Genomic DNA, 56,903 nt, shown 5'->3' on the forward strand with positions numbered 1-56,903 from the left:
TGAAAACGCCCTGGCGTTGACGCGCCAACCGCTGCGGGCGGACACCCCCCGACACGTCCCCTTCCCGCCGTACGCGACTGCCGCCCGGTGGCCCATCCCGCCCCGTCCATCCCGCGCGGGCGGCTGCGGTGGCGGCACGCCGCAAGCCGCGGGCAGTCGTGCCGCTGGGGCGGCACGGGTGGGCGCGGGCGGCAACCCGTCAGCGCCGGGCCGCGCGAACCACCCGAGGGGCACCCCGACGCCGGACAACCGGGCAACGCCGGACAACCGGGCGGCGGTGCAGCGGGGCGGCGGCACGTCGCACACCGCGGGCATGCGTGCCGCCCGGGGCGGCACGGGTGGGCGCGGGCGGCAACCCCGCAGCGCCGGGCCGCGCGAACCACCCGAGGGGCACCCCGACGCCGGACAACCGGGCAACGCCGGACAGCCCAGCGCCGGGCGGTAACCCGTCGGCGCCGGGCCGTGCAACGCCCCCGCGGTCACCCCGGCGCCGGACAGCCGGGCGCACCCGGGGTCACCCCGGCGCCCCGCAGCCCGCGCTCCGCGCCCCGCGCCCCGCGCCCCGCGCCCCGCGCCCCGCGTCAGCGTGACGTCTCGCGCGACAGGTGGGCCTCCACCGTCGCCACCTTCGACGTCAGACCGTCCGTCACCCCCGGGCGGACGTCCGCCTTGAGGACCAGGGACACCCTCGGCGCCCGCCGTTCCACCGCCTCGACGGCCCGCTTCACGACGTCCATGACCTCGTCCCACTCACCCTCCACGGACGTGAACATCGCGTCCGTGCGGTTCGGCAGGCCGGACTCGCGTACGACCCGGACGGCGTCGGCGACGTACTCCCCCACGTCCTCGCCCACACCCAGCGGCGTCACGGAGAAGGCGACGATCATGCGCCGACCGCGCCTTCCTTGCGGGCGCGGGAGGCGATCACCGCGTCCTCGGCCTCGCGGCGCAGCCGCCGGTCGGCGACGAAGCCCCCGGCCGGGAGCACCGACAGGACGAAGTACAGCGCGGCGTCCTTCACCGGCCACTTGGCGCGGTTCCAGGCGTCCGCCCAGAAGATCACGTACAGGATGAAGAGGACGCCGTGGATCGCGCCCATGACCGGCACCGCGTTGAAGTCGGTGGTCCGCTTCAGCACGGAGCAGACGAGCAGCAGCAGGAACGAGATGGCCTCGGGCGTCGAGACCAGGCGGAGGCGGCGGAGGGCGGTGGCGGTCTTGAGGTCCACGGGTCGGGTCACCTTCGGTGGGAGAGACGTCGGACGGTTTGTGAACGAACGCACAAGCGTCCCGTCCATTGTGGCAAACGGCCGCGGGCGGTTCCGGAGGGGGGCCGCCCCGGTGCCGGCCATGGGCGCCGGGCCCCGGGGCACCGGCCCCTAGGGGTTCGTCTCCGTCCGGGGGATCTGTCCGTGGGGCGACCCGGAGGCTACCGTCACGGACGTGGCGATGTTCCGACTTCAGAGCAGCAGAGTGCTCGCCGTCGACATGACCGGGGACGCCGTGAAGGCGAAGAACGGCTCGATGGTCGCGTACGACGGACAGATGGCCTTCAAGAAGCTGAGCGGCGGCGGCGAGGGCGTGCGGGGAATGGTGACCCGGCGCCTCACCGGCGAGCAGATGACGGTGATGGAGGTGAAGGGGCACGGGACCTGCTGGTTCGCGGACCGTGCCGCCGAGATCAACCTCGTCGGCCTCGAGGGCGACAAGCTGTACGTGGAGTCGAGCAACCTGCTGGCGGCGGACGCCGGACTGCGCACCGGGACGTCGTTCACCGGGCTGCGCGGCGCCTCGCAGGGCACCGGGCTGTTCACGACGACGGTCGAGGGACACGGCCAGGTGGCGATCACGTCCGTGGGACCGGCGGTCGTGCTGCGCGTCGGCCCGCAGTACCCGCTCACCGTGGACCCGGGGGCATACATCGCCCACCGGGGGGACCTCCGGCAGACCTTCCAGTCCGGCGTGACGTTCCGCACGTTCCTCGGGGAGGGCGGCGGCGAGGCCTTCCAGATCCGGTTCGAGGGAGACGGCCTGGTGTACGTGCAGCCGAGCGAGCGGGACACGATCGCGGGGGAGGTGTGACATGCCCTTCCGGGAGATCAACGCGAAGATGGTCGAGGCGACCGTGGTGCCCGGCGCCCGGCTGTTCAGCCAGCGCGGGGCGATGCTCGCCTACCGGGGCGAGGTGTCGTTCACGCCCAGCGTGGCGGGCGGGCAGGGCGGTCTGATGTCGATGATCGGGCGCCGCGTCGCCGATGAGGACACGCCCCTGATGACGGTCGAGGGCAACGGCACGGTGCTGTTCGGGCACGGCGGACACCACGTCCAGGTGATCGACCTCGCCGGCGACACCCTGTACGTCGAGGCGGACCGCCTCCTCGCCTTCGAGGGCACGCTGGAGCAGGGCACGGTGTTCCTCGGGTCGCAGGGCGGCGTCATGGGCATGGTGCGCGGCCAGGTGAGCGGGCAGGGGCTGTTCACGACGACGCTGCGCGGCCACGGCTCGGTGGCGGTGATGGCGCACGGCGGTGTCATCGAGATCCCGATCACGCCGCAGCGCCCGGTGCACGTCGACCCGCAGGCGTACGTCGCCCACCACGGCGACGTACGGAACAAGCTGTCGACCGCGCTGGGCTGGCGGGACATGGTGGGCCGCGGCTCCGGCGAGGCGTTCCAGCTGGAGCTGAGCGGCAGCGGTGCGGTGTACGTCCAGGCCTCGGAGGAGAAGCTGTGAGCAGGTACGGGGCCCCGGGCGGCCCGACCGTGTACGACCCGGCGACGCTGCCCCCGGACGACAACGTCGACGCCTACACCTTCTGCGTGGAGCTCAAGGGGAGCCAGTGGTTCCTGCAGAAGGGCAAGATGATCGCCTACTACGGGACCATCGGCTTCAACGGGATCGGGCACGGGCGCCTGGAGCGTCTGGTGCGTACGTCGTTCCATTCGCCTTTGCACGCGAGCGACTGGGTCGTGGCCGAGGGCTCGGGCAAGATGCTGCTCGCCGACCGGGCCTTCGACGTGAACGCGTACGACCTGGAGGACGGCAACCTGACCATTCGCTCGGGCAACTTGCTTGCTTTTCAGCCAAGTCTCTCGCTCAAGCAGTCGATCGTCCCGGGTTTTCTGACGCTCATCGGAACCGGCAAGTTCGTGGCGACGTCAAACGGTCCGGTGGTGTTCATGGAACCTCCGATCCGGGTGGATCCGCAGGCGCTCGTGGGGTGGGCCGACTGTCCGTCGCCCTGCCATCACTACGACCACGGGTACATGACGGGGCTGATGGGCGGTCTACGTGCGCTGACGGGCCTCGGCGGGGCCTCCGGGGAGGAGCACCAGTTCGAGTTCGCGGGGGCGGGGACGGTGTTGTTGCAGTCGAGCGAGACCCTGATGGCGGAACAGGCGACGGGAGCCGTTCCGCGGCAGGCGGGCGTGCCCGGTGGCGGTGTGACCGGCCCGCGGGGGCAGCAGTCCGGGGCACCGCGCCTTCCCGGACAGCTCGGAGACCTCCAGCGTCGCTTCGGGCTGTGAGCGGTAATCTGCGGAGTGTGACATCGAACGCCTGCCCACCGTCACCACACCCCCCTCACTAGTACGCCTTTCAACCTTTTAGGTAGACTTCATACATGGAGACCGAGACGGCCACCCGCTGGCTGACCGATGCCGAGCAGTGCGCCTGGCGCACCCACCTGGAGATCAACAGGTTGTTGACCTACCAGCTGGAGAAGGACTTGCAGCCGTTCGGCCTGACGATGAACGACTACGAGATCCTGGTCAATCTGTCCGAGTCGGAGGACCTGCGGATGCGGATGAGCGACCTCGCGTCCGCGACCCTCCAGTCCAAGAGCCGCCTCTCCCACCAGATCACACGCATGGAGAACGCGAATCTGGTCCGGCGCGAGAACTGCGAGTCCGACCGGCGCGGGCTGTACGCGGTGCTCACCGAGCACGGCATGGAGACCATGAAGAAGGTCGCGCCGCACCACGTGGCGTCCGTGCGCAGGCACTTCATCGACCTCCTGTCGACCGATGCCCTGACGGAGCTCGACAAGGCGCTCAAGCCCATCGCGGAGCACCTGCGCGGCCAGCGCGGCCGCGGCTGACGGTCCCTCCGCGGCCGGCACCCACCGGGCGGGCCCTATGCGCGGGGCAGGCGGAGTTCAAACAGGGCTCCGCCCGCCGGGGCCTCGCCGACGGTGAGGGTGCCGCCGTGCCGGGCCGCGACGTCGCGCGCGATGGCCAGGCCCAGGCCGGCGCCGCCGTCGTCGCGGCTGCGGGCCGCGTCCAGCCGGACGAACCGCTCGAAGATCCGCTCCCGGTCCGCCTCCGGCACGCCGTCCCCGTCGTCGGCCACCGCGACCACGACCTGCCTGCCCTCGCCCCGCACGGTCACCTCGACCGCCGAGCGGGCGTGCCGCTGCGCGTTGTCCAGCAGGTTGGCGAGCAACCGCCCCAACTGCCCCCGCGATCCGGCCACTTGACCGGACTCGGCCCGCACGGTCACCCCGTCCCGGCCCGCGGCCTCCTCCCGGGCCAGCGCGCCCAGGTCCACCCGGGCGTCGGCGGCCGGCCGCTCCCCCGCGTCCAGCCGCGCCAGCAGCAGCAGATCGGCGGCGAGCCGCTGCAGCCGTACGGTGTCCTCCACGGCGCCGTCGACGTCCAGCAGCTCGGGGTGCGCGGCGCCCACCTCCAGCTGGGTGCGCAGCGACGCGATGGGGCTGCGCAGTTCGTGCGAGGCGTCGGCGACGAAGCGGCGCTGGCGCTCCACGGACGTCTCCAGGGCGGCCAGCGTCTCGTTGGTGGTGCGGGCCAGGCGGGCGATCTCGTCGTGCGTGTCCGGCACCGGGACGCGGCGGGCCAGGTCCTCGGACGCGGTGATCGCGGCCATCTCCCGCCGGATGCCCTCGACCGGGCGCAGCGCCCGCCGGGTGACCAGCCAGGTCACGCCCGCCACGACGGCCAGCAGCAGCGGGAACCCGGTGAGCATGCCGGTCAGGGCGGTGTCCACGGCGCTCTGCTCGGCGGCCAGCGGGGCGCCGGCGTACACCGTGAGCTCTCCCCTGTCCCGCACCTCCACGGGGACGGCGGCGAAGCGGTAGTCGGCGGCGTCGCCGTCGATCGTCGCGGAGCCGTCGGTGAAGGCGGCGTCGCCGATCTCGCCGGGGTCCAGGGAGTCGTCGGAGTCGGAGTCCGCGTCGGCGTCGGCGTCCGTCTCGGAGCCGGCGTCGGCATCCGTGTCCGCGTCCGGCTCCGCGTCCGCGTCGTCGTCGGCCGGGCCCGCACCGGCTCCGGTGACGGTGTCACCGCTTCGCCGGCCCGCCGGACGGGGCTCGACCTCGGTCGTCGGCGTGCCGGTGATCCGTTCCAGGTCCTCGCTCGCGGCGACCAGTGCGCCGTCCTCGGTGACGACCTGGACGGGCCGGTCGTCGTCGTCCAGGGACAGCTGGTCGTAGGTCCGGCCGGCGGCGAGCTCGACCGCGACCTCCCGCGCGGTGCGTTCCGCCTGGGTGTCCGCCTGGTCGAGCAGGCTGGACCGCAGGGACAGCAGGACGGCCGCACCGGCGGCGACGAGGGCCACCGCGACCACGAGCGTCGCGGCCAGCGTCGCCCGGGACCGTACGGAACCGAACAGGCGTCGTCTCATCGTCCCGCCTCCAGCCGGTAACCGGCACCCCGCACGGTCCGGATGAGCCCGGCGCGGAGCTTGCGGCGCAGCGCGCTGACGTACACCTCGACGATGTTCGGGTCGCCCTCGTACGCGAAGTCCCAGACGTGCTCCAGGATGTCGGCCTTGGACACCACCTCGCCGGCCCGCACGACCAAGTGCTCCAGGACCGCGAACTCCTTCGCGGTGAGGGCGACTTCGTCCTCGCCGAGGAAGACGCGGCGGGCGGCGGTGTCCACCTTCAGGTCGCCGAGCACGTGCACCGGTGAGGCTCCGGCGCCCTGGCCGCGGCGGCGCAGCAGCGCCTTCACGCGGGCGACCAGGACGACGTACGAGAAGGGCTTGGTGAGGTAGTCGTCGGCGCCGGTGTCCAGGCCCTCCGCCTCGTCGTACTCGCCGTCCTTGGCGGTGAGCATCAGGATCGGCACGTCGTGGCCGGCGGCGCGCAGGGCGGCGCAGACCCGGTAGCCGTTCATGCCGGGCAGCATGATGTCGAGGATCACGAGGTCGTACGTGCCCTCCGTGGCCCGGTGCAGGCCCTCCCGGCCGTCGTGGACGACATCCACGGCGTAGCCCTCGGCCGTCAGTCCCCTGGCGAGGGAGACGGCGAGGCGCTTTTCGTCCTCCACGATCAACAGGCGCATGCGGTACAGGGTGCCAAGGTGAAGCTGAAGATCTCTTCAGGTGGCTTCAGGTTCCTCTCAGCGTCGGTGGGCGAGAGTCGTGGCAGTCGAGAACGAACGTCCTCGAAACGAACGACTCGGGAGGAACCGCATGAAGCGCAACATCGTGATCGCCGTCGTCACGGCCGCCGCGTTGGTCGGGGGAGGTACGGCCACGGCTCTGGCGGTGTCGGGGGACGACGACGGCCGTGCGGTGTCCGTGGACGACCGGCGGGACGACGACGCGCGGGACGGCGGCGGGCAGGACGACCAGGACGACAACGCGCAGGACGACACGCGGGACGACGCCGACGACCGGCGGGACGACGAGGCCGACGACCGGCGGGACGACGCCGGGGACGACGACGCGTCGCAGGTGAAGACCGGTGGCGTCAGTGCCGCCGACGCCATCGCCGCCGCGCTGCGGCACACGCCGGGCACGGCGGTCGCCGCCGACCTCGACCACGACGACGACCGTGGCGGCAAGGCGGCCTGGGAGGTCGACGTGCTGTCCGGGAACGGAGCCTGGCGCAGCGTGTGGGTCGACCCCGGGACCGGCAAGGTGACCGGGGACCGCGCCGAGGACGAGGACGACACGGGTGAGGTGCGCTCCGCGCTGAAGGGGGCGACCGTGACCGCCGTGGACGCCGCGAAGGCCGCGGGCGACAAGGGCATCGTGACGTCCGTCGACCTGGACGACGACCTGGACGGCGACCGGAACGCGGCCTGGGAGGTCGAGACCCGGGACGGCTCCGACTGGCGGGTGGACCTGCGGAGCGGCAAGGTCACGGCCGACCGGTCCGACGACGACTGAGCCCGCCGAGGGCCCCTGTCCCCCAGGTGCCCGCGGCCGCGCCGGCCGCGGGCATCGCCGTGTCCGCGGCTCTCAGCTCCGGGTGAGGTTCGTGATCAATTCGTCCGCCGCGCGGTACGGGTCGAGGTCGCCCGACACGATCCGCTCCGCGAGGGCGCCGAGGCGGCGGTCCCCGTGGAGGTCGCCGATGCGTTCGCGCAGGGCGGTCACCGCGATCGTCTCGACCTCGCGGGACGCGCGCGCCAGACGGCGTTCCGCCAGGACGCCCCGCTCCTCCATCCAGGCTCGGTGCTTCTCCAGGGCCTCGACCACCTCGTCGACGCCCTCGCCGCGCGCGGCGACCGTCTTGACGATCGGGGGGCGCCAGTCGCCGGGGCCCCGGGACTCGCCGAGGCCGAGCATGTGGTTCAGTTCGCGGGCCGTGGCATCGGCGCCGTCCCGGTCGGCCTTGTTGACGACGTAGACGTCGCCGATCTCCAGGATGCCCGCCTTGGCCGCCTGGATGCCGTCACCCATGCCGGGGGCGAGCAGCACCACCGACGTGTCGGCCTGGGAGGCGATCTCCACCTCGGACTGGCCCACGCCGACGGTCTCCACGAGGATCACGTCGCAGCCCGCGGCGTCGAGGACGCGGATGGCCTGCGGGGCGGCCCAGGCGAGGCCGCCGAGGTGGCCACGGGTGGCCATGGAGCGAATGTAGACGCCGGGGTCGGAGGCGTGCTCCGACATGCGGACGCGGTCGCCGAGCAGGGCGCCGCCGGAGAACGGCGACGACGGGTCGACGGCGAGGACGCCGACCCGCTTGCCCTGCTTGCGGTACGCCGTCACGAGCGCCGAGGTGGACGTCGACTTTCCGACACCCGGCGAGCCCGTGAGGCCGACGACGTAGGCGTTGCCCGTGAGCGGGGCCAGAGTCTCCATCACGTCGCGCAGCTGCGGGGACGCCCCCTCCACCAGGGAGATCAGCCGGGCCACGGCCCGCGGCCTGCCTTCCCTGGCCTGGGCCACCAGCGTGGAGACGTCCTGCATCACAGCTCCGTTCATGATCAGTTCAGGAGAAGAATTCGGCCAACTTGGGACCTCGCGAACCTGCTCGGGTTCCGGCTCCGGGACCCGGGCCGGGGCCCGGAGGACCCGTGACCCGGAGCCCGGTCCGGGGCACCGGTCTCAGGACGTGGGTACCCGCACGATCAGCGCGTCACCCTGACCGCCGCCGCCGCACAGCGCCGCCGCGCCGACACCGCCGCCGCGCCGCTTCAGCTCCAGCGCCAGGTGCAGCACCAGACGGGCGCCGGACATGCCGATGGGGTGGCCCAGCGCGATGGCGCCGCCGTTGACGTTCACCTTTTCCGATGAAACCCCGAGGTCCTTCATTGACTGCACCGCGACGGCGGCGAAGGCCTCGTTGATCTCGATCAGGTCGAGGTCGGCGACGTCCAGGCCCTCCTTCTTCAGGGCGTGGGCGATCGCGTTGGACGGCTGGGACTGCAGGGAGTTGTCCGGACCGGCCACGTTGCCGTGGGCACCGATCTCCGCGATCCACTCCAGGCCCAGTTCCTCGGCCTTGGCCCTGCTCATCACGACCACGGCCGCCGCACCGTCCGAGATCTGCGAGGAGGACCCGGCGGTGATCGTGCCGTCCCTGTCGAACGCCGGGCGGAGCTTGGCCAGCGACTCGGCGGTGGTGTCGGCGCGGATGCCCTCGTCCTTGCTGAACAGGACCGGGTCGCCCTTGCGCTGCGGGATCTCGACCGGGGTGATCTCGGCCTCGAAGACGCCGTTCTTCTGGGCGGCGGCGGCGCGCTGGTGGGACAGGGCGGCGATCTCGTCCTGCTCGGCGCGGCCGATGCCCAGGCGGGTGTTGTGCTTCTCGGTGGACTGGCCCATGGGGATGTTCTCCCACGGGTCGGTCAGACCGTCGTACGCCATGGCGTCGAGCATCTCGATCGCGCCGTACTTGAAGCCCTCGCGGGACTTCGGCAGCAGGTGGGGGGCGTTGGTCATGGACTCCTGGCCGCCGGCGACGACGATGTCGAACTCGCCGGCGCGGATCAGCTGGTCGGCCAGCGCGATGGCGTCGAGGCCGGAGAGGCACACCTTGTTGATGGTGAGCGCCGGGACGTTCATCGGGATGCCGGCCTTGACGGCGGCCTGACGTGCCGGGATCTGCCCTGCCCCGGCCTGGAGCACCTGCCCCATGATCACGTACTGGACCTGGTCGCCGCCGATCCCCGCACGGTCGAGGGCGGCCTTGATCGCGAAGCCGCCGAGGTCGGCTCCGGAGAAGGACTTGAGCGAACCCAGCAACCGCCCCATGGGCGTCCGCGCGCCCGCGACGATCACCGAACCGGTCGTACCGGAAGTTCCTGATGACATGAGCTTGCGATCCCCTTACCGGCTTGCACAGCCGAGGAGTGAACGAGGGTTTACTCGAATGTACTGAGCGGTATGCCGCCCGTCATCGGGCTGTCGGTGTGATCGCGCGCACGTTGCGTAACCACCCCCGGAGCGGTGCACTGAGTCCATGCTGACGCGAATCGACCACATCGGAATCGCCTGTTTCGACCTGGACAGGACTGTCGAGTTCTACCGTGCCACGTACGGCTTCGAGGTGTTCCACTCCGAGGTCAACGAGGAGCAGGGCGTGCGCGAGGCCATGCTCAAGATCAACGACACGTCGGACGGCGGGTCTTCGTATCTGCAACTTCTGGAGCCCACCCGCGAGGACTCCACGGTGGCGAAGTGGCTCGCGAAGAACGGCGAGGGCGTCCACCACATCGCTTTCGGCACGGCCGATGTCGACGCGGAGTCGGCCGGCATCAGGGACAAGGGCGTACGCGTTCTGTACGAAGAGCCCCGACGCGGCTCCATGGGGTCACGGATCACCTTCCTCCACCCCAAGGACTGCCATGGCGTCCTGACAGAACTGGTCACTTCCGCGCCTGTTGAGTCACCTGAGCACTGACCGTCGTACATATGGGCCGGTAGGGTTGGGTGCGGTCGCCGCCCAACCGGGGCGACCGCGTTCTGCCGCCCCGGCGGCAGAACCTGTCCGGGGTCCGGGTTTCGGGGGACGAGCGTCGGGGCAGCAGCCCGTGCTCCGCCGTTGATCTGACACCATTCCCCGGGGGCCCCGTTCGCGGACGGACGGAGCTCGTTCGGAAAGACTTGCGACCAGGGGACGGATGGGACCGCGCAGTGCGGGGCTACGAGAGCCAGGAGCGGGAGCCGGCGGCTGACGTCGACCACCTCACTCGGTTCGAAGCCGAGATGAAGCGGCTGAAGACCGAGCGGGAAAAGGCGATCCAGCACGCCGAGGACCTCGGCTACCAGGTCGAGGTGCTGCGGGCCAAGCTGCACGAGGCGCGGCGCACCATCATGTCCCGGCCGGCCTACGACAGCGCCGACATCGGGTACCAGGCCGAGCAGTTGCTGCGCAACGCGCAGGTGCAGGCCGACCAGATCCGCGCCGACGCCGAGCGCGAGCTGAGCCAGGCGCGGGCGCAGACCCAGCGGATCCTCCAGGAGCACGCCGAGCAGGCGGCCCGTCTCCAGGCCGAACTGCACCAGGAGGCGGTCACCCGCCGCCAGCAGCTGGACCAGGAGCTGGCCGAGCGCCGGCAGACCGTCGAGTCGCACGTCAACGAGAACGTGGCGTGGGCGGAGCAGCTGCGCGCCCGCACCGAGCAGCAGGCCCGCCGCCTGCTGGAGGAGTCCCGCGCCGAGGCCGAGCAGGCGATGGCCGCCGCCCGCGCCGAGGCCGAGCGGCTGACCGCCGAGGCCAGGCAGCGGCTGCAGGCCGAGGCCGAGTCCGCCCGCGCGGAGGCCGAGCAGCTGCTGCGCCGGGCCCGCGCGGACGCCGAGCGGCTGCTGAACGCGGCGTCGACGCAGGCCCAGGAGGCCACCGACCACGCCGAGCAGCTGCGGACGTCGACGGCCACGGAGTCGGAGACGGCGCGCCGTCAGGCGCAGGAGCTGAGCCGGGCCGCCGAGCAGCGCATGGCTCAGGCCGACACGGCGCTGCGCGAGGCGCGGGCCGAGGCGGAGAAGCTGGTCGCCGAGGCCAAGGAGGCCGCGGCGAAGGCGCTGGCCAGCGCCGAGTCGGCGAACGAGACGCGCACGCGCACCGCCAAGGAGCAGGTCGCCCGGCTGGTCAGCGAGGCCACGAAGGAGGCCGAGTCCACCAAGGCGGAGGCCGAGCAGCTCGTCGCTGACGCCCGCCGGGAGGCCGAGAAGCTCGTCGCGGAGGCCGCCGAGAAGGCCCGCACGATCACCGCCGAGGAGACGGCGACGCAGCTGTCCAAGGCGGCGAAGACCGCCGAGGACGTCCTCAACAAGGCGTCGGAGGACGCCAAGAAGACCACGAAGGCCGCCGCCGAGGAGGCCGAGCGGATCCGCTCGGAGGCCGAGGCCGAGGCGGACCGGCTGCGCGCCGAGGCGCACGACATCGCCGAGCAGCTCAAGGGCGCGGCGAAGGACGACACCAAGGAGTACCGCGCCAAGACGGTCGAGTTGCAGGAGGAGGCCCGCCGGCTGCGCGGCGAGGCCGAGCAGCTGCGCGCCGACGCCGTCGAGGAGGGCGAGAAGATCCGCGCCGAGGCCCGCAAGGAGGCCGTGGCGCAGATCGAGGAGGCGGCGAAGTCCGCCGAGGAGCTGCTGGCCAAGGCGAAGGCGGACGCGGACGAGCTGCGGACGACGGCGCAGGCGGACAGCGAGAAGGTCCGCACGGAGGCCATCGAGCGCGCGACGACGCTGCGCCGGCAGGCCGAGGAGACGCTGCAGCGCACGCGTCAGGAGGCCGAGCGGCACCGCGAGGAGGTCGTCGAGCAGGCCGAGGCGCTGCGGGCGGACGCCGAGCGGGCCGCGCGGGAGCTGCGCGAGGACACCGAGCGGGCCGTCAAGGCGCGGCGCGTGGAGGCCGCCGAGGAGCTGCTGCGGCTCCAGACGGAGGCCGAGGAGCGGCTCGCGGCGGCCGAGCAGGCGCTGAGCGACGCCCGCGAGGAGGCGGCCCGGATCCGCCGCGAGGCGGTCGAGGAGACCGAGCGGTTGCGCGGCGAGGCCGCCGAGCGCATCCGTTCGCTGCGGCAGCAGGCCGAGGCGGAGGCGGAGCGGCTGCGCACCGAGGCCGCGTCCGACGCGTCCGCGTCGCGTGCCGAGGGCGAGGCCGTCGCCGTACGTCTGAGGTCGGAGGCCTCGGCGGAGGCCGAGCGGCTGAAGTCGGAGGCGCAGGACAGCGCGGACCGGATGCGTGCCGAGGCGCAGGCGGCGGCCGAGCGGCTCGCGGCGGAGGCGTCCGAGACGCTGGCCGCGGCGCAGGAGGAGGCGGCCCGGCGCCGCCGCGAGGCCGAGGAGCTCCTCGGCTCCGCCCGGGAGGAGGCGGACCAGGAGCGGCTGCGGGCCCGCGAGCAGAGCGAGGAACTGCTGGCCTCCGCGCGCAACCGCGTGGAGGAGGCGCAGGCCGAGGCCGTGCGTCTGGTGGAGGAGGCCGACCGGCGCGCCACGGAGATGGTGTCGGCGGCCGAGCAGCACGCGCAGCAGGTGCGGGACTCCGTCGCGGGTCTGCACGAGCAGGCGCAGGAGGAGATCGCCGGGCTGCGCAGTGCCGCCGAGCACGCGGCGGAGCGCACCCGCCGGGAGGCCGAGGAGGAGGCGGACCGGGTCCGCGCCGACGCCTACGCGGAGCGGGAGCGGGCCACCGAGGACGCCAACCGGGTCCGGCGTGCCGCGCACGACGAGGCGGAGGCCGCCAAGTCGCTGGCCGAGCGCACCATGGCGGAGGCGATCGCGGAGGCCGAGCGGCTGCGCTCGGACGCGTCCGAGCACGCCCAGCGGGCGCGTACGGAGGCCGCGGACAAGATCGCGCAGGCCGACCAGGACGCGGCGCGCACCCGGGCCGACGCCCGGGAGGACGCGAACCGGATCCGGTCGGACGCGGCGACGCAGGCGGACACGCTCATCACGGAGGCGCGCAGCGAGGCGGAGCGCCTGACGACGGAGACGGCCGCCGAGGCGGAGCGGGTGCGGGCCGAGTCGGTCGCGCAGGCCGAGAAGCTGGTCGCGGACGCCTCCGAGGACGCGGAGCGGCTGCGGGCGGAGGCCGCGGAGACGGTCGGTTCGGCCCAGCAGCACGCCGAGCGGCTGCGCGGCGAGGCCGAGCGCGTCAAGGCCGACGCGGAGGCGGAGGCGGAGCGGCTGGTGTCGTCGGCGCGGCAGGAGGCCGAGCGGACGCTGGACGAGGCCCGCAGGGACTCCAACAAGCGGCGTTCGGAGGCTGCCGAGCAGGTCGACAAGCTCATCACGGAGACCACCGCGGAGGCCGACAAGCTGCTGAGCGAGGCGCAGCAGCAGGCGCTGAAGACGACCGCGGACGCGGAGGCGCAGGCCGACACGATGGTGGGCGCGGCCCGCAAGGAGGCCGAGCGGCTCGTCGCCGAGGCGACGGTCGAGGGCAACACCCGCGTGGAGAAGGCCCGTACGGACGCGGACGAGCTGCTGGTGGGCGCCCGCCGGGACGCGACGCAGATCCGGGAGCGGGCCGAGGAGCTGCGCGACCGCATCACGTCGGAGATCGAGGAGCTGCACGAGCGGGCCCGCCGCGAGTCCGCCGAGACGATGAAGTCGGCGGGCGACCGCTGCGACGCGCTCATCAAGGCCGCCGAGGAGCAGCTGGCCAAGGCGCAGGCGAAGGCCAAGGAGATCGTCTCGGAGGCGAACTCGGAGGCGGGCAAGGTCCGTATCGCCGCCGTGAAGAAGGCCGAAGGGCTGCTCAAGGAGGCCGAGCAGAAGAAGGCCACGCTGGTCAGGGAGGCCGAGGAGCTCAAGGCCGAGGCGGTCCGCGAGGCGCGCCGCACGGTCGAGGAGGGCAAGCGCGAGCTGGAGACCCTGGTGCGGCGCCGCGAGGACATCAACGCCGAGATCTCCCGGGTCCAGGACGTGCTGGAGGCGCTGGAGTCCTTCGAGGCGCCGGCCGCCGGCAAGGACAGCGGCGTGAAGGCGGGCGCGGGCGCGACACGATCGGGTGGCAAGTCGTCAGAGAGCTAGCGAAGGAGGGTGCTTGTGCTGTCTCCTGGGACCTTTGACTACCCTCTTGGCAAGCCGTCCGACGGTTAGCCACTCAAAAGAGGTGTCATTCTCCAGATCAATCGGGCTTCTGCTCGATGACACGCCGTTCGGACCCCTAGGATTCCCCTATCACCTCACCGGTCTCATTCGACAGGAACCCCATGAGCGACACTTCCCCCTACGGCTTCGAGCTTGTGCGGCGTGGGTACGACCGCGCTCAGGTGGACGAACGAATCTCCAAGCTCGTCTCCGACCGTGACAGCGCTCTCGCCCGCATCACCGCTCTGGAAAAGCGCATCGAGGAGCTCCACCTCGAGACGCAGAACGCCCAGGCGCAGATGAACGACGGAGAGCCGTCGTACGCGGGTCTCGGCGCGCGTGTCGAGAAGATCCTTCGCCTCGCCGAGGAGGAGGCGAAGGATCTGCGCGAGGAGGCCCGGCGCGCGGCCGAGCAGCACCGTGAGCTCGCCGAGTCGGCGGCCCAGCAGGTGCGCAACGACGCCGAGGCCTACGCCTCCGAGCGCAAGTCGAAGGCGGAGGACGAGGGCGTCCGGATCGTCGAGAAGGCCAAGGGCGAGGCTTCGCAGCTGCGCGCGGACGCGCAGAAGGACGCGCAGTCCAAGCGCGAGGAGGCTGACGCCCTCTTCGAGGAGACCCGCGCGAAGGCCGCCCAGGCCGCCGCGGACTTCGAGACGAACCTCGCCAAGCGCCGCGAGCAGTCCGAGCGCGACCTGGCGTCGCGTCAGGCCAAGGCCGAAAAGCGGCTCGCCGAGATCGAGCACCGGGCGGAGCAGCTGCGCCTGGAGGCGGAGAAGCTGCGCACCGACGCCGAGCGCCGCGCCCGTCAGACGGTGGAGACGGCGCAGCGTCAGGCCGAGGACATCGTGGCGGACGCCAACGCCAAGGCCGACCGGATCCGTTCGGAATCCGAGCGCGAGCTGGCGGCGCTCACCAACCGCCGCGACTCCATCAACGCCCAGCTGACGAACGTGCGCGAGATGCTCGCCACGCTCACCGGTGCCGCGGTCGCGGCGGCGGGCACGCCGGGCGAGGACGAGCCGGTCTCCCGCGGGGTTCCGGCGCAGCAGTCCCGGTAACGTCCGGACGCACGACGGCTGAATAGTGCGGGGTCCTCTGCCACTGGGGTGGCAGAGGACCCCGTCCCGTTCTAGCGTGGCTCGCATGATCGAGCTCGAGGGGCTGACGAAGCGGTACGGCGAGAAGGTGGCGGTCAACAACCTCACCTTCGCCGTGAGACCGGGTGTCGTCACGGGGTTCCTCGGCCCGAACGGCGCGGGCAAGTCGACGACGATGCGCATGATCCTGGGCCTGGACCGGCCGACCGCGGGCGACGTCCGTATCGACGGCAAGCACTACGACCGTCTGAAGGAGCCGCTCAAGTACATCGGGGCCCTGCTGGAGGCCAAGAGCGTGCACGGCGGGCGCAGCGCCTACAACCATCTGCTGTGGATGGCGCAGAGCAACGGCATCCCCACCCGGCGGGTGCGCGAGGTGCTGGACACGGTGGGCCTGTCGGCGGTCGCGAAGAAGAAGGCCAAGGGTTTCTCGCTGGGCATGAGCCAGCGGCTCGGCATCGCCGCCGCGCTGCTGGGCGATCCGCGGATCCTGATGTTCGACGAGCCGGTGAACGGGCTCGACCCGGAGGGCATCCACTGGATCCGCACGCTGATGAAGACGCTGGCCTCCGAGGGCCGTACGGTCTTCGTCTCCTCGCACCTGATGAGCGAGATGGCGCTGACCGCGGACCATCTCGTGGTGATCGGTCAGGGCAGGCTGCTCGCGGACACCTCCATGGCCGACTTCATCGAGCGGAACTCCCGCTCCTACGTCAGGGTCCGCACCCCGCAGCGTGAGCGGCTGCTGGACGTGCTGCACGAGGCGGGCGTCACGGTCGTGGAGTCGGGCAACGGGACGCTGGAGGTCGACGGTTCCAAGGCCGAGCAGATCGGGGAGCTGGCGGCGCGGCACCAGATCGTGCTGCACGAGCTGAGCCCGCAACAGGCATCGCTGGAGGAGGCGTTCATGCAGCTGACGGCGGAGTCGGTGGAGTACCACGCGCATGCCGCGCCGGCCGCGCGGACGCTGCCGGGTCAGCAGGAGCCGGCGCAAGGGCCGGCGCAGGGGCCGGGAGAGCGGCAGTGGGGCGACGGCTGGAGGAGGAGCTGACATGGCGGCGACCCAGGTCCTGCGCTCCGAGTGGACGAAGATCAGGTCGGTGGCGTCGACGGTGTGGACGCTGTCCGTCGCCGTCGTCGTGACCGTCGCCCTCGGCATGCTGATCGCGGCCCTGTCGAGGAGCGAGTTCGACGACATGAGCGCCCGGGACAAGCTGTCCTTCGACCCGACGTTCATCAGCTTCGCCGGCATGAGCCTCGGGCAGCTCGCGATGATCGTGTTCGGGGTGCTCGTGGTGTCGAACGAGTACAGCAGCGGCATGATCCGCAGCTCGCTGGCGGCCGTACCGCGGCGCGGCACGTTCCTGTTCGGCAAGCTCGCGGTGGCCACGGCCCTCGCGCTCGTCGTCGGCCTCGTCACGAGCTTCGTGGCGTTCTTCCTGGGGCAGGCGATGCTCGGCGAGCACCGGGCATCGATCGGCGACGACGGTGTGCTGCGCGCGGTGATCGGCGGCGGGCTCTACATGACGCTCATCGCGCTGTTCTCGATGGGGGTGGCCGCGATGCTGCGCTCGCCGATGCTGTCGCTGGGCATTCTGATGCCGTTCTTCTTCCTGATCTCCAGCATCCTCGGCAACGTCTCCGCGACGGAGAAGATCGGCCGGTTCCTGCCCGACCAGGCCGGCAGCAAGATCATGCAGGTGGTGCCGCCGCTGGACGACGACACCCCGTACGGGCCGTGGGGCGGGCTGGGGATCATGGCGCTGTGGGTGCTGGCGGCGCTGGTCGGCGGCTATCTGGTGCTGAAGAAGCGCGACGCCTAGCGCTCTGCGTCCGAACGGGCCCCGGGGGCGACTGGTGGCGACCGGTTTCCGCCGGGACTTTGCTCGGGTTTTGCTCTGTCTTGAAGGGAACCGTCAGCGCCCGGATATCCTCCTAACCCTTACGGGGGCGTATGCCCTGCTGTCCTGAACCTTTCGATGGGTGCGGAGCATGATCGAAGCAGTCGGCCTGACCAAGCGCTACGGCGACAAGACCGCTGTGTACAACCTGTCCTTCCAGGTGCGGCCCGGTGCCGTCACCGGCTTCCTCGGGCCGAACGGCTCGGGCAAGTCGACGACGATGCGCATGATCCTCGGCCTGGACAACCCCACCGCGGGACATGTGACGATCGGCGGCTTTCCGTACCGCAAGCTGCCCAACGCCCCCCGCCAGGTCGGCGCGCTGCTCGACGCCAAGGCCGTGCACGGCGGCCGTTCCGCCCGCAACCACCTGCTCTGTCTCGCGCAGCTGTCCGGCATCCCGGCCCGCCGGGTGGACGAGGTGCTGGGCGTGGTGGGCCTCCAGGACGTGGCGAAGAAGCGCTCCAAGGGCTTCTCGCTGGGCATGGGACAGCGGCTCGGCATCGCCGCCGCGCTGCTGGGCGACCCGCAGGTGCTGCTGTTCGACGAGCCGGTCAACGGCCTCGACCCCGAGGGCATCCTCTGGGTGCGGAACCTGATGAAGGCGCTGGCCGCCGAGGGCCGCACGGTCTTCGTGTCCTCCCACCTGATGAGCGAGATGGCGCTGACCGCCGACCACCTCATCGTCATCGGGCGCGGCCAGCTGCTCGCCGACATGAGCGTGACGCAGTTCATCTCCGCGAACTCGGCGGACTTCGCGCGCGTGCGGACGCCGGACACCGAGCCGCAGCTGCGCGAGAAGCTGTCGTCGGCGCTGGCCGAGGCCGGCGCGGGCGTGCTGTCCGAGCCGGACGGCGCGCTGCGCGTGACGGGACTGCCGCTGCCCCGCATCAGCGACATCGCGCACGAGTCGGACGTACGGCTGTGGGAGCTGTCGCCGCACCAGGCCTCGCTGGAGGAGGCGTACATGCGGATGACGCAGGGCGCCGTGGACTACCGGTCGACGACCGACCAGCGGGAAGGCCTCCAGCAGCCGCTGCCGCAGGGCCTGCAGCCCCCGATGCCGGTGCCGGGCCAGGGCCAGCCGGGCTGGTACGCGCCGCCGCCCCCGCAGTTCCAGGGCCAGGCCCCGGCTCAGGCCCCGGCGGGCCCGTACGGTGCTCACCCCGGCGCCGCGCCCGCGGCGGCCGGCCCGAACCCGTACGCCCAGGGCGCGCCCCAGACCCCGCCGGCACCCGCTCAGCCCCCGGCCGCCGCCCCTGCCCCCGCCGCCACCGACCCGACCAAGCCCGAGGACGCCCGATGAGCACGCCCCAGCACCCGATGCCGCAGGCCGCGCCCGACTGGCAGGCGGCGTCCGGCCCCGCGTATCCGACCTACACCTCGCCGATCCCGGTCGTGCGGACGCACCTCGGGCACGCGATCGCCTCCGAGTGGACGAAGATCCGGTCGGTGCGGTCGACGATGTGGACGCTCGGCGTGTTCGTGCTGCTGGTGGTCGGCATCGGCCTGCTGGCCGGCGCGGTCGTCGCGAGCTCGTCGTCGGAGGGCGACCTGTCCGGCGAGAACCCGCTGTCGCTGGGCTTCTTCGGCCTGCTGCTGGGCAGCATGTGCGTGATCACGCTGGGCGTGCTGACCACGGCCTCGGAGTACGGCACCGGCATGATCCGCACGACGATGGTCGCCTGCCCGTCGCGCGGGCGGGTCCTCGCGGCGAAGGCCGTGGTGTTCTTCGCGGTCGCCTTCGTCGTGTCGCTGGTGGCCGCCTCGCTCGTCGCCGTCGCGCAGGTGGCCATGCTGACCGGGGCCCGCGAGCCGTCCGGCGGAGAATGGCTGAAGGGCACGGTCGGCGTCTCGCTCTACATCGCGCTGCTCGGCCTGCTGTCGCTGGTCGTCGGCTCGATCATCCGGCACTCGGCGGGCGCCATCACCGTCATGATCGGCGCGGTGCTCGCCCCGTTGGTGATCGCGCTGTTCATGTTCTCGTCGTCGCTGGAGGACGTGCAGCAGGCCCTGTTCGAGTACTCCATCCCGAACCAGCTCAGCGTGTTCTACGCCAACTCCCTCAGCTCGTCCGGCCCGTCGGGCTGGGACCCGCTGTGGATCATCCTGGTGGTGACGGCCGCCGCGTTCGCCGGTGCCTACGCGCTGCTGGAGAAGCGGGACGTCTGACCCGACGTGATCCGGCGCGTTCAGAAGCGCGGCGCGCTGCGGGACCGCTGCACCCGCGTGGTGCGGCGGTCCTTCGCGTTCCAGCAGGACTTGTGCCAGTGCCGCCGCTCGTCGACGCCCGAGTGCGCGGGCCACGCCACGACGTGCGGCACCCCGTCCGGGATCAACTGGTCGCAGCCGGGGCAGCGGTACGACTTGCCGTGGGCACTCGCGCCGGACACGTGCCGCACGCTCCACTCCTCGCCCCGCCAGTCCTCCGCCGACTGCCAGCCGCCGTAGCGGCCGGGGCGGTCGTCCTCCGCGCTCCGGCCCGACACAGCACCATTGAGGCCCTTGGGCCGGTTGCGACGCGGGGACACAGGACACCTCTCGGGGCTATACAGGAAGTGGGCTGTGTCCAGCCTACGCGTCCCCGCGGGGGGTACGCGTACGACGCCAAACACCACAAGTCCCCTGCTGGAGCTGTGCAGGGCCCTCGCCGGAGCACCGCATTTCAGGCACGTCCGGGCGCATTCTGCAGACAATCCGCAAATCCCCTCGCCCGACCGTGTCCTCGGCACGTGTCAGACGGTTATGCCCTGCGAGGGGGAGCTCCGCGTCGGAGCCAGGAAGCAGGAAAAGCAATGCGCGTAGGAAGTTTCGTGTTGGCGGCCCAGTTCCCGGGTCAGGGCCAGGGGGAAGCGCTGCACCGCGCGGTCCGCTCGGCCGAGGTCGCCGAGGAGGCGGGTCTCGACGCCGTCTGGCTGGCCGAGCACCACTTCGTGCCCTACGGCACCTGCCCGTCGGCGGTCACGCTCGCCGCGTTGCTGCTCGGCCGCACCCGCCGCATCCGGGTCGGTACGGCGGTGAGCGTGCTGCCGACCGCCCACCCGGTGGCGCTCGGCGAGCAGGCCGCGCTGCTGCACGTGACGAGCGGCGGCCGGTTCTCCCTGGGCGTGGGCCGCGGCGGCCCGTGGGTCGACCTGGAGGTGTTCGGCTCGGGCCTCGCGGCGTACGAGAGCGGTTTCCCGGAGTCGCTCGACCTGCTCGTGCGCTGGCTGCGCGACCCGCGGGTGGCGGCCGCGGGCGAGCGGTTCCGGTTCCGCGAAGTCGCCGTCGTACCGCGGCCGTCGGAGTCCCTGTCGGACGCCGAGGGACCGGAGGTCGTGGTCGCCTGCACCTCGCCGGCGAGCGTGCGGCTGGCGGCCGAGCGGGGCCTGTCGATGCTGCTGGGCATGCACGTCGGGGACGAGGAGAAGGCCGAGATGGTCGCCCTGTGGGGGCGGCACGCGCGCGCCGTCGGCCGCCCCGAGGCGGAGATCCGGGACGCCGCCCACGTCTCGGCCGGCGTCTGCCAGATCGCCGACCGGCGCACGGACGCGGCGGAGACGCTGCTGAAGGCGATGCCGGGCTGGCTGAAGCAGGGGCTGGAGGCGCATGTCACGGTCGACGGGCGGGTCCGTCGGATGCGCGACCCGATGGCGTACACCGAACTGCTCTGCGGGCTGCACCCGGTGGGCACGCCGCGGCTGTGCGCCGACCGGCTGGCGGCGACGAGCGAGCGGACCGGCATTTCCCGCTTCGCCCTCCTCGTCGAGGGCTCGGGGGACCTGGCGGCCACCGAGGAGAACATCCGCCGGCTGGGCACGGACGTCCTCCCCCAACTGCACTGAACGGACGGAGAGCTTGCCGCTCCGGTACAACCGCACCTCCCGCGTACGGAGCGGCAAGACGGCTCTCCTACGTCAGCAGTCCCGGAACTCCGGCGACTGGTTCAGCAGCTGGCTGCGGACCGAGGTGAAGCGGGCGAGCTTCTCGTCGACCGTGGTGTCGAGCGGGAACACCGCCACCCGGTGGCAGTTCTGGAAGGCAAGTCGCACACCGAAGTGCCGCTGCAGTGCGCCGCGTATCGCGTCGCTCGCGAGCGCACGCAGCAGCTGACCGCGCGCCTGCTCGTCCGGCGGGGGCGTCTGGTTGTCGGCGAAGTCTCCGCCGTCCACCTTCAGCTGGGCCACCAGGGAGCTGATCATCTCCCACGCATAAGGCAGGGAGGTCCGGACGCAGTCGACGAATTCAGCTTCGTCGACCTCGCCTCGCTCGGCCTTCTCGAGTAGGGCCGGTGAGACGTCGAGCGACATGGGTTCTCCTCTCGCACCCCCGAACAGCAGGGGTTGCCGGACAGTAAGGGAGTGCGCGATGTCGAACACGCTGCGTACACACATCGCGACCTCCCGTTCAATACGGTAAGCAACCGATCGGGGCCGCACCAGGAGAATGGGCAGATGGAGACGTCCCGTTGGGCACACAATCAGCCACAAACGAACAGGTGGGTACCGGTAAATTAAGGGCGCCCCACTGGGCCCTCCCGTGCGGCGCCGGGGTGGGCGAATCGCGTGCACCGGCACCGGTCGAGTAGCGTTGCCGACCATGCGTCTCGTCATTGCCCGCTGCTCCGTGGACTACGCCGGGCGGCTCACCGCCCACCTTCCGTCGGCCCCTCGCCTGATCCTGGTGAAAGCGGACGGCAGCGTCTCCATCCATGCAGATGACAGGGCCTACAAGCCCCTCAACTGGATGTCGCCGCCGTGCACGCTGAAGGAGGGCGGCAGTGACGACGAGGGCGTCTGGACCGTCGTCAACAAGGCGGGCGAGAAGCTCATCATCACGATGGAGGAAATCCTCCACGACTCCACGCACGAACTGGGCGTGGACCCGGGCCTGATCAAGGACGGCGTGGAAGCACACCTTCAGGAGCTGCTCGCCGACCGCATCGAAACGCTCGGCGAGGGCTACACGCTCATCCGCCGCGAGTACCCGACGGCGATCGGCCCGGTCGACATCCTGTGCCGCGACGCCGACGGGCAGACCGTGGCGGTGGAGATCAAGCGCCGCGGCGAGATCGACGGCGTGGAGCAACTGACCCGCTATCTCGACCTGTTGAACCGCGATCCCCACCTGGCGCCGGTCCGCGGCATCTTCGCGGCCCAGGAGATCAAGCCCCAGGCGCGCGTCCTGGCGACGGACCGGGGCATCGGCTGCACGGTCCTGGACTACGACGCCCTGCGCGGCATCGAGGACGACAAGCTGAAGCTGTTCTGACCGGCGCCGTGGCCGCGGGCACACGTGGCCGCCCGGGGCGGCACGGGTGGGCAGCGCCCCCCGCCCAGCGCCCCCGCCCAGCGGCCCGGCCCCGGCTGCACCCCGGGCACCGGGCGGCGCCCACCCCGTGACGCTCAGATCAGCGGCGGCGGGCTGCTCGACTCACTGGCGCCGGCACTGCTGCTGCTGGACGCGCTCGCCGAGTCGGTCGTGGACGGACTGGTGGACGTCTCGGACTCGGTCGGCGTAGGACTCTCCGTGGGAGTCTCCGTCGGCTTCGTCGGGGTCGGCGACGGTGTCGAAGACCTCGTAGGCGTCGGGGACTTCGTCGGACGGCTCGTCGGCGACTTGGACGGCGTGTCCGTCTTGCTCGGGCTCCGCGTCCCGCTCGGCCTGTCCGACGGCTCGTCCGAGGACGACGCCGACGGCGTGGGGTCGTCGGACGTGCCCAGCGTCCCGTCGGGCCCCGGCTCCGTCGGCCGGCTGGTCGCCTTCCCGGTGTCCTCGGCGTCCCCGGCGTTCTCCGGCGTGTCCGCCAGGTTGCCGTCGCCGATGCCCTGGCTGGCGGACGGGTTGACGCCCACGTTGTCGGACGGGTTCTCCCCGTCGTTCCCGGACGTGGCGCCCAGCGTCACCACCGTCCCGAGCACGGCGACGAGCAGCGCGCCCGCCCCGCCCGCGACGACGTTGCGCCGGGCGTAGGCCCTGATGCCGCCGCGTGTCCTGCGGGACGCGGCGGCTCCCCTCGACGCGTTCCGGGCGACGGCGGTCGGCACGACGCCGGCGGGCGGCTTGAGCGGCGGGAAGGCCGTCGGCACACCACACGCGGGCGACTCCGACTCGTCGTGCGGCGCGTCCGGCGCCCCCTCCCCCGCGGTGAGCGCGAGGCCGGGGCTGCCGGAACGGTCGGCGACGAGGGCGAGGGCGCGCCGCCCGGCGACGGTGCCGCGCTTGTCGGAGAGGGCGCCGCGCAGCCCGATGGACGCCTCCAGTTCGGCGCGGGCCCGGTCGTACTGTCCGCCGCACAGCGCGTGGATGCCGAGTTCGTGGTGGAAGTAGGCCTGTTCGGCGACGTCACCGGCGAGCCGGGCGGCCTCGGCGCCGGACCGCAGCGCCCGTTCCCAGGCGGCCCAGTGCAGTCCCGCCGCGAACGCGGGCGCCGAGGTGCGGGCCAGCTGGACGGCGATGTGCCCCTCGTCCCCGTCGTCGTCCTCGCCGGACGCCGCGCCGGAGGCCGTGGTGAGCGGCGCGAGAACGGCGAGCGCGGCGAGGATCGCGTCGGCCTCCACGCACACGCGCTCGGGCGTGACGGAGGGGTGTCCGGCCCACCAGGCGTAGTGCTGGGCGACCGCGGCGGCCCGGTGCTCGACGTCGTCGGCGAACCCGGCGGCCTCCAGCTGGGCCTGCACACCGGCGGCGAGCCGGTAGCGGGAGCCGACCGGGGAGACCAGACCGCAGGCGGTCAGCTCGCCGAGCGCGGCGTCGGCGTGGGTGTCGCCCACGAGGGCGGGCAGATGGGCCGGGTGGGGCACCTCGCCGCCGAGGGCGACGGCGAACCGCAGCGCGGCGCGCGCGGAGCCGCTCAGCCGGGAGGCGAGCAGCGGCGCGGGAGCGGCGGCCTCGCCGAGCGACGGCAGGAGGATCTCGTCGCCCGTTCCCGGCCAGACGTGCATGTCGTCGGGCGGGGAGTCCTCGAAGACGCCGTACTCGTCCACGGCGGAGCTGCCGGCGCGCAGCCGGTCGCGCTGCCGCAGCAGGGCACCGGCCTGCACGAAGCGCAGCGGCAGGCCCTCGGACTCGAACCAGAGGTCGCCGGCCCAGTTGGACTCGTCCTCGGTGAGTTCGCGTCCGACGACGCGCTCCAGCAGGTCCAGCCCAGCGGCCCGTTCGAGACCGGTGAGGGCGACCTCCTCGACGCCGGACTCGGCGGACGGGGCGGGCACGTCCGGCGTGGCCGACATCAGGAAGGCGCACTCGGGGGTGGCCTCCAGCAGCGCGTCGAGCCCTTCGCCGCCGAACTCGATGTCGTCGAGGAGGACGACGACGCCGATGTCGCGGACGCAGGCGAGCAGTTCGTCTCGTTCCGGGCGGTGCAGACGCGCGTGGTGGACGGCGTGGAAGAGGTCGTGGAGCAGTTCGTCCGCGGTGCGGTGGAAGCCGCTGAGGCGTACGACGCCGTCGGGGGCGAGGTCCGCGCAGTCCTCGGCGACGACGTCGAGGAGGCGGGTGCGGCCGGAGCCCGCGGGCCCGGTGAGGCGTACGGAACGGCCGCGGGCGAGGAGGCGGACGAGGTGTTCGCGTTCGTCCTGGCGCTGGAGGAGCGGCAGCGCGGGCTGCGGCGGGCCCGGCGGCACGGGCGGCCGGGCGGCACGGTCGATGTCCGCGCGCTCGGCGGCGCCGTACTTCTGCGGCCGGCCGGGCCGTTCCCCGGGCGGACAGATCGCTATCTCGCTGCCGTCGACGGGGTTGACGGTGAGCAGGTGCTCGCCCGCGACGACTCGCACCGTGCGGGCGAGCGCGGGTGCGTGCTGGGCGAACTCGGGTGTGAGGGTTTCCCTGGGCGGGCGCTGGCGCGGCCCGTGGCCGGCACCGTCATGGCCGTGCGCCTCAGGTCCCCGGTTGTTCGGGTCCATAGGTCCAAGCCCCCCAAAAGCGTCGTGTGCTGGTAGCCCCTCCCGGCCTTGCCGCACACCGCGCTGTCGCTTCTGGTCCGGGCCCGCTCGTAGGGTTGCAAGGCAGCGGGCAGCCGAACCCTAATCCTTCGCTCAGCATCTGCGACAGCCCGGGGTCCCGCGTCGCCCGAGACATCACGGTCTCGTGAGGATTGGCCCCGACGTACGTTTCGCCGACACTCGTCCGGGTCTCCCCGGTCGCCGCCTTCACACCCCTTCGGGTGTCACACCCGGGGCAGGGACTCCACGGCGAGGCCGCCCTCGATGGCCAGGATCCGGTGCAGACGGGTGGCCACCAGCAGGCGCTGCATCTGCGGCGGTACGCCGCGCAGCACGAGCCGTCGGCCGCACCGGCCGGCGCGCCGGTGGACCCCCATGATCACGCCGAGTCCGGTGGCGTCCCAGGAGTCCAGCTCGGACAGATCCAGCACGAGATCGCCGACTCCGTCGTCGACGGCCGAGTGCAGGACCGTTCGGGCGTCCGCCGCGCTGCGGACGTCGAGGCGGCCCCCGACGACCAGCTCGGCGTGGTCGCCCCTGATGTGCATATGCGCTCCCCGTGCGTGCGTCTCGTGCTCCGCGGATGTGGGTCCCAGTGTGGTGCCGGTGATGCAACCTCTGACGGCAGGAACCGGCCAGAGGTTGCCGTCTGTAAGCGAACCGATACCGAATTCACCCTCGGGTGTGATTTTCCGGGGGTTTCTCCGGCATCCGCGCTTGACGAGACGTCAGTGCTTGTAAAAGCCCTGCCCGCTCTTGCGGCCGATGTCACCGGCGTCAACCATCCGGCGCATCAGCTCCGGCGGGGCGAACTTCTCGTCCTGGGACTCGGTGTAGATGTTGCTGGTGGCGTGCAGCAGGATGTCGACGCCGGTCAGGTCCGCCGTGGCGAGCGGGCCCATCGCGTGGCCGAAGCCCAGCTTGCAGGCGATGTCGATGTCCTCGGCGCTGGCGACGCCCGACTCGTACAGCTTGGCGGCCTCGACCACGAGGGCGCTGATGAGACGGGTGGTCACGAAACCGGCGACGTCACGGTTGACGACGATGCAGGTCTTGCCGACGGACTCGGCGAACTCCCGCGCGGTGGCGAGGGTTTCGTCGCTCGTCTTGTACCCGCGGACGAGCTCGCAGAGCCGCATCATCGGGACCGGCGAGAAGAAGTGCGTGCCGACGACGCGCTCGGGGCGCTCCGTCACGGCCGCGATCTTGGTGATCGGGATGGCGGAGGTGTTGGAGGCCAGTACGGCGTCCTCGCGGGCGATCTTGTCGAGCGCCCGGAAGATCTCGTGCTTGACGTCCAGCTTCTCGAAGACGGCCTCCACGACGATGTCGGCGTCGGCGACGGCGTCCAGGTCGGTCGTGGCGGTGATGCGCCCGAGGGCGGCGTCGGCGTCGTGCGCCTCCATCTTGCCCTTGGCGACGAACTTGTCGTACGACACCTTGATGCCGTCCGTACCGCGCGTCAGCGCCTCGTCGGTGACGTCGCGCAGAACGACGTCCCAGCCCGCCTGTGCGGAGACCTGGGCGATGCCGGAACCCATGAGTCCGGCCCCGATGACGGCGAGCTTCCCTGCCACTGCGACTCCCCTGATACGCGCTGTCCTACTGCCTCTCGGCCGGACATTAGCGCCAGTGAGCCTCCGTGTGACGGCTTAGTAACGCGCGTCACGTCTCACATGACGGACTTCACATCGGCGGCGGCGAGGGAGACCGAGTGAGGATGCCCACCTCACCCGGATCGGCTGCGCGGCCGGGGCCGGACGTGAGCGGGCGCCGCCCCCCGCTCGATCGACGCGATCCGGTCCTCCGCGACGAACACCCGTTCCGGCGGCGGCCGTTGGGCCCCGCCGCCTCCCGGTGGTGGGCGAGCAGCGCGCCCAGCTTCTTCATCGCCTACGCGTTGCGGCGGCCGCGGCGTGACGTAGTCGTACCACGGCACCATGATGACCACAGACAGTGATCTCGCGTAGGAGAATCCTCGAATGGCCGTGATCCACCGCACCACCATGAAGCCGACCAAGCTGGAACTGCTGACGGCCTGGCTGCCCTCGCGCCCCTGGTACCACGGGGGCGGCGACGAGCCCCGGCCGGACAAGGCCGGGGGGTTCCGGCTGGACGACCCGGAGGGGGAGGTCGGCATCGAGTTCATGGTCGTCACCGACGCCTCCGGGGCGGAGCCGGTCACCTACCTGGTGCCGCTCACCTACCGGGGCGCGCCGCTCGACGGGGCGGAGCACGCCCTCATCGGCACTTCCGAACACGGCGTGCTGGGCACGAGGTGGGTGTACGACGGCTGCCACGACCCGGTGCTGGCGGCGGAGTTGGCGGCGCTGATCGAGGGGCGGGCAGAGGCGCAGGCGCAGAGTCTCACGGACACGGCCGACCGGGAGGTCACGCGGGCGTACGCCGGTGAGGGCCCGGTCCCGGCGGAGTTCACCGCCGTCACCGACACCGAGGAGCACACGGAGCTGTCCGCGCCGGACGGCACGACACTGCGCGTGCTGCGCACCCTGCGGCCCGCCCCGGACGGCACTCCGCTCGCCGAGCTGGGGGCGGCGGGCCATGTCGCGGGGGTGTGGGAGCAGCCGGACGGCACGCGCGTGCGGGGGCTGTTCTTCGTACTGCACGAGACGCCGGGGGCGTAGGGCCCGGCCGTGACAGTGGGCACACGCGTGGTCCGAACGGCCGGAGCGTAACTACGCTGGCCCCATGGTCAATCTGACGCGCATCTACACCAGGACCGGCGACCAGGGCACCACCGCCCTCGGCGACATGAGCCGGGTCGCCAAGACCGACCTGCGGATCGCCGCGTACGCCGACGCCAACGAGGCGAACGCGGTGATCGGCACGGCGATCGCGCTGGGCGGCCTGGAGGAGGAGGTCGTCAAGGTCCTCGTCCGCGTCCAGAACGACCTGTTCGACGTGGGCGCGGACCTGTCGACGCCGGTGGCCGAGAACCCGGAGTACCCGCCGCTGCGGGTCGAGCAGTTCTACGTCGACCGGCTGGAGGCGGACTGCGACCGCTTCAACGAGCGGCTGGAGAAGCTGCGGTCCTTCATCCTGCCGGGCGGCACGGCGGGCGCGGCGCTGCTGCACCAGGCCTGCACGGTCGTCCGGCGGGCCGAGCGGTCCACCTGGGCCGCCCTGGAGGTGCACGGCGAGACCATGAACCCGCTCACCGCCACCTACCTCAACCGCCTCTCCGACCTGTTGTTCATCCTGGCCCGCACGGCCAACAAGGAGGTCGGGGACGTGCTGTGGGTGCCGGGTGGTGAGCGCTAGCGGGAGCCGGCCGGTTCCCGCTTCGGGAACAGGGTGTAGCTGCCGGCGATGAGCACGTTGACGCCGATCACCAGCAGCATCTTCGACTGCCACGCCCGCAGCGTGCTCGTCTCGCCGTCGTCGCCGACGTACCAGACGGCCGCCTGGAGCAGGGCCGCCGCAACGACCGCCGCCACAATCCAGCGTCCAGCCGTCCGCCACTCGTGGGCGGCGCGGGCCATGCCGTACTTCGGCGGCCTGACCGGAGGCGGGCCGCCCGCGAAGCGGTGCGCCACCCTGGCGTCCGCCCACTTGATCGTGGCGTGCCCGAGCCCGACCGTGAAGCCGATGTAGACGGCCGCCAGGCCGTGCTTCCAGTCGGGCTCCGCGCCGTTCTTGAGGTCGATCGCCGTCACCGTGAACAGCACGACCTCCAGCAGCGGCTCGCACAGCAGCAGCGCCAGGCCGACTCGCGGCATCCGCAGCGCGTAGCGGAAGGCCAGCCCGGCCGCCAGCAGCACCCAGAAGGCCACCTCACAGGCGATGATCAACCCGACGATCACGACTCGCTCCCTTCGGTCACCCCTCCAGGCTCCCGCCGGGGCGCAGGGAAATCGTCGTCACCGGTGACGAGACACGACGGCCCACGCGTGCATCCTTCGATGTAGTGGGGGACCGTCCGCGAGGATCAGGCGCCGGGCGCCCGGCGCGTGTTGGATGGTGCAATGGCCGTACGACTCCCCCGCCCGCACCGCTTCGACGTGTGGGCCGCGCTGGCCGGTCTGCTCGGCGGGCTGGCGCTGTGGGGCCTCGGACTGGCCATGCGTCCGGCCGGCGAGGCGACCGTGATGTGGCCGGGCCGCTGGCCGATCCTGCTGCCGCTCGCGGTCACGACCGGCTGCGCGCTGCTGCGCCGGGCCGCCCCGCGCACCGCCCTGCTGGCCGGCACCGCCGCCGTCGCCGCCGACCTCATGACGCAGGGCAACCTGGCCACGCTGGTGATGTACACCGACCTCATGTACGCCGCCGTCCTGTACGGCACCCCCGCCTCCGCCCGCCGCATCCCGCGCGTCACCGGGCTGCTCACCGTCGTCGCGACCGTCGTCCCGTACGCGGCGTGGCGGGAGCCGGAGGCGCTGCTGATCGGCGTGGCCGTCGGCGTGGTGGCGTTCGCGCCCGCCTCGACCGGGCTGATCGTCCGCAACCACCGGGAGGCCGCCGACGCCGCGCGGCTGCGGGCCGAGCAGACCGCGCTGCTGGCCGAGACGGACCGCGTGCAGGCGGTGACCGCGGAACGCGCCCGCATGGCCCGCGAGCTGCACGACATGGTCGCCAACCACCTCTCCGCGATCGCCATCCACTCCACGGCCGCGCTGTCCCTGGACGACCCCGGCACCTCGCGGCAGGCGCTCACGGTGATCCGCGAGAACAGCGTGGCGGGACTGGACGAGATGCGCCGGCTGATCGGCATCCTGCGCGACGGCGCCGCCGACCGCGAACCGGCGGCCACACCCACCCTGCACGGGCTCGGCGCGCTGGTGGCGGGCGCCCGCGCCAACGGCCTGGAGGTGACCCTCCGCGCCGAACACGGCACGGTGCCCGCGCCGGTCGAACTGGCCGCGTACCGGATCGTGCAGGAGTCGCTGACCAACGCGCTCAAGCACGCCGCGTCCGGGCCCGTGCACGTCCTGCTGCGGCAGGACGACGGCGTGCTCGACGTCCGCGTCACGAGCCCCTACGGCGACCGCGACGGCCCGCGCGCGCCCGGCTCCGGTGCCGGACTGGTCGGCATGCGGGAGCGGGCCGCGCTGCTCGGCGGCACGTTCACCGCGGGGCCCGACGGCACGCTGTGGACCGTACGCGCCACCCTGCCCCTCACCGAAGGAGACCCCGTATGATCCGCGTCCTCGTCGCCGAGGACCAGTCCGCCGTACGCGCCGGCCTCGTCCTGATTCTGCGCAGTGCCCCCGACATCGAGGTGACCGGCGAGGCGGCGGACGGCGAGCAGGCGGTGGCGCTGGCCCGCGCGCTGCGCCCGGACGTGGTGCTGATGGACGTGCAGATGCCGCGCCTGGACGGGGTGTCGGCGACCCGGCGGATCGTCGCGGAGTCGCTGGCCGACGTGCTGGTGCTGACCACGTTCGACCTGGACGAGTACGTCTTCGGGGCGCTGCGGGCGGGCGCGGCGGGTTTCCTGCTGAAGAACGCCGAGGCGCGTGACCTCATCGAGGCGGTGCGCACGGTCGCCCGGGGCGAGGGCGTCGTCGCCCCGGCCGTCACCCGGCGGCTGATCGCCGAGTTCGCGGCGAGGCCGGTGCGGGGGACGCGGGCCGATCCGGCCGTACTGGAGGATCTCACCCGGCGTGAGCGGGAGGTGCTGTCCTGCCTCGGCGAGGGACTGTCCAACGCGGCCGTCGCGGCCCGCCTCGACATGGCCGAGGCGACGGTGAAGACGCACGTCAGCCGCCTGCTGGGCAAGCTGGGGCTGCGCAGCCGGGTGCAAGCGGCCGTGCTGGCACAGGAGTTGGGGATCTAGCGGGACAACAACGACACTGGTCCAGACCTATTGACCTCTGGTCCAGACCTTTCTATTCTCGCGGCACTGCGGGCCTGATGGCTCAGTCATGCCCCCGACAACCCCATAAGGAGGCGCATCGTGCGCTTCAGACACAGAGTCGCCGCGGGACTCGCGACCCTGGCGCTCCCCTTCGCCGGACTGGTCGGACTCGCCAGTCCCGCCCAGGCGGCCACCTCCGCCACCGCCACCTACGCCAAGACCCAGGACTGGGGCTCCGGCTTCGAGGGCAAGTGGACGGTGAAGAACACCGGCACCACCAGCATCAGCTCCTGGACCGTCGAGTGGGACTTCCCCTCCGGCACCTCCGTCACCTCCGCCTGGGACGCCGACGTCACCTCGTCCGGCAACCACTGGACCGCCAAGAACAAGTCCTGGAACGGCTCCCTCGCCCCCGGCGCCTCCATATCCTTCGGCTTCAACGGCTCCGGCTCCGGCTCCCCCGCCAACTGCAAGCTCAACGGCGGCAGCTGCGACGGCGGCGGCACGGTCCCCGGTGACGCGGCACCCTCCGCCCCCGGCACCCCCACCGCCTCCGGCGTCACCGACACCTCGGTGAAGCTCAGCTGGGCCGCGGCCACCGACGACAAGGGCGTCAAGAACTACGACGTGCTGCGCGACGGCTCCAAGGTCGCCACCGTCACCACCACCTCGTACACGGACAGCGGTCTGACCGCCGGCACCGACTACTCCTACAGCGTCCAGGCCCGTGACACCGCCGACCAGACCGGCCCGGTCAGCGGCTCCGTCAAGGTCCGCACCACCGGCGGCGGCACCGGCCCCGGCCCGCAGCCCGGCGCGAAGATCAACCTCGGCTACTTCACCGAGTGGGGCATCTACGGCCGCAACTACCACGTCAAGAACCTGGTGACGTCCGGCTCGGCCGCCAAGATCACCCACATCAACTACTCGTTCGGCAACGTCAAGAACGGTCAGTGCACCGTCGACGACACCTTCGCCGCGTACGAGAAGTCCTACACCGCCGACCAGTCCGTCAGCGGCACCGCCGACACCTGGGACCAGCCGCTGCGCGGCAACTTCAACCAGCTCCGCCAGCTCAAGGCGAAGTACCCGCACATCAAGGTGCTGTACTCCTTCGGCGGCTGGACCTACTCCGGCGGCTTCGGCCAGGCCGCGCAGAACGCCGCGGCGTTCGCCAAGTCCTGCAAGGCCGTCGTGGAGGACCCGCGCTGGGCCGACGTCTTCGACGGCATCGACATCGACTGGGAGTACCCGAACGCCTGCGGCCTGACCTGCGACACGTCCGGCTTCGCGGCCTTCAGGACGCTCTCCCAGGCCCTGCGCGCCGAGTTCGGCAAGGACTACCTGGTCACCGCCGCCATCACCGCGGACGGCACCGACGGCGGCAAGATCGACGCGGCCGACTACGGCGGCGCCGCCCAGTACCTCGACTGGTACAACGTGATGACCTACGACTACTTCGGCGCCTGGGACAAGACCGGCCCCACCGCCCCGCACTCGCCGCTCACCTCGTACAGCGGCATCCCGAAGGAGGGCTTCACCTCCGCCGCCGCCATCGCCAAGCTCAAGGCCAAGGGCGTCCCGTCCGCCAAGCTGCTGCTCGGCATCGGCTTCTACGGCCGCGGCTGGACCGGCGTCACCCAGTCCGCGCCCGGCGGCACCGCCACCGGCCCGGCGGCCGGCACCGAGCCGGGCATCCAGGACTACAAGGTCCTCAAGACCTCCTGCCCCGCCACCGGCACCATCGCCGGCACGGCCTACGCCCACTGCGGCTCCGACTGGTGGTCCTACGACACCCCGGCCACCATCGGCACCAAGATGACCTGGGCCAAGAACCAGGGCCTCGGCGGCGCCTTCTTCTGGGAGTTCAGCGGCGACACCAGCAACGGCGAGCTGGTGAGCGCCATCAGCAACGGGCTCAAGTAAGCACTGGGGCCGGCAAGAGCGCCGGGCGACATTGACACTCCCCCGGGCTTCGTCCGGGGGAACCCCCACACAGCGGGTGAACGTGGCTACGCCACGTTCACCCGCTGTCCGGGTGGGGCCGCCTCCAGCCACGCGAGGAAACCGGTCAGCGCGTCTTCGCTCATCGCGAGCTCAAGACGCGTCCCCCGGTGCAGACAGACCAGCACCACATGGTCCGCCAGGAGGGCCAGCTCCTCGTCGCTCTCCGGGATGCGGCGGCCGGCCACCTCGATCGAGGAACGCTCCAGGACACGGCGCGGGCGCGGGGCGTAGGAGAAGACGCGGAACCACTCGACGCGGTCGCCGTTGTAGCGGGCCACGCCGTACGCCCAGCCCTTGCTGCTGGGGTCGCCCTCCTCGGGCACGCCCCAGCGCAGGCTGCAGTCGAAGGTGCCCCCGGAGCGCTGGATGAGCCTGCGGCGCAGGCCGAGGAGGACGAGGGGCATCACAAGGACGACGATGATTCCGCACACAGTCAGAGCGAGGACCATCGGCACCGACCTCCTCGTCTCCTAGGTAACGGAACGTAAAAAACATCCAGATCTGCCTCAGCCGCGACCGGCTCCGGATCGCTCCGGTGCCGGCCGCGGCTGAGTGACGTCATCGCATCGCGCTGGGGTCAGCGCGCCGCCGCCGCCCGCAGTCGGACGTCTGCGCGGCGCTGCGCGGAGGCGTCCGCCTCCGACTTGGCGCGCTCCAGCGCCCGCTCCGCGCGCTGGATATCGATCTCGTCCGACAGCTCGGCGATCTCGGCCAGCAGCGACAGCTTGTCGTCCGCGAACGAGATGAAACCGCCGTGCACCGCGGCGACGACCGTTCCACCGTCACTCGTACGGATGGTCACCGGGCCCGATTCCAGCACACCGAGCAGCGGCTGGTGACCGGGCATGACGCCGATGTCGCCGGACGTGGTGCGCGCGACGACCAGGGTGGCCTCGCCGGACCAGACCTGGCGGTCGGCGGCGACCAGCTCGACGTGCAGCTCAGCAGCCAAGGGTGGCTCCTCGGGTCACCACCCGGCGGGACTGCCGGGTGTTGGTTACAAGTCTAGTAGGCGTGCGTGAGGGGACGGGACGCACCCGCCCCCTCACCAAGAGCGCGAGGCTCAGGAGACGCCCAGCTCCTTCGCGTTCTTCTTCAGGTCCTCAAGACCACCGCACATGAAGAACGCCTGCTCGGGGAAGTGGTCGTACTCACCGTCGCAGATCGCGTTGAACGCGGCGATCGACTCGTCCAGCGGCACGTCCGAGCCGTCCACACCGGTGAACTGCTTGGCGACGTGGGTGTTCTGGGACAGGAAGCGCTCCACGCGGCGGGCACGCTGGACGACCAGCTTGTCCTCCTCGCTGAGCTCGTCGATACCGAGGATCGCGATGATGTCCTGGAGGTCCTTGTACTTCTGCAGGATCCCCTTGACGCGCATGGCGCAGTCGTAGTGGTCCTGCGCGATGTAGCGGGGGTCCAGGATGCGGGACGTGGAGTCCAGCGGGTCCACGGCCGGGTAGATGCCCTTCTCGGAGATCGGACGGGACAGAACCGTCGTCGCGTCGAGGTGGGCGAAGGTGGTGGCCGGGGCCGGGTCGGTCAGGTCGTCCGCGGGGACGTAGATCGCCTGCATCGAGGTGATCGAGTGACCGCGGGTCGAGGTGATGCGCTCCTGGAGGAGACCCATCTCGTCGGCCAGGTTCGGCTGGTAGCCCACCGCGGAGGGCATACGGCCGAGCAGGGTCGACACCTCGGAACCGGCCTGCGTGAAGCGGAAGATGTTGTCGATGAAGAACAGCACGTCCTGCTTCTGGACGTCACGGAAGTACTCGGCCATGGTCAGGCCGGCCAGCGCGACGCGCAGACGGGTGCCCGGGGGCTCGTCCATCTGACCGAAGACCAGGGCGGTCTTGTCGATGACGCCCGACTCCGACATCTCCTCGATGAGGTCGTTGCCCTCACGGGTGCGCTCACCGACACCGGCGAACACGGAGACACCGTCGTGGTTGTTGGCGACGCGGTAGATCATCTCCTGGATGAGCACCGTCTTGCCGACGCCGGCGCCACCGAACAGACCGATCTTTCCACCCTTGACGTACGGGGTGAGAAGGTCGATGACCTTGACGCCGGTCTCGAACATCTCGGTCTTCGACTCGAGCTCGTCGAAGTTCGGCGCCTTGCGGTGGATGGACCAGCGCTCGCCGTCGTACTTCTCGTCGACGTTCAGCACCTCACCGAGGGTGTTGAACACCTTGCCCTTGGTGAAGTCGCCGACCGGGACGGTGATGCCCGTGCCGGTGTCGGTGACCGTGGCCTGGCGGACCAGACCGTCGGTGGGCTGCATGGAGATGGTGCGGACCAGGCCGTCACCCAGGTGCTGGGCGACCTCCAGGGTCAGCGTCTTCTTCTCGCCCGCGTTCGCCGGGTCGGCGACCTCGACGTGCAGGGCGTTGTAGATCTCCGGCATCGCGTCGACGGGGAACTCCACGTCGACGACCGGGCCGATGACCCGCGCGACGCGGCCCGTCGCCGTGGCCGTCTCAACAGTGGTGGTCATTAGTTGTCACTCCCCGCGGTCGCGTCGGCCAGGGCGCTCGCGCCACCGACGATCTCGCTGATTTCCTGGGTGATTTCGGCCTGGCGGGCCGCGTTGGCAAGCCGGGAGAGCGTCTCGATGAGCTCTCCGGCGTTGTCGGTGGCCGACTTCATCGCGCGCCGCGTGGCGGCGTGCTTCGAAGCGGCCGACTGGAGCAGCGCGTTGTAGATCCGGCTCTCCACGTAGCGCGGCAGAAGGGCGTCGAGAACGTCCTCCGCCGAGGGCTCGAAGTCGTACAGCGGGAGGATCTCGCCCTTGGGCGCCGCCTCCTGCGCGACCTCGTCGAGGCTGAGCGGCAGCAGCCGGTCGTCCAGCGCCGTCTGCGTCATCATCGAGACGAACTCGGTGAAGACGATGTGGAGTTCGTCCACGCCGCCGTCGGCCGTGTCCTTCTGGATGGCCTCGATCAACGGAGCCGCGACCTTCTTGGCGTCCGCGTACGACGGCTGGTCGGTGAAGCCCGTCCACGACTCCGAGATCTTGCGCTCCCGGAAGTTGTAGTGGGCGATACCGCGTCGGCCGACGATGTACGTGTCGACCTGCTTGCCCTCGCGCTCCAGCCGCTCGGTCAGCCGCTCCGCGGCCTTGATGGCGTTGGAGTTGAAGGCACCGGCGAGACCGCGGTCGCTCGTCAGGAGCAGCACCGCGGACCGGGTGACCGTCTCGGCCTGGGTGGTCAGCGGGTGCTTGGTGTTCGAACCGGTACCGACCGCCGTGACCGCGCGGGTGAGCTCGGTCGCGTACGGCGTGGAGGCCGCCACCTTGCGCTGCGCCTTGACGACACGCGAGGCGGCGATCATCTCCATCGCCTTGGTGATCTTCTTGGTCGCGGTGACGGATCGGATGCGACGCTTGTAGACCCGGAGCTGAGCTCCCATGAGTCAGGTCCCTTCCTTACGTCACTTGGCGGTGGACGGAGCGTCCTCGCCGAGCAGCTTGCCGTCCGAGGTCTCGAACTGCTTCTTGAACTCCGCGACGGCGTCGTCGATCGCCTGGATGGTGTCGTTCGACATCTTGGCGCCCTCCTTGATGGAGGTCATGAGGCCCTGCTCCTTGCGGTGCAGGTACTCCAGGAGCTCCTTCTCGAAGCGGCGGATGTCGGCGACCGGCACGTCGTCCATACGGCCGTTGGTGCCGGCCCAGATGGAGACGACCTGGTCCTCGGTGGCCATCGGCTGGTACTGCGCCTGCTTCAGCAGCTCGACCATGCGCTGACCGCGCTCCAGCTGCGCCTTCGACGCGGCGTCCAGGTCGGAACCGAAGGCGGCGAACGCCTCGAGCTCACGGAACTGGGCGAGGTCGACGCGGAGACGACCCGACACCTGGCGCATGGCCTTGTGCTGGGCGGAGCCACCGACTCGGGAGACCGAGATACCGACGTTCAGGGCCGGCCGCTGACCGGCGTTGAACAGGTCGGACTCCAGGAAGCACTGGCCGTCGGTGATGGAGATGACGTTGGTCGGGATGAACGCCGAGACGTCGTTGGCCTTGGTCTCGACGATCGGCAGACCGGTCATCGAACCGGCGCCCATGTCGTCGGAGAGCTTGGCGCAGCGCTCCAGCAGACGGGAGTGCAGGTAGAAGACGTCACCCGGGTAGGCCTCGCGGCCCGGCGGGCGGCGCAGCAGCAGGGACACGGCGCGGTAGGCGTCGGCCTGCTTCGACAGGTCGTCGAAGATGATGAGGACGTGCTTGCCCTCGTACATCCACTGCTGACCGATGGCCGAACCGGTGTACGGGGCCAGGTACTTGAAGCCGGCCGGGTCGGACGCCGGGGCGGCGACGATGGTCGTGTACTCCAGCGCGCCGTTCTCCTCCAGCGCGCGGCGGACCGACGCGATGGTCGAGCCCTTCTGGCCGATGGCGACGTAGATGCAGCGGACCTGCTTCTTCGGGTCGCCGGTGCGCCAGTTGTCGCGCTGGTTGATGATCGTGTCGACGGCCAGCGCGGTCTTGCCGGTCTGGCGGTCGCCGATGATCAGCTGACGCTGACCACGGCCGATCGGGGTCATGGCGTCGACGGCCTTGTAGCCCGTCTCCATCGGCTCGTGCACCGACTTGCGCTGCATGACCGTGGGGGCCTGCAGCTCGAGGGCGCGGCGACCGGACGTCTCGATCTCGCCGAGGCCGTCGATCGGGTTGCCGAGCGGGTCGACGACGCGGCCGAGGTAACCCTCGCCGACCGCGACGGAGAGCACCTCACCGGTACGGGTGACCGGCTGACCCTCCTCGATACCGCTGAACTCGCCGAGTACGACGGCACCGATCTCGCGCTCTTCCAGGTTCAGCGCGAGACCGAGGGAGCCGTCCTCGAACTTCAGCAGCTCGTTCGCCATGGCCGAGGGCAGACCCTCGATCTTCGCGATACCGTCGCCGGCGACGGTGACCGTACCGACCTCCTCGCGCGAGGCCGCGTCCGGCTTGTACGCCTGGACGAAGTTCTCCAGCGCGTCCCGGATCTCCTCCGGCCGGATCGTGAGCTCCGCCATCTGGGTTCCCTGCTCTCCTTGTTGGGCCCGAAGTTTCACTTGGGGGGTATTCCACGAGTCGGGACTCCCCCCAATGAGAGGTGAATCCTCTGCACGGCCCAACCAGGGCCGTAAGTACACGTACTGCTTATGAAATTGCTGTCAGCCCGCCATGCGGCGGCCGGCGTCCTCGATACGGTCCGCGAGCGAGCCGTTGATCACCTCGTCACCGACCTGCACCCGGATCCCGCCGAGGACCGCGGGGTCCACGTCGAGGTTGAGGTGCATCTGGCGGCCGTAGAGCTTCGCCAGGACACCGCCCAGGCGCTGCTTCTGCGCGTCGCTCAGCGGCACGGCCGAGGTGACCACGGCCACCATGCGGTTCCGGCGGTCGGCGGCGAGCTTGGACAGGGACTCGAGTCCCGCTTCCAGGCTACGTCCCCGCGGCGCCGTCACGAGGCGCGTCACCAGACGCTCGGTCGTCGCGTTGGCCCGCCCGCCGAGCAGGCTGCGCAGCAGCTCGCTCTTGGCCGAGGTGGTGGCCCTGCGATCGGTCAGCGCGGCGCGCAGCTCGGTGCTGGAGGAGACGATCCGGCCGAACCGGAACAGCTCGTCCTCGACGTCGTCGAGCGCGCCGGCCTGCTGCGCGGCGGTGATGTCGGCGGTGTCGGCCAGCTCCTCGAGCGCGTCCACCAGGTCGCGGGACCGCGACCAGCGGGAGCGCACCGTGCCAGACACCAGGTCGGCGGTCGGGCCGCCGACCTGGCCGCCGATCAGGCGCTGCGCCAGCTCGGCCTTGGCCTCACCGGCCTGCGCCGGGTCGGTCAGGACCCGACGCAGCGACACCTCGCGGTCGAGCAGCGCGGTGACGGCGGCCAGCTCCTCGGCGAGCTGCGCCGCATCCACGGACGTGGAGTCCGTCAGCGCGTCGAGACGCTCCCGTGCGGCTGCCAGGGCCTCGCGGCTCGCTCCGTGAGCTGTCATCGGGCGGCCTCGGCCTTCTCCTCGAGCTCGTCGAGGAAGCGGTCGATGACGCGGCTCTGCCGGGCGTGGTCCTCAAGGGACTCGCCGACCAGCTTGCCGGCCAGCGTGGTGGCGAGCTGCCCGACGTCCTGGCGCAGCGAGGACGCCGCGGCCTTGCGGTCGGCCGCGATCTGGGCGTGACCGGCGGCGACGATCTCCTCGCGCTGCCGCTGGCCTTCCGCACGCATCTCCGCGATGAGCGCGGCGCCCTGCTCCTGCGCCTCCTGGCGCAGACGCGCGGCCTCGTGCCGGGCCTCGGCGAGCTGGGCCTTGTACTGCTCCAGCACGCTCTGGGCCTCGGTCTTCATGGCCTCGGCCTCTTCGATACCGCCTTCGATCGCCGCGCGGCGCTCCTCCAGAACCTTGTTGATGTTCGGAAGCAGCTTCTTCCAGAAGAAGAAGAACACGATGGCGAAGGCGATGGTGCCGACGAGCAGCTCGGGGCCCGGGGGAACGAGCGGGCTCTGCTCTTCCCCGGCCGCCAGCTGTACCAGGTTGGCGATCACATCAATGCCTTTCGTCGATGCGTGTCAGTAAGAAGTGATCACTTACCGAACACGAACGGCATAACGATGCCGATGAGGGCGAGCGCCTCACAGAAGGCGAAGCCAAGGATCTGGTTGGCACGGATCAGACCGGCGGCCTCGGGCTGACGGGCCAGGGCCTGGGTGCCGTTACCGAAGATGATGCCGACGCCGATGCCGGGGCCGATGGCGGCGAGGCCGTAGCCGATGGAGCCGAGCGAACCGGTGACAGCGGCGAGGGTCTCAGTGGCAGCCATGCTGATTCTTCCTTCTCTTTCATGGACCGGCGGGGGTTGGCCACCGGACGTCTTGGGGCGTAGGGGGTTGTGCTCAGTGGTGCTCGGCGAGAGCGCCCTGAATGTACGAGCAGGCAAGGAGCACGAACACGTACGCCTGGACGGCCTGCACGAAAAGCTCGAAGAGGATCATGACGATGGTCATGACGAAGGAGACGCCGGCCGCCGGGATCATCCAGCTGTTGAGCAGGTACCAGGAGGCGACGGTGAACATGACCAGCATCAGGTGGCCGGCGAACATGTTCGCGAAGAGTCGCACGGCGTGCGTGAAGGGCCGGACCAGGGTGTTCGAGAAGAACTCGATGATCACGACGAGCGGCAGCACCGCACCGAGCGACTTGTCGTAGCCGGTCAGGTTCTTGAAGCCGCCCACGAAGCCGTGGCGCTTGAAGGTCAGCGACATCCAGAGGATGTAGACGATCGCCGCGAGCACCATCGGGTACGCGATGATCGACGACACCGGGAACTGGGCCAGCGGGATCACGGACCAGATGTTCATGATCCAGATGAAGAAGAACAGCGAGACCATGAAGGGGACGTACTTCTCGCCCTCCTTCTTGCCGAGGGTCTCGTAGACGATGCCGCGGCGGACGAAGTCGTAGCCGGCCTCACCGATCATCTGGAGCTTGCCCGGCACCACCTTGGCCTTGCCGAAGGCCGCCCAGAAGAAGCTGACGACGAGGAGGGTGGTGATGAGCGCGAGCAGCATCACCTTGTTGAACTCGAACCCGCCGACGGTGGCGATCGGCTGGAAGAGGAACGAGTGCAGGCCCGGAGCCGGAAAACCACACCCGTTGTCGGACATGATCCGACAGCTCCAGTCAAAGGCGAGCTGGGTCTGGTCAGCACTCACCGCGGGCTCCTTCGGCGTGACGCATAGGTACGGCAACCTCGTTGTGTCGGCGCGGCACGCAGCCGCGGGTCGGCACCGGACAGGTGTTACGGATGTGGGGGCGGCTGAAGGGCTTCGAGCCTCGCGAATGAGCAGGCGTCAGCTCGGATGCCCGCGCCCGCGATGCCGCAGTTGGCACCGGACGATAGCAGGACTTCTGAATGCTCTTTATCGCGCCCCTACTCGTCACGACGACGGCCCCGTCTTCTCGGGCTTGTCACCCTTCGCGGGCTCCGGATCGACATAGAAGATCTTGGCCTTCATGTGCGCCCGAGCCTGCGCGGCCATCCACACGACGGTCGCGACCACGAGCGAAAGCGCGAACGCCTTCGCGTTGAAGAGTGAGGTGTCCCTGAAGAGGGCGACGAAGATCAGAAGCAGCAGGAGCTGGGCGACGTAGAGCATCAGCCCCATGGCCTGGAACAGCTGCGGAAGCGTTTTGGCCGTCCACTGCAGGACGTACAGGCCGATTCCCATGAACAGGATGGCCAGCACCGCCCCGACCGCCGCACCGAGCGCACCCTTGCCCCCGGACACCGCACCGCTGACGGCGACGGCAACCGCACCGGCAGCGGCTGTGGGCACAGCGCACTGCAGAAGGTTCCGGACGTCATTGGACGGCATGGCGGCAACTCCGCTTTCACAGGGGGCAGGGTGTCGTCATGGACGAGCGTAGTCCCCGGGCTGAGTGTGAAGACCTCACACCAATGGGCCGTCGCACTGCGGCCCTTCGGCTCTATCCGGGGTTCTCGTGAACGGTATCACAAACTATTTGATGAGGTCTTTACCTACCTGCTGTGCTCACTGTCACACATGAGAGTGAACGCGCGCGTCTGTGCAGAATCCCGGGGAGCTTGTCTGGTAATGGGGGCTTTGCACCCCCATCACCGTCTCACGACTTGGCAATGCTCTAGTCAGATTCTTACCTTGGGTGCGACCGGGCCCCGATGGCCGTGGCGCCGTTGACGCTGATGCCGGCGCCCACCTTCGGGCGCTCCTCCTCCTCGGCCGCCGCCGGGTGCGTGTGCTCCGGCGCGGGCTCCGCCTCCTCGGCGACCGTCGGACGCCGGTACCGCGGCGGCACGAAGCGGTACGCCCAGCGCGGGGCCCGCGGCGTGAAGCGCGGCAGGAGCAGCAGCACCAGGCCGATCGTGCTGAGGAACACGATGCCGAGGACGATCCACATGGACGCCGAGTTGACGGAGTAGGCCAGCGCCCCGCACGCGATCAGCGCCGACCAGAAGTACATGATCAGCACCGCGCGGCTGTGGGAGTGGCCGATCTCCAGCAGTCGGTGGTGCAGGTGGCCGCGGTCCGCCGCGAACGGCGACTTGCCCTGCCAGGTGCGCCGCACGATCGCCAGGATCAGGTCGGCGGCCGGGATCGCGATGATGGTCAGCGGAAGTAGCAAGGGGATGTAAACAGGCACTGTCTGATGTACGGCTTCCTTCTCAGAGCCGACGTACAGATTGAGCGCGTCCGGATCAACCTGACCAGTTACAGAGATCGTGCCAGCCGCAAGTACGAGACCAATCAACATGGAGCCTGAGTCCCCCATGAAGATCCGCGCCGGGTGCATGTTGTGCGGCAGGAAGCCCAGGCACATGCCCATCAAGATCGCCGAGAACAGCGTGGCGGGAGCAGCGGCCTCGACGCCGTACGAGTACCAGATCCGGTATGCGTAAAGGAAGAACGCGGCCGACGCGATACATACCATACCCGCCGCGAGGCCATCGAGGCCGTCTACGAAGTTGACTGCGTTGATAGTGATGACCACCAGCGCGACCGTCAGCAGAGTGCCCTGCCCCTGGGTGAGTGCTACTGAGCCAACCCCCGGAACGGGCAACCAAAGGATCGTCAGACCCTGCACCACCATCACGCCCGCCGCGATCATCTGCGCGCCCAGCTTGATCAGGGCGTCGATCTCGAACTTGTCGTCCAGGACGCCGATCAGCCAGATCAGGGCCGCGCCGGACAGCAGCGCGCGCGGCTCGTTCGAGTTCTCGAAGACCTCGCTCAGGTTGGTCAGGTGGTCCGCCACCAGCAGGCCCGCGCACAGTCCGAAGAACATGGCGATCCCGCCGAGCCGCGGAGTCGGTTCCCGGTGCACGTCCCGTGCCCGGATCTCCGGCATCGCTCCCGCCACGATCGCGAACTTCCGTACCGGCCCTGTCAGCAGATACGTCACCGCGGCCGTGATGCAGAGCGTCAGCAGGTATTCACGCACGGGCTTCCCCACAGGTCTCGCTGGCCATTCCAGCCCCACACCCTAGCGAGGCACGCATATGGGTGAGGACTTCCGGGTAGCGACGATGGTTGCACGTATGGCTGTGCACGCCAGTGCGCCTACCCCGGCACCGCCCGGTCACGGCACCCCGTCCGGCCGCTCCCGGCACCGGTCCGGCCCGGCCGCGCCACCCGGTTCAGGCCGGATACGGCGGGAAACCGGCGGTCAGCTCCCGCACCTCCTCACGCGTCCTCGCGGGCTCCAGGTCGCCCCGCAGCACCCCCGCCAGCAGCATCGCGACGCGCGCCATCTCGGGTTCCCGCATGCCCTGCGTGGTCACCGCGGCCGTGCCCAGCCGCAGGCCACGGGTGTCGTCGTGCGGCAGCGCGCAGCAGTCCAGCACGATCCCGGCCGCCGCCAGCCGGCCCCGCGCGGTACGGCCGTCGACGCCGAGCGGGGCCGGGTCGGCGGTCAGCAGGTGGGTGTCCGTGCCGCCGGTGGTCACGGCCAGCCCTTCCGCGGCCAGCGCGACGGCCAGCATCCGGGCGTTGGTCACGACCTGGTGGGCGTACCGGACGAAGTCCTCCGTCGCCGCCTCCGCGAACGCCACCGCCTTCGCGGCGATGGTGTGCATCTGCGCACCGCCCTGGGTGAAGGGGAACACCGCCCGGTCGACGCGCTCGGCCAGTTCGCTGCCGCACAGCACCATCCCGCCGCGCGGCCCCCGCAGCACCTTGTGCGTGGTCGCGCACACGATGTCGGCGTACGGCACCGGGTTGGGCGCCGCCTTCCCGGCCACCAGCCCGATGGGATGCGCCGCGTCCGCGATCAGGTAAGCGCCCACCTCGTCGGCGACGTCCCGGAAGAACGCGTAGTCGATGTGGCGCGGGTAGGCGATCGATCCGCACACGATCGCCTTCGGGCGGTGCGCACGGGCCAGGGCGCGGATCTGGTCGTGGTCCAGCAGGCCGGTCTCCGCGTCCACGCCGTAGCCGACGAAGTAGAACCAGCGGCCGGAGAAGTTCGCGGGCGAGCCGTGCGTGAGGTGCCCGCCGTGCGGCAGGCCCAGCGCGAGCACGGTGTCGCCGGGGCGCAGCAGCGCGGCGTACGCGGCGAGCACCGCCGAAGACCCCGAGTGGGACTGGACGTTGGCGTGCTCGGCGCCGAACAGGGCCTTGGCCCGCTCCACGGCGAGGCGCTCGGCGACGTCCACGATCTCGCAGCCGCCGTGGTGCCGGGCGCCGGGATAGCCCTCCGCGTACTTGTTGGCCAGCGGCGAGCCGAGCGCCGCCAGCACGGCCGGCGAGGTGAAGTTCTCGGCGGCGATCAGCTGGAGCGTCGTCGCCTGCCGCTCGCTCTCGCCCAGCAGCACGTCGGCGAGCTCGGGGTCCTGGCGGCGCAGGACGTCGGCCTCGATGGCAGGGGTGACCGTCATGTCGGGCTCCGGGCGTCGCGATGTGTGGCTCGTTCGCCTCACGTACGTCCAATGTAGGCCCGGGTGGTCACTCGCGCCCGCGTTGCTACGTCCTGGCCGTCACGCCCGTCAGAGCCGTCACGACGGGGTCCAGTGCCTGATGTATCTCGTCGCCGATGGACCGGAAGAACGTCAGCGGCGCGCCGTAGGGGTCGTAGACCTCGTCCGCCTCGGCCGTCGGGGCCAGCAGCCAGCCGCGCAGCGCGGCCGAGGCGCGCACCAGGGCGCGGGCGCGTTCCACCACGCCGTCCTCGATCGGCGGCAGGGTCGCCGGGTCGATCGCCTTCACCAGGCGGGTGAACTCCTTCAGCGTGAAGGTCCGCAGGCCCGCCGAGTGGCCCATGGAGATGACCTGGGCGCGGTGGTCGCGGGTCGCGGTCAGCACCAGGTCGGCGCGGATCACGTGCTCGTCGAGGAGTTCCCGGCCGACGAAGCCGGAGGCGTCCGCGCCGAAGTCGGCCAGCACGGCCTCCGCGTTGGCCTCCATGGGCGCGCCCTCGTGGCCCCAGGTGCCCGCGCTCTCCACGATCAGCCCGCCGCCCATCGGGTCGCCGAGCCGGTCCGCCAGGAAATGCCGGGTCAGCCGCTCGGTGATCGGTGAGCGGCACACGTTGCCGGTGCTGACGTGGAGGATGCGGAAGGTGTCGCGGGGGTGGTCGAAGTCCCCCGTCTGGTCCCCGTTGCCTATGCCACGCCCCGCCTCAGGGGCTGTCAATTCGCCACCTCGAGGTCGGGTACCACCTTGCGCAGCTCGTCGGCCGGGATCGCGCCCTCGCGCAGCAGCAGCGGCACCTCGCGGGTGACGTCGACGATCGAGGACGGGACGTTGCCGGGGGTCGGGCCGCCGTCCAGGTAGACGGAGACGGAGTCGCCGAGCATCTCCTGCGCGGCGTCGCAGTTCTCGGGGGACGGGTGACCCGTGAGGTTCGCCGAGGAGACGGCCATCGGGCCGACCTCCGTGAGCAGCTCGATGGCGACCGGGTGCAGCGGCATGCGTACGGCGACCGTGCCGCGGGTGTCGCCGAGGTCCCACTGGAGGGACGGCTGGTGCCGGGCGACGATCGTGAGCGCCCCCGGCCAGAAGGCGTCGACGAGTTCCCAGGCCAGCTCGGAGAAGTCCGTCACGAGGCCGTGCAGCGTGTTCGGGGAGCCGATGAGGACGGGCGTGGGCATGTTCCGCCCGCGGCCCTTGGCGTCCAGCAGGTCGGCGACGGCCTCCGCGGAGAACGCGTCGGCGCCGATGCCGTACACCGTGTCCGTCGGCAGCACCACGAGCTCGCCCCGGCGGACGGCGGACGCTGCCTCACGCAGACCGGTCACGCGGTCGGTCGCGTCATTGGTGTCGTATCGCCGTGCCATGTCTAGCGGGCCTCCTCGTACACGTGCTGCGGGGGTGTGGTCCTGCGGGTGCTCACGGCAGCGCCTTGCGGGCGGTCGCGAACCGCGGGCGGTTGTTGAGATCGGGGTGGTCCGCGGCGTCGGTCCAGCCGCGGTCCTCGGCGAAGATCCACGGCACCTGGCCGCCCTGGGTGTCGGCGTGCTCGATGACGACGACTCCGCCGGGGCGCAGCAGCCGGTGCGCGGTGCGTTCGATGCCGCGGATCAGGTCGAGGCCGTCCTCGCCGGAGAACAGGGCCATCTCCGGGTCGTGGTCGCGCGCCTCGGGTGCCACGTACTCCCACTCGGTGAGCGGGATGTACGGCGGGTTGGAGACGACCAGGTCCACCTGGCCGTCGAGGTCGGGGAACGCGGTCAGGGCGTCGCCCTGGCGCAGTTCGACCCGGGAGCCCTCGACGTTCTTGCGGGTCCACCGCAGCGCGTCCTCGGACAGCTCGACGGCGTACACGCGGGAGCGCGGCACCTCCTGGGCGAGGGCGAGCGCGATGGCGCCGGAGCCGGTGCACAGGTCGACGATGCACGGCTCGACGACGTCCATGGCGCGTACCGCGTCTATCGCCCAGCCGGCCACCGACTCGGTCTCCGGACGCGGCACGAACACCCCCGGCCCGACCTGGAGTTCCAGGTACCGGAAGTAGGCGCGGCCGGTGATGTGCTGGAGGGGTTCGCGGGCCTCGCGGCGTGCGACGACCTCCCAGTAGCGGGCGTCGAAGTCGGAGTCCTTCACGGTGTGCAGCTCGCCGCGCTTGACGCCGTGCACGAACGCGGCGAGTTCCTCGGCGTCGGTGCGCGGCGAGGGCACGCCGGCGTCGGCGAGCCGCTGGGTGGCCCGGGCCACCTCCGCGAGCAGCACGCTGCGGGGGCTTGGGGGTCGCCCCCCAAAATGTTGCTGCACGCAAGTCCTCCGAAGTGCTCGTACGTGGGTTACGCGGCTGCGAGCCTGGCGGCCGAGTCCGCGTCGACGCACGCCTGGATCACCGCGTCGAGGTCGCCGTCCAGGACCTGGTCCAGGTTGTACGCCTTGAAGCCGACACGGTGGTCCGAGATGCGGTTCTCCGGGAAGTTGTACGTACGGATCTTCTCGGAGCGGTCGACGGTACGGACCTGGCTGCGGCGGGCGTCGGCGGCCTCCTTCTCCGCCTCTTCCTGCGCCGCGGCGAGCAGCCTCGAGCGCAGGATACGCATCGCCTGCTCCTTGTTCTGCAGCTGGCTCTTCTCGTTCTGGCAGGAGGCGACGACTCCGGTCGGAATGTGCGTGATGCGCACGGCGGAGTCGGTGGTGTTGACGGACTGGCCGCCGGGTCCGGAGGACCGGTACACGTCGATGCGGAGGTCGCCCGGGTTGATCTCGACGTCGATCTCCTCGGCCTCGGGCGTGACGAGGACGCCGGCGGCGGAGGTGTGGATGCGGCCCTGCGACTCGGTGGCCGGCACGCGCTGCACGCGGTGCACGCCGCCCTCGTACTTCAGGCGCGCCCACACGCCCTGTCCGGGCTCGGTGGCGCCCTGGCCGCCCTTGGTCTTCACGGCGACCTGGACGTCCTTGTAGCCGCCCAGCTCCGACTCGGTGGCGTCGATGATCTCGGTCTTCCAGCCGACGCGCTCGGCGTAGCGCAGGTACATCCGCAGCAGGTCGCCGGCGAACAGGGCGGACTCGTCGCCGCCCGCGCCCGCCTTGATCTCCAGGATGACGTCCTTGTCGTCGCTCGGGTCGCGCGGGACGAGCAGCAGGCGGAGCTTCTCGGTGAGCTCGTCGCGGTGCTTCTCCAGCTCCTTGACCTCGGCGGCGAACTCCGGGTCGTCGGCGCCCAGTTCGCGCGCGGTCTCGATGTCGTCGCCGGTCTCCTTCCAGGAGCGGAACGTGGCGACGATCGGGGTGAGCTCGGCGTAGCGCTTGTTCAGCTTGCGCGCGTTGGCCTGGTCGGAGTGGACCGACGGGTCGGAGAGCTTCTTCTCCAGGTCGGCGTGCTCGGCGACGAGTTCCTCGACGGCCTCGAACATCTTGGGCTCCTGATACTGCGGTGAGGGGGAAGGGCGGGCGACCAAAAACGCCGGTCCCGGCGCGCCCCTGACGAGGGGCACGGCCGTGGACCGGCGGTCTGGGGCTCGCTACTTCTTGGAGCCGGCGGCAGCCTTGCCGAAGCGGGCCTCGAAGCGGGCCACGCGGCCACCGGTGTCGAGGATCTTCTGCTTGCCCGTGTAGAACGGGTGGCACTCGGAGCAGACCTCGGCCCGGATGGCGCCGGACTGGATCGTGCTGCGGGTGGTGAACGACGCGCCACAGGTGCAGCTGACCTGCGTCTCGACGTACTCGGGGTGGATGTCGCGCTTCAAGGTGTCTCCTAGGTTCCGGGAGGGCGCCGGGTCGCCGCCGCGGGATGCGGGAGCGTGAACCGGAGCCGACGTACCAGTCTGCCAGGACTGGCGTCCTCTCCCAAAACCGGGGGTTGCCGCCTGCTATTCCTCGCGGGCCCTCACGGGCCTCCCGTACGGTCGCCCGCGCCCCTTCAGCGGGTGACCACGCCCTTGGCCTCGCCCGCCGCCGTGCCCGCGGTCGCCTTCGCGGGGATCGGTCTGTCGTTCTTCAGGGCCTGCCAGACCTGCTGGGACTTCTTCTCCTGGACCAGGACGCGGTTGGGGTCGGCCGGGTCGTACTGGACCGGCATCGTGATCATGTGCATGTTCGCGGGGGTGATGTCCTTCAGCCCGTTCGCGAACGACATCAGGGAGTTCACCGAGCCCAGGCCGGAGTCGGTCGTGACCGTCTTGGTGGCGGTGTCGGCGAGGTCGTACAGCTTCTTGGGGCTGGTGAAGACGCCGACGTCCTTGACCTGCGCGACCAGGGCCTTGACGAAGGCCTGCTGGAGCTGGATGCGACCGAGGTCGGAGCCGTCGCCGACGCCGTGCCGGGTGCGGACCAGGCCGAGGGCCTGCTCGCCGGTCAGCCGGTGGGTGCCCGCCTTCAGCTTCAGGTGGCTGTCGGGGTCGTCGATGTCCGCGGTGGTGGTGACCTCGACGCCGCCGAGTTCGTCGACCAGCTTCTGGAAGCCGGCGAAGTCGACCTCCAGGTAGTGGTCCATGCGCAGGTCGGTCATGGCCTCGACGGTCTTCACCGCGCAGGCCGCGCCGCCGGTGGAGTAGGCGGAATTGAACATCACGTCGTCGGCGGCGTCGTGCGTCTCGCCGTCGCCGTCGGTGCACTCGGGGCGGTCGATCAGGGTGTCCCGCGGGATGGAGACCACACTGGCCTTCTCATGGCCCTGGTAGACGTGCACGACCATCGCGGTGTCGGAGCGGGCGGTGCCGTCGTCGGTGCCGCCGCCGACCTTCTTGTTGCTGCCGGCCCGGGTGTCCGAGCCGAGGACGAGGATGTTCTGGGAGCCGTCGTCGGCCTTCTCGGGCCGGTCGGTGCCGAGGACCTGGTCGATGTCGACGCTGTTGATGTTGCCGTTGAGCTTGAAGTACAGGTACCCGGCGCCGGTGCCGCCCAGGACGACGATGCCCGCCGCGACCCAGGCCGTGATCAGCAGGCCCTTGCGGCGCCTGCCGCGGGGCTTGCGGCGGCGGCCCCCGGCGCGGTGGCGCCGGCCCGTGGTGCCGGTCTCTCCCGCTGTACCGGGACGGTCCGGCGTGCTCTCGGCAGACATGTGCTCCTCGGCTCTCGTCCGGTCGGTTACCCCCTGCATTCGGTTCCAGGCCCGGGGCGGGCGTCGGTGCCACCTCTCCATCGTCGCCCTCGTGGGTTCGGACGGGGAACCGGCGCACAGGGTTGCACAACGCTCTGTGCCCACCATGTGGCCCGGTGGACACAGAGCGTTGCGGATCACCTTCGGAGAGCCGCGCTCACCTGGGGCTTCAGCCCCAGAGGTCGTAGCGCTGGAAACCGGTGCCGACGGAGATCCTTGTGGCGAAGATCTCGCTGGTGGCCTTGCCGGTGCCCTTGTAGAGGTAGAGCGTGCCGCCGGAGGTGCGGGCCAGGAAGTCGGCCTTGCCGTCGCCGGTGATGTCGCCGACCGCGTCGAAGGCGTTGTAGCCGCTCCAGGTGCGGACCTTGATCCGGGAGGAGAACGCGCCGGTGCCGCTCTTGCCGGTGCCCTTGTACAGGTACACGTAGCTGTTGCTCTTGCTGCGGGCGATCAGGTCGGCCTTGCCGTCGCCGGTGAAGTCGCCGTGGCCGCGCACCGAGTTGTACTGGTTCCAGCCGGAGCTGACCTTCACGCGGGAGGCGAAGGTGCCGTTGCCCTTGCCGGGGTACAGCCACAGGTAGCCGCCCGAGTCGACCGAGAGCAGGTCGGGCAGGTAGTCGCCGTTGACGTCACCGGGGACGACGATGCGGGTGCGGGTCTTCCAGTTGTCGGCGATCTGCTTGGTCGACCAGGAGCCGCTGGAGTGGACGTAGTGCGTCCAGTACACGTCGCCGGTGGAGGCGACGCGGTAGACGAGGTCCTCGTAGCCGTCGCGGTCGAGGTCGGTCTGGAGGACGACGTTGACGCCGGTCCAGTCGCCCCAGGACTCGCGGGCGGCGAAGCCGGTGCCCTTGGAGTCCTTCGAGTAGCCGGTGCGGGTGCTCGACTCGCGCACCCACAGGTCGGCCTTGTGGTCGCCGCTGATGTTGGTGTCGTCGACGCGCGGGTACGTCGCGCCGACGTACGTGCTCGCCTTCGCGAAGACGCTGTAGGCGCCCTTGGCGACGCAGTCCTGCACGCCCCACGACACGACGCCGACGATCCGGTTGTTCACGACCAGCGGGCCGCCGGAGTCGCCGTTGCAGGCCGAGGTGGTGCCGGCGTCGGAGCCGGTGGCGGGCTTGCCCGCGCAGACCATGTGGCCCTTGACGAAGTCGGCGCCGTAGTAGCCGGCGCAGGTGCTGTCCGACTGGATCGGCAGCGTGGCCGTCTTCAGCGTGTCGGAGACGTCGTCGCTGGTGGAGCTGGTGCGCCCCCAGCCGTAGATCTTGGCGCCGGTGCCGGCCGCGTACGAGGCGGTGTCACCGGACGTCGTCATCCGGATCGGCGTCGCCCTGACCGGGTTCGGCAGCGTCAGGACCGCGATGTCGTTGTCGATGGTGCTCGCGCTGTACGACGGGTGGTTCCACTGCCGCCAGACACCGGTGACGGTGCCGCCGTGCAGGTCGGTGTTGCCCGCGCTGTCCGTGGTCGGCAGCTGTGCGGTGCCGGTGACGATCGCGCCGTTGGCGTGCCAGTCGTAGTTCTTCACGCAGTGCGCGGCGGTGAGGATCTTCGTCGGGGCGACGACGGCGCCGCCGCAGAAGAAGCCGATGTCGTCCGTCTCGGCGGTGGTGCCCCGGTCGTCGTAGTACCAGAGCTGCGCCATCCAGGGCGCCGACGTGATGCCGGTCGTCGTACCGCCGATGATCTTGGCGTCGACGGTGGGGCTGTCGCTGCTCGTGCTCAGCGACTGCTTGCCGGTCCGGCCGGCGGTGTCGTCACCGGCGACGGCACCCGCGACGCGCCGCTCCAGCTCGGCGAGCGTGGGCGCGCTGGTGGCGGGCTTCACCGTGGGCCGCGGAAGCGCGGTGGCGGCGCCCGCGGACGAGGACAGCAGCGTCGCGGCGACGGCGGCGGCGACCCCGGCCGCCGCGACGGGCAGGGCGATACGAATCCGGCGTCTGTGACGCCCGCCCCCAGACATGGCGGTACCCACTCAAGTCCCCCCTCGGGATCAGAAGTTCGGGCACGCGAGGAAAAACAGCCCGAAGCAGCGTGATCGTACACCTGTCCGAGGACAAACAAAGTGGCCGCCCTGCGAACAGGACGGCCACTCGAAAAACCCAGGACGTCAGTCGCCGTTGCCGGGCGTCGGCGTCGTCTTCTGGATCTGCATCAGGAACTCGGCGTTCGACTTCGTCTGCTTCATCTTGTCGAGAAGCAGCTCGACCGCCTGCTGCTGGTCAAGGGCGTGCAGCACCCGGCGCAGCTTCCAGACGATGGCGAGCTCGTCGGGGGCGAGCAGGATCTCTTCCTTGCGGGTGCCGGACGCGTCGACGTCCACCGCCGGGAAGATGCGCTTGTCGGCGAGCTTGCGGTCGAGCTTGAGCTCCGCGTTGCCGGTGCCCTTGAACTCCTCGAAGATGACCTCGTCCATGCGGGACCCGGTGTCCACCAGCGCGGTGGCGAGGATGGTCAGCGAGCCGCCGTCCTCGATGTTGCGGGCCGCACCGAAGAAGCGCTTCGGCGGGTACAGGGCGGTCGAGTCGACACCACCGGACAGGATGCGGCCGGAGGCCGGGGCGGCCAGGTTGTAGGCACGGCCCAGACGCGTGATGGAGTCGAGCAGCACGACGACGTCGTGACCCAGCTCCACCAGGCGCTTCGCCCGCTCGATGGCGAGCTCGGCGACCGTGGTGTGGTCCTCGGCCGGGCGGTCGAAGGTCGAGGAGATGACCTCGCCCTTCACCGACCGCTGCATGTCGGTGACCTCTTCCGGACGCTCGTCGACGAGGACGACCATCAGGTGGCACTCGGGGTTGTTGTGCGTGATCGCGTTGGCGATCGCCTGCATGATCATGGTCTTGCCGGTCTTCGGCGGGGCCACGATCAGGCCGCGCTGGCCCTTACCGATCGGCGACACGAGGTCGATGATGCGGGTGGTGAGCACGCCCGGGTCCGTCTCCAGGCGGAGGCGGTCCTGCGGGTACAGCGGGGTGAGCTTGTTGAACTCCGGTCGGCCGCGGCCGTGTTCGGGCGCCATGCCGTTGACGGAGTCGAGGCGGACCAGCGCGTTGAACTTCTCGCGGCGCTCGCCCTCCTTCGGCTGACGCACCGCGCCGGTGATGTGGTCGCCCTTGCGCAGGCCGTTCTTGCGGACCTGGGCGAGGGAGACGTACACGTCGTTCGGGCCGGGCAGGTAGCCGGAGGTCCGGATGAAGGCGTAGTTGTCGAGGATGTCGAGGATGCCCGCGACCGGGATCAGGACGTCGTCCTCGTTGATCTGCGGCTCGGACGCGATCTCGTCGCGGCCACGACGGCCACGGCGGTCGCGGTAGCGGCCACGACGGCCGCGGCGGCCGCCCTCGAAGTCGTCGTCGTCCTGCTGCCGGCCGCCGCCACCGCCCTGCTGACGCTGGCCCTGCTGCTGGTTCTGCTGGTCGTCGCCCTTGCCGCGGCGGTCCCGGTCACGATCGCGGTCCCGGTCACGGTCGCGGTCACGACCGCGCTCCCGGCGGTCCCGGCGGCGGCCCTCGCCGCCCTCGCCGCCGTCACCCTTGCTGTCGGCGCGGTTGTCGGTCTTGGCGTCGCCCTGCTGGGGCTGCTGGGGCTGCTGGGCCGGCGTCTCGGCCTTCGGCTCGCCCTTCGCCTCGGCGGCGACCGTCTCGGCGCTGCCCGAGGGAGCACCGGCGTCGGCCGTGGCGCGGCGCCTGCGGCGCTCGGCCGGGGCGTCGTCGCTGGCGGGCTGGCCGGGGATGTCGATCTGCTGCTGAGCCTGCTCGGCGGGGGCCTCGGCCTGCTTCCGCGCCTTCTTCTCGGCGGCGGCCTCGTCGCCCGTGCGCGCCCGGGAGGTGGTCCGGCGCTTCGGCTTGGCCTCTGCGGCGTCGTCGGCCTTGGCGGCCGGGGCGGCTCCACCTCCCGCCTGCGCCTCCTTGATGACCTCGATCAGCTGGCTCTTGCGCATACGCGCGGTGCCCCTGATGCCGAGGCCGGATGCGACCTGCTGCAACTCGGCCAGCACCATGCCCTCGAGGCCGGTACCGCGGCGCCGCCGGGAGCCGGCACCGGTGGCAGGCGCGGAGGCGTCCGTGGCGGGCGCGGCAGCGGTCTCCTCGACACGTGCGCCCATCAGATCGGTGGTGTCGCTCACGAAGGGTCCTTCCCTGGAGCGGACGTCGGCCTGTCTGGCTCGGCGACCGGTTGTGCTGTCCGGCTACGGTCCTGTTCTGCGTGACCGTGCCGGGGCGGTGGTCCGCCAAAGCGGCGGAAGAGATTTCTGGTGATGGCGCTTCCTCGAGCCGTGGCACCGAGTGTCACGTGGCGTGGTCGCACCTGCTCCGGAGCGTGCCCGGCGGGCCGCTCAGTGCTCACGTACCGCGTACTGCCCGCATACGAGGTAGGAAACACAGGGCGACTTGGGGGGCTTCCGGAAGAATGTCTGTCCCGGACGGGGACACGAGGCACCTCGCCATGGTGGGGTCGGGTGCAGACTTGAGATTAACACTACCGGATCCAACAAACATTCCCCCTCTCGAAATCCGGCAACCGTGTGTCAGGTCGCAAGCGGCAGCACGCTCGCTCCCTGCAGATCGAGGCCGAGCCGGTTCGCCGCCCAGTCGTCGCCGGCCAGCGCCTCGACCTTGTCGGCGGTCCCGGCGTCGGCCAGCGCCATGACCGTGGGTCCGGCGCCGGAGATGACCGCCGGGATGCCGACCGACCGCAGCCGCTCGACCAGCGCCGCGCTCTCGGGCATGGCGGGGGCGCGGTACTCCTGGTGCAGGCGGTCCTCGGTGGCGGGCAGCAGCAGTTCGGGGCGCCGGGTGAGGGCCTCGACGAGCAGGGCGGCACGGCCCGCGTTGACGGCGGCGTCGACATGCGGGACGGAACGCGGCAGCAGGCCGCGGGCGGTCTCGGTGAGCACCGGCTTCCCGGGCACGAAAACCACCGGAACGATGGAATCGGCCGGTTCCATCCTGATCGCGCGGGCCGCGCCGGCCTCCATCCACGACAGGGTGAAACCGCCGAGCAGACAGGCCGCCACGTTGTCCGGGTGGCCCTCGATCTCGGTCGCGAGCTCCAGGAGCGCCGCGTCGTCGAGGCGGGCCTCGCCGCCTATGGTCACGGCGCGGGCGGCGACGATCCCGGCGCAGATGGCGGCCGAGGAGGAGCCGAGGCCGCGGCCGTGCGGGATGCGGTTGGCGCAGACGATCTCCAGCCCGCGCGGCTGACCGCCGAGGACGTCGAAGGCGGTGCGCAGGGAGCGTACGAGCAGGTGGTTCTCGTCGCGCGGGAGGGTCTCGCCGCCCTCACCCGCGATGTCGATGTGCAGCCCGGAGTCGGCCACCCGGACGACCACGTCGTCGTACAACCCCAGCGCGAGGCCGAGGGCGTCGAAGCCCGGCCCGAGGTTGGCGCTGGTGGCGGGGACGCGCACCCGGACGGCGGCGGCGCGGAAGGCTGGACCGGCCATCGCTCGTTGACTCTCCTTGAGCTGCGTGACTGTCGAATGACGTTCGATCGGCATCCGATGGCGTACGAGAACCCGGGGGCCGCGTCGCCGGCCGGGTGACCGGCCACTTCCGGCCGCGTGGACAGCGCGGCACCGCGGCAGGTGCGGCGGGCGGGTTCGGTACAGCCTATCGAAGGAAGGTTCTGTGGCGACATAGGGCGCACAGGAGGCGCACGATGCGTGTCGCAAGCCCCCTGTGCACCCCCCGTAGGGAGACTTCCCCAGGTAAGCGCCGTCTTACGCGTCCGACGCGGCCGTGTGCGTCGTACGCGAACCGGCTCTCAGACCAGGCCCAGCCGCTCGGCCGCGGTGGCCGCGTCGACCGGGACGGTGACCGGCTGCGGAGCGCCGGCGACGGCCCAGTCCGGGTCCTTCAGGCCGTTGCCCGTCACGGTGCACACGATCTTCTGCCCCGGGTCGACCCTGCCCTGCTCGGCGGCCTTCAGCAGACCGGCGACGGACGCGGCGGACGCGGGCTCCACGAAGACGCCCTCCTGTGCGGCCAACAGCCGGTAGGCGCGCAGGATCTCACGGTCCGTCACCTCGTCGATGGCGCCGCCGGACTCGTCGCGCGCGGCCAGGGCGTACTGCCAGGAGGCCGGGTTGCCGATGCGGATGGCGGTGGCGATCGTGGACGGGTCCTTGACGACCTCGCCGCGCACGATGGGCGCCGAACCGGAGGCCTGGAAGCCCCACATGCGCGGGGTCCGCGTGGCGACGCCGTCGGCCGCGTACTCGGTGTAGCCCTTCCAGTAGGCGGTGATGTTGCCCGCGTTGCCCACCGGCAGGACGTGGATGTCGGGCGCGTCGCCGAGCATGTCGACGATCTCGAACGCGGCCGTCTTCTGCCCCTCGATACGGACCGGATTGACCGAATTGACCAGCGCCACGGGGTAGTTGTCGCTGAGCCCGCGCGCCAGGGTGAGGCAGTCGTCGAAGTTGCCGTCGACCTGGAGGATCTTCGCGCCGTGCACCAGGGCCTGGCCCATCTTGCCCAGCGCGATCTTGCCCTGCGGTACGAGGACGGCGCAGACCATCCCGGCGCGCACGGCGTACGCGGCGGCGGAGGCCGACGTGTTGCCGGTGGAGGCGCAGATGACGGCCTTGGCCCCCTCCTCCTTCGCCCTGGAGATGGCCATGGTCATGCCGCGGTCCTTGAAGGACCCGGTCGGGTTGGCGCCCTCCACCTTGAGGTGGACCTCGCAGCCCGTGCGCTCGGAGAGCACCTGCGCGGGCACGAGGGGCGTGCCGCCCTCGCGGAGCGTCACGACCGGCGTGGTGTCGGAAACCGGCAGCCTGTCCCGGTACTCCTCGATGATTCCGCGCCACTGGTGGGTCATTGCTGGTTACTCTCCTTCAACCCGCATGATGCTGGCGACACCACGCACGGTGTCGAGCTTGCGCAACGCCTCGACGGTCCCGCTGAGGGCGGCGTCGGACGCACGGTGGGTGACCACGACGAGGGAGGCCTCGCCGTCCTTGCCCTGCTGCCGAACCGTGTCGATGGACACGCCGTGCTCGGCGAAGACGGTGGCCACCTGGGCGAGGACACCCGGTTTGTCGGCCACGTCCAGACTGATGTGGTAGCGCGTGACGACGTCGCCCATGGGCGACACGGGCAGCGCGGCGTACGCGGACTCGCCGGGGCCGGTCGAGCCGCTGAGCCGGTTGCGGCAGACGGCGACCAGATCGCCGAGCACGGCGGAGGCCGTGGGCGCGCCTCCGGCGCCGGGGCCGTAGAACATGAGCTGCCCGGCGGCGTCGGACTCCACGAACACGGCGTTGTACGCGCCGCGGACGCTGGCCAGCGGGTGGCTCAGCGGGATCATCGCGGGATGCACGCGCGCGGTGACCGACGCACCGTCCGCGGCCCGCTCGCAGATGGCGAGCAGCTTGATGGTG

54 protein-coding genes (1 of these 54 running past the window's edge) are annotated in these 56,903 nt (G+C 71.1%); 19 read left to right on the forward strand and 35 right to left on the reverse strand.

Annotation, left to right across the window (positions count from 1 at the left end; genetic code table 11):
* Positions 1–581 precede the first annotated feature (581 nt).
* Both QC282_RS07535 and QC282_RS07540 read right to left on the reverse strand, forming a co-directional pair.
* Positions 582–887, reverse strand: a complete 306-nt coding sequence (locus tag QC282_RS07535; RefSeq protein ID WP_279548447.1) for an MTH1187 family thiamine-binding protein — start codon at positions 885–887, stop codon at positions 582–584.
* Positions 884–1,228: a DUF3817 domain-containing protein gene (locus QC282_RS07540; protein ID WP_279548448.1), complete on the reverse strand. Its 345-nt coding sequence runs from the start codon at positions 1,226–1,228 to the stop codon at positions 884–886. Before QC282_RS07540 ends, QC282_RS07535 begins: the two co-directional genes overlap by 4 nt.
* A 220-nt stretch (positions 1,229–1,448) precedes the next feature.
* Between QC282_RS07540 and QC282_RS07545 the strand changes: the two genes are divergently transcribed.
* The 4 genes from QC282_RS07545 (at position 1,449) to QC282_RS07560 (ending at position 4,099) form a co-directional block, all read left to right on the forward strand.
* Positions 1,449–2,081, forward strand: a complete 633-nt coding sequence (locus QC282_RS07545) for an AIM24 family protein (RefSeq protein WP_279548649.1) — start codon at positions 1,449–1,451, stop codon at positions 2,079–2,081.
* Position 2,082: 1 nt separating this feature from the next.
* Entirely contained in the window at positions 2,083–2,733 is a 651-nt protein-coding gene (locus QC282_RS07550) for an AIM24 family protein (protein WP_279548449.1), read from the forward strand.
* Complete coding sequence (locus QC282_RS07555) at positions 2,730–3,527, forward strand: AIM24 family protein (RefSeq protein ID WP_279548450.1); 798 nt, start codon at positions 2,730–2,732, stop codon at positions 3,525–3,527. The genes QC282_RS07550 and QC282_RS07555 overlap by 4 nt, the downstream gene beginning before the upstream one ends.
* 95 nt (positions 3,528–3,622) lie before the next feature.
* Positions 3,623–4,099 carry a MarR family winged helix-turn-helix transcriptional regulator gene (locus tag QC282_RS07560; RefSeq protein WP_279548451.1) on the forward strand — a complete coding sequence of 159 codons (477 nt, stop codon included), beginning with the start codon at positions 3,623–3,625 and terminating at the stop codon, positions 4,097–4,099.
* A gap of 35 nt (positions 4,100–4,134) precedes the next feature.
* On the opposite strand, the gene QC282_RS07565 is transcribed toward QC282_RS07560, so the two are convergent.
* Both QC282_RS07565 and QC282_RS07570 read right to left on the reverse strand, forming a co-directional pair.
* Positions 4,135–5,640: an ATP-binding protein gene (locus QC282_RS07565; protein WP_279548452.1), complete on the reverse strand. Its 1,506-nt coding sequence runs from the start codon at positions 5,638–5,640 to the stop codon at positions 4,135–4,137.
* A complete protein-coding gene (locus tag QC282_RS07570) occupies positions 5,637–6,305 on the reverse strand; it encodes a response regulator transcription factor (protein WP_279548453.1) in 669 nt (222 codons plus the stop codon). Before QC282_RS07570 ends, QC282_RS07565 begins: the two co-directional genes overlap by 4 nt.
* A 130-nt stretch (positions 6,306–6,435) precedes the next feature.
* Here QC282_RS07570 and QC282_RS07575 point away from each other — a divergent pair, with 130 nt between their 5' ends.
* Positions 6,436–7,137, forward strand: a complete 702-nt coding sequence (locus QC282_RS07575) for a PepSY domain-containing protein (RefSeq protein WP_279548454.1) — start codon at positions 6,436–6,438, stop codon at positions 7,135–7,137.
* A 72-nt stretch (positions 7,138–7,209) separates the two neighbouring features.
* On the opposite strand, the gene meaB is transcribed toward QC282_RS07575, so the two are convergent.
* Both meaB and QC282_RS07585 read right to left on the reverse strand, forming a co-directional pair.
* A complete protein-coding gene (meaB, locus tag QC282_RS07580) occupies positions 7,210–8,166 on the reverse strand; it encodes a methylmalonyl Co-A mutase-associated GTPase MeaB (protein WP_279548650.1) in 957 nt (318 codons plus the stop codon).
* Between the two features lie 138 nt (positions 8,167–8,304).
* Positions 8,305–9,513 (reverse strand): acetyl-CoA C-acetyltransferase, encoded by a 1,209-nt coding sequence (locus QC282_RS07585; protein WP_279548455.1) that lies wholly within the window; start codon positions 9,511–9,513, stop codon positions 8,305–8,307.
* Positions 9,514–9,661: 148 nt separating this feature from the next.
* On the opposite strand from QC282_RS07585, the gene mce reads away from it, so the two are divergent.
* The 7 genes from mce (at position 9,662) to QC282_RS07620 (ending at position 19,408) form a co-directional block, all read left to right on the forward strand.
* Positions 9,662–10,102: a methylmalonyl-CoA epimerase gene (gene mce, locus QC282_RS07590; RefSeq protein ID WP_279548456.1), complete on the forward strand. Its 441-nt coding sequence runs from the start codon at positions 9,662–9,664 to the stop codon at positions 10,100–10,102.
* 233 nt (positions 10,103–10,335) lie between these two features.
* Positions 10,336–14,178, forward strand: a complete 3,843-nt coding sequence (gene scy / locus QC282_RS07595) for a polarized growth protein Scy (RefSeq protein ID WP_279548457.1) — start codon at positions 10,336–10,338, stop codon at positions 14,176–14,178.
* A gap of 182 nt (positions 14,179–14,360) precedes the next feature.
* Complete coding sequence (locus tag QC282_RS07600) at positions 14,361–15,296, forward strand: cellulose-binding protein (RefSeq protein WP_279548458.1); 936 nt, start codon at positions 14,361–14,363, stop codon at positions 15,294–15,296.
* Positions 15,297–15,381: 85 nt separating this feature from the next.
* A complete protein-coding gene (locus QC282_RS07605) occupies positions 15,382–16,386 on the forward strand; it encodes an ABC transporter ATP-binding protein (protein ID WP_279548459.1) in 1,005 nt (334 codons plus the stop codon).
* 1 nt (position 16,387) lies between these two features.
* Positions 16,388–17,158 (forward strand): ABC transporter permease, encoded by a 771-nt coding sequence (locus QC282_RS07610; RefSeq protein ID WP_279548460.1) that lies wholly within the window; start codon positions 16,388–16,390, stop codon positions 17,156–17,158.
* Positions 17,159–17,327: 169 nt separating this feature from the next.
* On the forward strand, positions 17,328–18,542 hold the full coding sequence (locus tag QC282_RS07615) for an ABC transporter ATP-binding protein (protein ID WP_279548461.1): 1,215 nt from the start codon (positions 17,328–17,330) through the stop codon (positions 18,540–18,542).
* Positions 18,539–19,408 (forward strand): ABC transporter permease subunit, encoded by an 870-nt coding sequence (locus tag QC282_RS07620; RefSeq protein ID WP_279548462.1) that lies wholly within the window; start codon positions 18,539–18,541, stop codon positions 19,406–19,408. Before QC282_RS07615 ends, QC282_RS07620 begins: the two co-directional genes overlap by 4 nt.
* A 20-nt stretch (positions 19,409–19,428) precedes the next feature.
* Here QC282_RS07620 and QC282_RS07625 read toward each other — a convergent pair whose 3' ends face one another.
* On the reverse strand, positions 19,429–19,767 hold the full coding sequence (locus tag QC282_RS07625) for an ATP/GTP-binding protein (protein WP_279548463.1): 339 nt from the start codon (positions 19,765–19,767) through the stop codon (positions 19,429–19,431).
* 264 nt (positions 19,768–20,031) lie between these two features.
* On the opposite strand from QC282_RS07625, the gene QC282_RS07630 reads away from it, so the two are divergent.
* Positions 20,032–21,060, forward strand: a complete 1,029-nt coding sequence (locus QC282_RS07630; protein WP_279548464.1) for an LLM class flavin-dependent oxidoreductase — start codon at positions 20,032–20,034, stop codon at positions 21,058–21,060.
* A 72-nt stretch (positions 21,061–21,132) separates the two neighbouring features.
* On the opposite strand, the gene QC282_RS07635 is transcribed toward QC282_RS07630, so the two are convergent.
* Positions 21,133–21,525, reverse strand: coding sequence for an SCO5389 family protein (locus QC282_RS07635; RefSeq protein WP_279548465.1), 393 nt, complete (start codon positions 21,523–21,525; stop codon positions 21,133–21,135).
* A 289-nt stretch (positions 21,526–21,814) separates the two neighbouring features.
* Here QC282_RS07635 and nucS point away from each other — a divergent pair, with 289 nt between their 5' ends.
* Entirely contained in the window at positions 21,815–22,486 is a 672-nt protein-coding gene (gene nucS / locus QC282_RS07640; RefSeq protein ID WP_279548466.1) for an endonuclease NucS, read from the forward strand.
* Between the two features lie 134 nt (positions 22,487–22,620).
* Here the strand turns inward: nucS and QC282_RS07645 are convergent, their stop codons facing one another.
* From QC282_RS07645 to QC282_RS07655, 3 genes are all read right to left on the reverse strand, one after another.
* Positions 22,621–25,119 carry an ATP-binding protein gene (locus QC282_RS07645; RefSeq protein ID WP_279548467.1) on the reverse strand — a complete coding sequence of 833 codons (2,499 nt, stop codon included), beginning with the start codon at positions 25,117–25,119 and terminating at the stop codon, positions 22,621–22,623.
* A 263-nt stretch (positions 25,120–25,382) separates the two neighbouring features.
* Entirely contained in the window at positions 25,383–25,706 is a 324-nt protein-coding gene (locus QC282_RS07650; RefSeq protein ID WP_205385895.1) for an STAS domain-containing protein, read from the reverse strand.
* A gap of 180 nt (positions 25,707–25,886) precedes the next feature.
* Complete coding sequence (locus QC282_RS07655) at positions 25,887–26,735, reverse strand: 3-hydroxyacyl-CoA dehydrogenase family protein (protein ID WP_279548468.1); 849 nt, start codon at positions 26,733–26,735, stop codon at positions 25,887–25,889.
* 405 nt (positions 26,736–27,140) lie between these two features.
* Here QC282_RS07655 and QC282_RS07660 point away from each other — a divergent pair, with 405 nt between their 5' ends.
* Positions 27,141–27,803: a 1,4-alpha-glucan branching protein gene (locus QC282_RS07660; RefSeq protein ID WP_279548469.1), complete on the forward strand. Its 663-nt coding sequence runs from the start codon at positions 27,141–27,143 to the stop codon at positions 27,801–27,803.
* 64 nt (positions 27,804–27,867) lie between these two features.
* A complete protein-coding gene (locus QC282_RS07665; RefSeq protein ID WP_279548470.1) occupies positions 27,868–28,440 on the forward strand; it encodes a cob(I)yrinic acid a,c-diamide adenosyltransferase in 573 nt (190 codons plus the stop codon).
* Here the strand turns inward: QC282_RS07665 and QC282_RS07670 are convergent.
* A complete protein-coding gene (locus tag QC282_RS07670) occupies positions 28,437–28,982 on the reverse strand; it encodes a hypothetical protein (RefSeq protein WP_279548471.1) in 546 nt (181 codons plus the stop codon). The two genes, QC282_RS07665 and QC282_RS07670, sit on opposite strands and share 4 nt — an antisense overlap.
* Positions 28,983–29,144: 162 nt before the next feature.
* Between QC282_RS07670 and QC282_RS07675 the strand changes: the two genes are divergently transcribed.
* The 3 genes from QC282_RS07675 to QC282_RS07685 all read left to right on the forward strand — a co-directional run bounded on the left by QC282_RS07675 (position 29,145) and on the right by QC282_RS07685 (position 32,902).
* Positions 29,145–30,317 carry a sensor histidine kinase gene (locus QC282_RS07675; protein WP_279548472.1) on the forward strand — a complete coding sequence of 391 codons (1,173 nt, stop codon included), beginning with the start codon at positions 29,145–29,147 and terminating at the stop codon, positions 30,315–30,317.
* The gene (locus tag QC282_RS07680) at positions 30,314–30,955 is read left to right on the forward strand and encodes a response regulator transcription factor (protein WP_279548473.1); all 642 of its coding nucleotides are present in this window, start codon (positions 30,314–30,316) and stop codon (positions 30,953–30,955) included. Before QC282_RS07675 ends, QC282_RS07680 begins: the two co-directional genes overlap by 4 nt.
* 120 nt (positions 30,956–31,075) lie before the next feature.
* Positions 31,076–32,902 carry a glycoside hydrolase family 18 chitinase gene (locus QC282_RS07685; protein WP_279548474.1) on the forward strand — a complete coding sequence of 609 codons (1,827 nt, stop codon included), beginning with the start codon at positions 31,076–31,078 and terminating at the stop codon, positions 32,900–32,902.
* 86 nt (positions 32,903–32,988) lie between these two features.
* Here the strand turns inward: QC282_RS07685 and QC282_RS07690 are convergent, their stop codons facing one another.
* The 23 genes from QC282_RS07690 to QC282_RS07800 all read right to left on the reverse strand — a co-directional run.
* Complete coding sequence (locus QC282_RS07690; protein WP_279548475.1) at positions 32,989–33,432, reverse strand: DUF2550 domain-containing protein; 444 nt, start codon at positions 33,430–33,432, stop codon at positions 32,989–32,991.
* Between the two features lie 128 nt (positions 33,433–33,560).
* Positions 33,561–33,935, reverse strand: coding sequence for a F0F1 ATP synthase subunit epsilon (locus tag QC282_RS07695; RefSeq protein WP_279548476.1), 375 nt, complete (start codon positions 33,933–33,935; stop codon positions 33,561–33,563).
* Positions 33,936–34,046: 111 nt separating this feature from the next.
* Positions 34,047–35,483, reverse strand: coding sequence for a F0F1 ATP synthase subunit beta (gene atpD, locus QC282_RS07700; RefSeq protein ID WP_279548477.1), 1,437 nt, complete (start codon positions 35,481–35,483; stop codon positions 34,047–34,049).
* Positions 35,483–36,400 carry a F0F1 ATP synthase subunit gamma gene (locus QC282_RS07705; protein WP_279548478.1) on the reverse strand — a complete coding sequence of 306 codons (918 nt, stop codon included), beginning with the start codon at positions 36,398–36,400 and terminating at the stop codon, positions 35,483–35,485. The genes atpD and QC282_RS07705 overlap by 1 nt, the downstream gene beginning before the upstream one ends.
* Before the next feature lie 21 nt (positions 36,401–36,421).
* Positions 36,422–38,011: a F0F1 ATP synthase subunit alpha gene (atpA, locus tag QC282_RS07710; protein WP_279548479.1), complete on the reverse strand. Its 1,590-nt coding sequence runs from the start codon at positions 38,009–38,011 to the stop codon at positions 36,422–36,424.
* Positions 38,012–38,152: 141 nt separating this feature from the next.
* Entirely contained in the window at positions 38,153–38,974 is an 822-nt protein-coding gene (locus QC282_RS07715; RefSeq protein ID WP_279548480.1) for a F0F1 ATP synthase subunit delta, read from the reverse strand.
* Positions 38,971–39,519 (reverse strand): F0F1 ATP synthase subunit B, encoded by a 549-nt coding sequence (locus QC282_RS07720; RefSeq protein WP_279548481.1) that lies wholly within the window; start codon positions 39,517–39,519, stop codon positions 38,971–38,973. The genes QC282_RS07715 and QC282_RS07720 overlap by 4 nt, the downstream gene beginning before the upstream one ends.
* A 38-nt stretch (positions 39,520–39,557) precedes the next feature.
* On the reverse strand, positions 39,558–39,794 hold the full coding sequence (gene atpE, locus QC282_RS07725) for an ATP synthase F0 subunit C (RefSeq protein ID WP_279548482.1): 237 nt from the start codon (positions 39,792–39,794) through the stop codon (positions 39,558–39,560).
* 73 nt (positions 39,795–39,867) lie between these two features.
* The gene (gene atpB, locus QC282_RS07730; protein ID WP_279548651.1) at positions 39,868–40,638 is read right to left on the reverse strand and encodes a F0F1 ATP synthase subunit A; all 771 of its coding nucleotides are present in this window, start codon (positions 40,636–40,638) and stop codon (positions 39,868–39,870) included.
* Between the two features lie 273 nt (positions 40,639–40,911).
* Entirely contained in the window at positions 40,912–41,349 is a 438-nt protein-coding gene (locus QC282_RS07735) for a hypothetical protein (RefSeq protein WP_279548483.1), read from the reverse strand.
* A gap of 298 nt (positions 41,350–41,647) precedes the next feature.
* Positions 41,648–42,952: an MraY family glycosyltransferase gene (locus tag QC282_RS07740; protein WP_279548484.1), complete on the reverse strand. Its 1,305-nt coding sequence runs from the start codon at positions 42,950–42,952 to the stop codon at positions 41,648–41,650.
* Positions 42,953–43,148: 196 nt separating this feature from the next.
* The gene (gene glyA, locus QC282_RS07745) at positions 43,149–44,387 is read right to left on the reverse strand and encodes a serine hydroxymethyltransferase (protein ID WP_279548485.1); all 1,239 of its coding nucleotides are present in this window, start codon (positions 44,385–44,387) and stop codon (positions 43,149–43,151) included.
* Positions 44,388–44,472: 85 nt separating this feature from the next.
* The gene (locus QC282_RS07750; RefSeq protein WP_279548486.1) at positions 44,473–45,141 is read right to left on the reverse strand and encodes a protein-tyrosine-phosphatase; all 669 of its coding nucleotides are present in this window, start codon (positions 45,139–45,141) and stop codon (positions 44,473–44,475) included.
* Entirely contained in the window at positions 45,138–45,785 is a 648-nt protein-coding gene (locus tag QC282_RS07755) for an L-threonylcarbamoyladenylate synthase (RefSeq protein WP_279548487.1), read from the reverse strand. Before QC282_RS07755 ends, QC282_RS07750 begins: the two co-directional genes overlap by 4 nt.
* Before the next feature lie 52 nt (positions 45,786–45,837).
* Positions 45,838–46,677, reverse strand: coding sequence for a peptide chain release factor N(5)-glutamine methyltransferase (gene prmC, locus QC282_RS07760; RefSeq protein WP_279548488.1), 840 nt, complete (start codon positions 46,675–46,677; stop codon positions 45,838–45,840).
* Between the two features lie 71 nt (positions 46,678–46,748).
* Positions 46,749–47,825, reverse strand: coding sequence for a peptide chain release factor 1 (gene prfA / locus QC282_RS07765; RefSeq protein ID WP_279548489.1), 1,077 nt, complete (start codon positions 47,823–47,825; stop codon positions 46,749–46,751).
* A gap of 108 nt (positions 47,826–47,933) precedes the next feature.
* Entirely contained in the window at positions 47,934–48,158 is a 225-nt protein-coding gene (rpmE, locus tag QC282_RS07770) for a 50S ribosomal protein L31 (protein WP_189981746.1), read from the reverse strand.
* A gap of 173 nt (positions 48,159–48,331) precedes the next feature.
* The gene (locus QC282_RS07775; RefSeq protein ID WP_279548490.1) at positions 48,332–49,471 is read right to left on the reverse strand and encodes an LCP family protein; all 1,140 of its coding nucleotides are present in this window, start codon (positions 49,469–49,471) and stop codon (positions 48,332–48,334) included.
* Positions 49,472–49,679: 208 nt separating this feature from the next.
* Positions 49,680–51,476 carry a trypsin-like serine protease gene (locus QC282_RS07780; protein WP_279548652.1) on the reverse strand — a complete coding sequence of 599 codons (1,797 nt, stop codon included), beginning with the start codon at positions 51,474–51,476 and terminating at the stop codon, positions 49,680–49,682.
* A 147-nt stretch (positions 51,477–51,623) separates the two neighbouring features.
* On the reverse strand, positions 51,624–53,642 hold the full coding sequence (rho, locus tag QC282_RS07785; protein ID WP_279548491.1) for a transcription termination factor Rho: 2,019 nt from the start codon (positions 53,640–53,642) through the stop codon (positions 51,624–51,626).
* Between the two features lie 402 nt (positions 53,643–54,044).
* On the reverse strand, positions 54,045–54,962 hold the full coding sequence (gene thrB, locus QC282_RS07790; RefSeq protein ID WP_279548492.1) for a homoserine kinase: 918 nt from the start codon (positions 54,960–54,962) through the stop codon (positions 54,045–54,047).
* Between the two features lie 320 nt (positions 54,963–55,282).
* Positions 55,283–56,341, reverse strand: coding sequence for a threonine synthase (gene thrC, locus QC282_RS07795; RefSeq protein ID WP_279548493.1), 1,059 nt, complete (start codon positions 56,339–56,341; stop codon positions 55,283–55,285).
* 6 nt (positions 56,342–56,347) lie between these two features.
* Positions 56,348–56,903, reverse strand: the 3' end of a protein-coding gene (locus QC282_RS07800) for a homoserine dehydrogenase (protein ID WP_279548653.1). The gene runs 734 nt beyond the window's last position; the window shows 556 of its 1,290 coding nt (coding positions 735–1,290); its start codon lies off the right edge, out of view; it ends in the stop codon at positions 56,348–56,350.

This window comes from Streptomyces sp. DH24 (assembly GCF_029813775.1).
Classification (GTDB): Bacteria; Actinomycetota; Actinomycetes; order Streptomycetales; family Streptomycetaceae; genus Streptomyces.

Coding starts and splice junctions, on each gene's coding strand:
- thrC (WP_279548493.1), bottom strand. CDS start 56,341: ATGACCCACCAGTGGCGCGGAATCATCGAGGAGTACCGGGACAGGCTG.
- QC282_RS07535 (WP_279548447.1), bottom strand. CDS start 887: ATGATCGTCGCCTTCTCCGTGACGCCGCTGGGTGTGGGCGAGGACGTG.
- QC282_RS07645 (WP_279548467.1), bottom strand. CDS start 25,119: ATGGACCCGAACAACCGGGGACCTGAGGCGCACGGCCATGACGGTGCC.
- meaB (WP_279548650.1), bottom strand. CDS start 8,166: ATGCAGGACGTCTCCACGCTGGTGGCCCAGGCCAGGGAAGGCAGGCCG.
- QC282_RS07690 (WP_279548475.1), bottom strand. CDS start 33,432: ATGGTCCTCGCTCTGACTGTGTGCGGAATCATCGTCGTCCTTGTGATG.
- QC282_RS07675 (WP_279548472.1), top strand. CDS start 29,145: ATGGCCGTACGACTCCCCCGCCCGCACCGCTTCGACGTGTGGGCCGCG.
- atpD (WP_279548477.1), bottom strand. CDS start 35,483: ATGACCACCACTGTTGAGACGGCCACGGCGACGGGCCGCGTCGCGCGG.
- QC282_RS07605 (WP_279548459.1), top strand. CDS start 15,382: ATGATCGAGCTCGAGGGGCTGACGAAGCGGTACGGCGAGAAGGTGGCG.
- QC282_RS07570 (WP_279548453.1), bottom strand. CDS start 6,305: ATGCGCCTGTTGATCGTGGAGGACGAAAAGCGCCTCGCCGTCTCCCTC.
- QC282_RS07610 (WP_279548460.1), top strand. CDS start 16,388: ATGGCGGCGACCCAGGTCCTGCGCTCCGAGTGGACGAAGATCAGGTCG.
- QC282_RS07665 (WP_279548470.1), top strand. CDS start 27,868: ATGGTCAATCTGACGCGCATCTACACCAGGACCGGCGACCAGGGCACC.
- QC282_RS07550 (WP_279548449.1), top strand. CDS start 2,083: ATGCCCTTCCGGGAGATCAACGCGAAGATGGTCGAGGCGACCGTGGTG.
- QC282_RS07660 (WP_279548469.1), top strand. CDS start 27,141: ATGGCCGTGATCCACCGCACCACCATGAAGCCGACCAAGCTGGAACTG.
- QC282_RS07545 (WP_279548649.1), top strand. CDS start 1,449: ATGTTCCGACTTCAGAGCAGCAGAGTGCTCGCCGTCGACATGACCGGG.
- QC282_RS07560 (WP_279548451.1), top strand. CDS start 3,623: ATGGAGACCGAGACGGCCACCCGCTGGCTGACCGATGCCGAGCAGTGC.
- prfA (WP_279548489.1), bottom strand. CDS start 47,825: ATGTTCGAGGCCGTCGAGGAACTCGTCGCCGAGCACGCCGACCTGGAG.
- QC282_RS07575 (WP_279548454.1), top strand. CDS start 6,436: ATGAAGCGCAACATCGTGATCGCCGTCGTCACGGCCGCCGCGTTGGTC.
- QC282_RS07620 (WP_279548462.1), top strand. CDS start 18,539: ATGAGCACGCCCCAGCACCCGATGCCGCAGGCCGCGCCCGACTGGCAG.
- QC282_RS07635 (WP_279548465.1), bottom strand. CDS start 21,525: ATGTCGCTCGACGTCTCACCGGCCCTACTCGAGAAGGCCGAGCGAGGC.
- QC282_RS07630 (WP_279548464.1), top strand. CDS start 20,032: ATGCGCGTAGGAAGTTTCGTGTTGGCGGCCCAGTTCCCGGGTCAGGGC.
- QC282_RS07585 (WP_279548455.1), bottom strand. CDS start 9,513: ATGTCATCAGGAACTTCCGGTACGACCGGTTCGGTGATCGTCGCGGGC.
- QC282_RS07775 (WP_279548490.1), bottom strand. CDS start 49,471: ATGTCTGCCGAGAGCACGCCGGACCGTCCCGGTACAGCGGGAGAGACC.
- QC282_RS07600 (WP_279548458.1), top strand. CDS start 14,361: ATGAGCGACACTTCCCCCTACGGCTTCGAGCTTGTGCGGCGTGGGTAC.
- atpA (WP_279548479.1), bottom strand. CDS start 38,011: ATGGCGGAGCTCACGATCCGGCCGGAGGAGATCCGGGACGCGCTGGAG.
- thrB (WP_279548492.1), bottom strand. CDS start 54,962: ATGGCCGGTCCAGCCTTCCGCGCCGCCGCCGTCCGGGTGCGCGTCCCC.
- glyA (WP_279548485.1), bottom strand. CDS start 44,387: ATGACGGTCACCCCTGCCATCGAGGCCGACGTCCTGCGCCGCCAGGAC.
- QC282_RS07680 (WP_279548473.1), top strand. CDS start 30,314: ATGATCCGCGTCCTCGTCGCCGAGGACCAGTCCGCCGTACGCGCCGGC.
- atpB (WP_279548651.1), bottom strand. CDS start 40,638: ATGTCCGACAACGGGTGTGGTTTTCCGGCTCCGGGCCTGCACTCGTTC.
- QC282_RS07755 (WP_279548487.1), bottom strand. CDS start 45,785: ATGGCACGGCGATACGACACCAATGACGCGACCGACCGCGTGACCGGT.
- QC282_RS07650 (WP_205385895.1), bottom strand. CDS start 25,706: ATGCACATCAGGGGCGACCACGCCGAGCTGGTCGTCGGGGGCCGCCTC.
- QC282_RS07715 (WP_279548480.1), bottom strand. CDS start 38,974: ATGACAGCTCACGGAGCGAGCCGCGAGGCCCTGGCAGCCGCACGGGAG.
- QC282_RS07565 (WP_279548452.1), bottom strand. CDS start 5,640: ATGAGACGACGCCTGTTCGGTTCCGTACGGTCCCGGGCGACGCTGGCC.
- atpE (WP_279548482.1), bottom strand. CDS start 39,794: ATGGCTGCCACTGAGACCCTCGCCGCTGTCACCGGTTCGCTCGGCTCC.
- mce (WP_279548456.1), top strand. CDS start 9,662: ATGCTGACGCGAATCGACCACATCGGAATCGCCTGTTTCGACCTGGAC.
- QC282_RS07780 (WP_279548652.1), bottom strand. CDS start 51,476: ATGTCTGGGGGCGGGCGTCACAGACGCCGGATTCGTATCGCCCTGCCC.
- nucS (WP_279548466.1), top strand. CDS start 21,815: ATGCGTCTCGTCATTGCCCGCTGCTCCGTGGACTACGCCGGGCGGCTC.
- QC282_RS07705 (WP_279548478.1), bottom strand. CDS start 36,400: ATGGGAGCTCAGCTCCGGGTCTACAAGCGTCGCATCCGATCCGTCACC.
- QC282_RS07735 (WP_279548483.1), bottom strand. CDS start 41,349: ATGCCGTCCAATGACGTCCGGAACCTTCTGCAGTGCGCTGTGCCCACA.
- QC282_RS07615 (WP_279548461.1), top strand. CDS start 17,328: ATGATCGAAGCAGTCGGCCTGACCAAGCGCTACGGCGACAAGACCGCT.